The 47,347-nt window shown below is 73.7% G+C and carries 43 protein-coding genes (1 of these 43 cut by a window edge); 25 read left to right on the top strand and 18 right to left on the bottom strand.

What is annotated here, in order from left to right; genetic code table 11:
* Positions 1-85: 85 nt before the first annotated feature.
* Complete coding sequence (locus ACUJ8O_RS07030) at positions 86-3,070, bottom strand: S8 family serine peptidase (RefSeq protein ID WP_095347646.1); 2,985 nt, start codon at positions 3,068-3,070, stop codon at positions 86-88.
* A gap of 268 nt (positions 3,071-3,338) precedes the next feature.
* On the opposite strand from ACUJ8O_RS07030, the gene ACUJ8O_RS07025 reads away from it, so the two are divergent.
* The 6 genes from ACUJ8O_RS07025 to ACUJ8O_RS07000 all read left to right on the top strand — a co-directional run bounded on the left by ACUJ8O_RS07025 (position 3,339) and on the right by ACUJ8O_RS07000 (position 8,674).
* Entirely contained in the window at positions 3,339-4,409 is a 1,071-nt protein-coding gene (locus ACUJ8O_RS07025; protein ID WP_206481944.1) for a 3-methyladenine DNA glycosylase, read from the top strand.
* Between the two features lie 95 nt (positions 4,410-4,504).
* Positions 4,505-6,370, top strand: coding sequence for an alpha/beta hydrolase (locus ACUJ8O_RS07020; protein WP_144879328.1), 1,866 nt, complete (start codon positions 4,505-4,507; stop codon positions 6,368-6,370).
* A 201-nt stretch (positions 6,371-6,571) separates the two neighbouring features.
* A complete protein-coding gene (locus ACUJ8O_RS07015; RefSeq protein WP_206452651.1) occupies positions 6,572-7,564 on the top strand; it encodes a GNAT family N-acetyltransferase in 993 nt (330 codons plus the stop codon).
* A 97-nt stretch (positions 7,565-7,661) separates the two neighbouring features.
* Positions 7,662-8,225 (top strand): hypothetical protein, encoded by a 564-nt coding sequence (locus ACUJ8O_RS07010; RefSeq protein ID WP_445373263.1) that lies wholly within the window; start codon positions 7,662-7,664, stop codon positions 8,223-8,225.
* Positions 8,226-8,228: 3 nt separating this feature from the next.
* Positions 8,229-8,432, top strand: a complete 204-nt coding sequence (locus ACUJ8O_RS07005; RefSeq protein WP_002856639.1) for a helix-turn-helix transcriptional regulator — start codon at positions 8,229-8,231, stop codon at positions 8,430-8,432.
* An 86-nt stretch (positions 8,433-8,518) separates the two neighbouring features.
* The gene (locus ACUJ8O_RS07000; RefSeq protein ID WP_010079551.1) at positions 8,519-8,674 is read left to right on the top strand and encodes a hypothetical protein; all 156 of its coding nucleotides are present in this window, start codon (positions 8,519-8,521) and stop codon (positions 8,672-8,674) included.
* Between the two features lie 40 nt (positions 8,675-8,714).
* Here the strand turns inward: ACUJ8O_RS07000 and ACUJ8O_RS06995 are convergent, their stop codons facing one another.
* Together ACUJ8O_RS06995 and ACUJ8O_RS06990 are read right to left on the bottom strand one after the other, a co-directional pair.
* Complete coding sequence (locus tag ACUJ8O_RS06995; protein WP_445373262.1) at positions 8,715-9,161, bottom strand: YchJ family protein; 447 nt, start codon at positions 9,159-9,161, stop codon at positions 8,715-8,717.
* Positions 9,158-9,322, bottom strand: coding sequence for a hypothetical protein (locus ACUJ8O_RS06990; RefSeq protein WP_158530781.1), 165 nt, complete (start codon positions 9,320-9,322; stop codon positions 9,158-9,160). Before ACUJ8O_RS06990 ends, ACUJ8O_RS06995 begins: the two co-directional genes overlap by 4 nt.
* 176 nt (positions 9,323-9,498) lie before the next feature.
* On the opposite strand from ACUJ8O_RS06990, the gene purS reads away from it, so the two are divergent.
* From purS to ACUJ8O_RS06970, 4 genes are all read left to right on the top strand, one after another.
* Entirely contained in the window at positions 9,499-9,765 is a 267-nt protein-coding gene (gene purS, locus ACUJ8O_RS06985) for a phosphoribosylformylglycinamidine synthase subunit PurS (protein WP_069941507.1), read from the top strand.
* Entirely contained in the window at positions 9,762-10,556 is a 795-nt protein-coding gene (gene purQ / locus ACUJ8O_RS06980; RefSeq protein WP_069941508.1) for a phosphoribosylformylglycinamidine synthase subunit PurQ, read from the top strand. Before purS ends, purQ begins: the two co-directional genes overlap by 4 nt.
* On the top strand, positions 10,553-12,859 hold the full coding sequence (purL, locus tag ACUJ8O_RS06975) for a phosphoribosylformylglycinamidine synthase subunit PurL (protein WP_041103643.1): 2,307 nt from the start codon (positions 10,553-10,555) through the stop codon (positions 12,857-12,859). The genes purQ and purL overlap by 4 nt, the downstream gene beginning before the upstream one ends.
* A gap of 235 nt (positions 12,860-13,094) precedes the next feature.
* The gene (locus ACUJ8O_RS06970; protein ID WP_134416779.1) at positions 13,095-13,475 is read left to right on the top strand and encodes a YtxH domain-containing protein; all 381 of its coding nucleotides are present in this window, start codon (positions 13,095-13,097) and stop codon (positions 13,473-13,475) included.
* 63 nt (positions 13,476-13,538) lie between these two features.
* Here ACUJ8O_RS06970 and ACUJ8O_RS06965 read toward each other — a convergent pair whose 3' ends face one another.
* The 3 genes from ACUJ8O_RS06965 to ACUJ8O_RS06955 are packed head-to-tail and all read right to left on the bottom strand — an operon-like array spanning position 13,539 to position 16,472.
* Positions 13,539-14,285 (bottom strand): hypothetical protein, encoded by a 747-nt coding sequence (locus ACUJ8O_RS06965; RefSeq protein WP_060973610.1) that lies wholly within the window; start codon positions 14,283-14,285, stop codon positions 13,539-13,541.
* Positions 14,282-14,992 carry a Tat (twin-arginine translocation) pathway signal sequence gene (locus ACUJ8O_RS06960; protein WP_225348884.1) on the bottom strand — a complete coding sequence of 237 codons (711 nt, stop codon included), beginning with the start codon at positions 14,990-14,992 and terminating at the stop codon, positions 14,282-14,284. The genes ACUJ8O_RS06965 and ACUJ8O_RS06960 overlap by 4 nt, the downstream gene beginning before the upstream one ends.
* A 58-nt stretch (positions 14,993-15,050) precedes the next feature.
* Positions 15,051-16,472, bottom strand: a complete 1,422-nt coding sequence (locus ACUJ8O_RS06955; protein ID WP_020621436.1) for an LLM class flavin-dependent oxidoreductase — start codon at positions 16,470-16,472, stop codon at positions 15,051-15,053.
* Between the two features lie 481 nt (positions 16,473-16,953).
* On the opposite strand from ACUJ8O_RS06955, the gene ACUJ8O_RS06950 reads away from it, so the two are divergent.
* The 3 genes from ACUJ8O_RS06950 to ACUJ8O_RS06940 are packed head-to-tail and all read left to right on the top strand — an operon-like array spanning position 16,954 to position 19,681.
* Positions 16,954-17,802: an ABC transporter ATP-binding protein gene (locus ACUJ8O_RS06950; protein ID WP_049147882.1), complete on the top strand. Its 849-nt coding sequence runs from the start codon at positions 16,954-16,956 to the stop codon at positions 17,800-17,802.
* Positions 17,799-18,818, top strand: coding sequence for an aliphatic sulfonate ABC transporter substrate-binding protein (locus ACUJ8O_RS06945; protein WP_095347472.1), 1,020 nt, complete (start codon positions 17,799-17,801; stop codon positions 18,816-18,818). The genes ACUJ8O_RS06950 and ACUJ8O_RS06945 overlap by 4 nt, the downstream gene beginning before the upstream one ends.
* Complete coding sequence (locus ACUJ8O_RS06940; protein WP_020621433.1) at positions 18,815-19,681, top strand: ABC transporter permease; 867 nt, start codon at positions 18,815-18,817, stop codon at positions 19,679-19,681. The genes ACUJ8O_RS06945 and ACUJ8O_RS06940 overlap by 4 nt, the downstream gene beginning before the upstream one ends.
* A 31-nt stretch (positions 19,682-19,712) precedes the next feature.
* On the opposite strand, the gene ACUJ8O_RS06935 is transcribed toward ACUJ8O_RS06940, so the two are convergent.
* Positions 19,713-20,969, bottom strand: coding sequence for an acyl-CoA dehydrogenase family protein (locus ACUJ8O_RS06935; RefSeq protein WP_010079560.1), 1,257 nt, complete (start codon positions 20,967-20,969; stop codon positions 19,713-19,715).
* A 210-nt stretch (positions 20,970-21,179) separates the two neighbouring features.
* Here ACUJ8O_RS06935 and acs point away from each other — a divergent pair, with 210 nt between their 5' ends.
* Positions 21,180-23,384, top strand: a complete 2,205-nt coding sequence (gene acs, locus ACUJ8O_RS06930) for an acetate--CoA ligase (RefSeq protein WP_145950560.1) — start codon at positions 21,180-21,182, stop codon at positions 23,382-23,384.
* Here the strand turns inward: acs and ACUJ8O_RS06925 are convergent.
* The 3 genes from ACUJ8O_RS06925 to ACUJ8O_RS06915 all read right to left on the bottom strand — a co-directional run bounded on the left by ACUJ8O_RS06925 (position 23,333) and on the right by ACUJ8O_RS06915 (position 26,488).
* Positions 23,333-24,622 carry a M20 metallopeptidase family protein gene (locus ACUJ8O_RS06925; RefSeq protein WP_036336723.1) on the bottom strand — a complete coding sequence of 430 codons (1,290 nt, stop codon included), beginning with the start codon at positions 24,620-24,622 and terminating at the stop codon, positions 23,333-23,335. The genes acs and ACUJ8O_RS06925 overlap by 52 nt on opposite strands.
* Positions 24,623-24,673: 51 nt before the next feature.
* Entirely contained in the window at positions 24,674-25,471 is a 798-nt protein-coding gene (locus ACUJ8O_RS06920; RefSeq protein WP_445373261.1) for a hypothetical protein, read from the bottom strand.
* Between the two features lie 138 nt (positions 25,472-25,609).
* Positions 25,610-26,488 (bottom strand): siderophore-interacting protein, encoded by an 879-nt coding sequence (locus ACUJ8O_RS06915; protein ID WP_095347474.1) that lies wholly within the window; start codon positions 26,486-26,488, stop codon positions 25,610-25,612.
* A 203-nt stretch (positions 26,489-26,691) separates the two neighbouring features.
* On the opposite strand from ACUJ8O_RS06915, the gene ACUJ8O_RS06910 reads away from it, so the two are divergent.
* The 7 genes from ACUJ8O_RS06910 (at position 26,692) to hutG (ending at position 33,315) form a co-directional block, all read left to right on the top strand.
* A complete protein-coding gene (locus ACUJ8O_RS06910; RefSeq protein ID WP_095347475.1) occupies positions 26,692-27,576 on the top strand; it encodes an EamA family transporter in 885 nt (294 codons plus the stop codon).
* Between the two features lie 9 nt (positions 27,577-27,585).
* The gene (locus tag ACUJ8O_RS06905; RefSeq protein ID WP_445373260.1) at positions 27,586-28,392 is read left to right on the top strand and encodes a DUF1648 domain-containing protein; all 807 of its coding nucleotides are present in this window, start codon (positions 27,586-27,588) and stop codon (positions 28,390-28,392) included.
* Positions 28,393-28,400: 8 nt separating this feature from the next.
* The gene (locus tag ACUJ8O_RS06900) at positions 28,401-28,937 is read left to right on the top strand and encodes a metallophosphoesterase family protein (RefSeq protein WP_445373259.1); all 537 of its coding nucleotides are present in this window, start codon (positions 28,401-28,403) and stop codon (positions 28,935-28,937) included.
* A gap of 209 nt (positions 28,938-29,146) precedes the next feature.
* Positions 29,147-30,079, top strand: a complete 933-nt coding sequence (locus ACUJ8O_RS06895) for a hypothetical protein (protein WP_020624950.1) — start codon at positions 29,147-29,149, stop codon at positions 30,077-30,079.
* 225 nt (positions 30,080-30,304) lie between these two features.
* Entirely contained in the window at positions 30,305-31,675 is a 1,371-nt protein-coding gene (locus ACUJ8O_RS06890; RefSeq protein WP_036315810.1) for an O-acetylhomoserine aminocarboxypropyltransferase/cysteine synthase family protein, read from the top strand.
* Positions 31,676-31,678: 3 nt separating this feature from the next.
* Complete coding sequence (locus tag ACUJ8O_RS06885) at positions 31,679-32,194, top strand: CoA-binding protein (protein WP_036315806.1); 516 nt, start codon at positions 31,679-31,681, stop codon at positions 32,192-32,194.
* A gap of 74 nt (positions 32,195-32,268) precedes the next feature.
* Complete coding sequence (hutG, locus tag ACUJ8O_RS06880; RefSeq protein ID WP_445373258.1) at positions 32,269-33,315, top strand: formimidoylglutamase; 1,047 nt, start codon at positions 32,269-32,271, stop codon at positions 33,313-33,315.
* A 40-nt stretch (positions 33,316-33,355) separates the two neighbouring features.
* Here the strand turns inward: hutG and ACUJ8O_RS06875 are convergent, their stop codons facing one another.
* On the bottom strand, positions 33,356-34,033 hold the full coding sequence (locus ACUJ8O_RS06875; RefSeq protein WP_041104439.1) for a GntR family transcriptional regulator: 678 nt from the start codon (positions 34,031-34,033) through the stop codon (positions 33,356-33,358).
* A gap of 102 nt (positions 34,034-34,135) precedes the next feature.
* Here ACUJ8O_RS06875 and ACUJ8O_RS06870 point away from each other — a divergent pair, with 102 nt between their 5' ends.
* The gene (locus ACUJ8O_RS06870; RefSeq protein WP_020624777.1) at positions 34,136-34,798 is read left to right on the top strand and encodes a flavin reductase family protein; all 663 of its coding nucleotides are present in this window, start codon (positions 34,136-34,138) and stop codon (positions 34,796-34,798) included.
* On the top strand, positions 34,795-36,105 hold the full coding sequence (locus tag ACUJ8O_RS06865) for an MFS transporter (protein ID WP_144826257.1): 1,311 nt from the start codon (positions 34,795-34,797) through the stop codon (positions 36,103-36,105). Before ACUJ8O_RS06870 ends, ACUJ8O_RS06865 begins: the two co-directional genes overlap by 4 nt.
* Positions 36,106-36,232: 127 nt before the next feature.
* Here the strand turns inward: ACUJ8O_RS06865 and hutH are convergent, their stop codons facing one another.
* The 4 genes from hutH to hutU form a co-directional block, all read right to left on the bottom strand.
* Positions 36,233-37,846: a histidine ammonia-lyase gene (hutH, locus tag ACUJ8O_RS06860; RefSeq protein ID WP_135101262.1), complete on the bottom strand. Its 1,614-nt coding sequence runs from the start codon at positions 37,844-37,846 to the stop codon at positions 36,233-36,235.
* Positions 37,847-37,875: 29 nt separating this feature from the next.
* Positions 37,876-39,081 (bottom strand): imidazolonepropionase, encoded by a 1,206-nt coding sequence (gene hutI, locus ACUJ8O_RS06855; protein ID WP_145951192.1) that lies wholly within the window; start codon positions 39,079-39,081, stop codon positions 37,876-37,878.
* 47 nt (positions 39,082-39,128) lie between these two features.
* Positions 39,129-40,505, bottom strand: a complete 1,377-nt coding sequence (locus ACUJ8O_RS06850; RefSeq protein WP_036315788.1) for a YjiH family protein — start codon at positions 40,503-40,505, stop codon at positions 39,129-39,131.
* Positions 40,506-40,622: 117 nt separating this feature from the next.
* The gene (hutU, locus tag ACUJ8O_RS06845; RefSeq protein ID WP_036315785.1) at positions 40,623-42,320 is read right to left on the bottom strand and encodes a urocanate hydratase; all 1,698 of its coding nucleotides are present in this window, start codon (positions 42,318-42,320) and stop codon (positions 40,623-40,625) included.
* A gap of 150 nt (positions 42,321-42,470) precedes the next feature.
* On the opposite strand from hutU, the gene ACUJ8O_RS06840 reads away from it, so the two are divergent.
* On the top strand, positions 42,471-43,184 hold the full coding sequence (locus tag ACUJ8O_RS06840) for an IclR family transcriptional regulator (RefSeq protein WP_041104426.1): 714 nt from the start codon (positions 42,471-42,473) through the stop codon (positions 43,182-43,184).
* Positions 43,185-43,298: 114 nt separating this feature from the next.
* Here the strand turns inward: ACUJ8O_RS06840 and ACUJ8O_RS06835 are convergent, their stop codons facing one another.
* Together ACUJ8O_RS06835 and ACUJ8O_RS06830 are read right to left on the bottom strand one after the other, a co-directional pair.
* A complete protein-coding gene (locus tag ACUJ8O_RS06835; RefSeq protein ID WP_036315779.1) occupies positions 43,299-43,838 on the bottom strand; it encodes a hypothetical protein in 540 nt (179 codons plus the stop codon).
* Positions 43,839-43,975: 137 nt separating this feature from the next.
* Entirely contained in the window at positions 43,976-44,761 is a 786-nt protein-coding gene (locus ACUJ8O_RS06830) for a carbon-nitrogen hydrolase family protein (protein WP_036315777.1), read from the bottom strand.
* A 170-nt stretch (positions 44,762-44,931) separates the two neighbouring features.
* Between ACUJ8O_RS06830 and ACUJ8O_RS06825 the strand changes: the two genes are divergently transcribed.
* Positions 44,932-47,151, top strand: coding sequence for a catalase (locus ACUJ8O_RS06825; RefSeq protein WP_044658657.1), 2,220 nt, complete (start codon positions 44,932-44,934; stop codon positions 47,149-47,151).
* Positions 47,152-47,278: 127 nt separating this feature from the next.
* Here the strand turns inward: ACUJ8O_RS06825 and ACUJ8O_RS06820 are convergent, their stop codons facing one another.
* Positions 47,279-47,347, bottom strand: the end of a protein-coding gene (locus tag ACUJ8O_RS06820) for an adenylosuccinate synthase (protein ID WP_036315830.1). It continues 1,221 nt past the right edge of the window; 69 of the gene's 1,290 nt are visible here — the last part of the coding sequence; the start codon falls outside the window, past its right edge; it ends in the stop codon at positions 47,279-47,281.

Below are 47,347 nucleotides of genomic sequence, written 5' to 3'. Positions count from 1 at the left end.
CCCCGCACCTTCAGCGTGAAGGTGCGGGGCCGGCGTCGTGCGGGGTCCCTCCCGTTCCGTCAGCGAGGACGGAGGGGGTCGGCGGTCACGGGACCTGGACGGTCACGTCGGTCGTGATGCCCGCGTCCCAGGTGACGAGGCCCTTCCAGGTGCCCGAGGTCAGGCCGGACCAGGAGAGGGTCGCCTCGGTGGCCTTGCCCGAGGTCACGGGCACCGGGTTCGGGGAGACCGTGAGGTTGCCCGCGTCCTCGCGCAGCTTGAGCGTCTCGAGGGTGCCGGTGTCCTTGCCGCCGTTGGCCGCGTACAGGTGGCCGACCACGGTGTAGGCGCCCGGGGCGGGGTCGGCGATCGTCAGCGTCTCGGACTCGTCCGCGGTCGCCCGGGAGAGCTGCTTGCCCTCGGGGGTGATCACGTACAGGTCCCAGTCGGCGCCGGCGGCGCCCGCGTTGATCGAGGCCACCAGGGACTGGGTGCCCTCCGCCACGGTCACCGTGGACACGGCCAGTGCGCTGGACTCGAGCGAGTTGCTCGCGGTGGCGGCGGCCACGGTGGAGTCCACCTTGCCCAGGCCCAGGACCTGCGGGGTCAGCTCACCGGTCACGCCGGGGGTGATCTCCACGTCGGCGGAGCCGGTGGCGCCGGAGCCCTCGACGGCGGAGGTGACGGTCGCGGACTTCGCCTTCACGGTGACCGGGGAGGTCACCTCCGGGACGGCCTTGCCCTTGGCGGTGGTCCAGGACATGGAGCCGTGGGTCCAGGTGTTCACGGCGGCGTCGGTGCGGGTGACGGTCAGCTCGACGTCGGCGGACTGGCCGGCCTTCAGGTCCAGCACGGCCGGGGAGGCGGTCACCTCGAAGCCGGGCACGTTCGCAGAGAACCGCCAGCGGCCGTTCTCCAGGGCGGTCACGGTGCGGGTCACGGTGGCCGAGCCGACGACGTCGGGGATCGCCAGGGACGGGACGTTCACGTCACGGCCGGCGATGTCGCCGCGCAGCAGCGCGTCCCACTGCTCCTTGCCGGAGTCGTAGACCAGGCCCGGACGGGCGGCGGCGGCCGGATCGGCGGAGCCGGCACCCGTGGCGAAGTTGTCCGTGTTCACGGTGCCGTCGGCGTTGTACACGTCGCCGGCGGTGGTCATGAGGGCGGACTTCACGGCCATCGGGGACCAGGCCGGGTACTTGCCGATCAGCAGCGTGGCCATGCCGGCCAGGTTCGGCGAGGCCATGGACGTGCCGGACATCAGGCCGAACGTGTTGCCGTGGTAGTCGGGGTCCAGCGGGGAGACGCCGCCGATCACGTTCACACCGGGGGCGGCGAGGTCGGGCTTCAGGAGCTCCTGGTTCACGGCGTTGGCCGGGCCGCGGGAGGAGAAGCCGGCGATCTGGGGCAGCGGGTCCTCCGGCAGGCCGGTGGTGTCGCCCGGGACGATCGTGGCGGTGAGGTCGGAGGACTTCACCTTCTCGATCACGCCGTTGTCGTTCATGTGCACGGTCGGCACCGCGTGGATGTCCGCGTCCAGCGAGCCGGACGGGGTGTTCACGAGGATCATGCCGACGCCGCCGGCCTCCTCCACCACCTGCGACTTCTCGGTGCGGGCGTTCCCGCCGCGCTCGCAGAGCACGATCTTGCCGGCGGCCTCCTCGGTGAGCCCGCCGGGCAGGCAGAGACGCGCGGCCTCGGCGTCGCCGGCGGCGACCTCGGACGCGTGGATGACCTCGGCCGGGCCCACGCCGGTGCGGGCCGAGGAGGCGCCCCGGAGCTGCGTGCCGTCGGAGAACTGCACGGTGGCGGTGAGCTCGTTGGAGAACGTCTCCGCGGCCACGGTGGTCAGCCACGGGGAGCCGTGGTTCACGGTGTTCGGGCCGGGGCCGGAGTTGCCGCCGGAGGCGGCCACGAAGATGCCGGCCTCGGCGGCGGACTTGAAGGCCATGGCCACCGGGTCCACGATCGAGGTGTTGGAGCCGGAGATCGAGTAGTTCAGCACGTCCACGTTGTTCTCGATGGCCTGCTCGATGGCGGCCACGGAGGCGGAGGTGTAGCAGCCGCCGGTGTTCGGGTCGGTGTCCTCCCAGCAGATCTTGTAGGAGATCAGGTGGGCGGCCGGGGCCACGCCCGCGCCCTCGCCGAAGGAGTCGTCGTCGATGGTCTGCTCCACCCCGGTGTTGCCGAGGATGGTGGTGGCCACGTGGGTGCCGTGGGAGAACACGCCCAGCGGGGAGATGCGCTCCTCCGGGGCCCGCTCGTCCACCGGGACGAAGCGCTCGAAGTCGTCGGAGAAGGCGTAGGCGCCGATCAGCTTGGAGTCGCACGACGACGCCGGGAAGTCCGGGCCGGTCTCGCACTCGGCCGTGGCGGTGGTGCCGTCCGCCTTGAGCACGGCGATCTGGCCGTCCGCGGTGCGGTACGGCACGCCGACCTTGGCCTTGCCCTTGAGCGGCTGGACGGGCTGACCGTCGATGAACGGGTTGTCCGGGTGGATGCCGGAGTCGATGACGCCGACCACCACGCCCTTGCCCGCGTTCTCGGCCTTGCCGTACACGGACTTCCAGGTGCCCTTCTTGCCGGGCAGGCCGAGGAATTCGGTGGAGCTGTAGTCCGGGGCCACCTGCTCGTCCGGCGCGACGCCGAGCACGGCCGGGTCCTTCGCGATCGACTGGGCCTCCTCGGCGGTCAGCTCGGCGACGAACGCGTTCACGGCGCGCTGGAAGGAGATCTCGGCCTTGGCGCCGTGGGCCTTCGCGACCTTCTCCTGCTGGCGCTGGAGCTTGGCCTCGTAGTTCTTCACGCGCGGGTGCGAGGGGTCGAACTTCGCCTTCGGAGCGGCGCCCGGAACGGCGCCGGCCTCGGGGGCGGTCACCGACGGCTGGTCCTTCAGGACCACGAAGTAGCGGCCGTCCTCGAACTGCTGCTGGACCTGCACCTCGCCCTGCGGGCTGGAGACGGTGCTGCCGTCGGGCAGTTCGACGGCGGTGGCCGACACCGCGAGCGCGGGAGCGGCCACGAGGCTCGCGCCGGCGACGGCCGCGGCCAGGGCCCGACGGCGCCGGGCAGGGGTGGGGTTCTGAGGCATTGCCTCCGCCTTTCTCATCAAGGTCCGCCCAGCTCTCACCCGTGGCACGCCGGCGGGGATGACGCCGGGGGACGGGGAGATCGGCGCCCATGTGATGGGCACCACAGCGAGACATGTGCAATCTACCGTCCGGTAGGGCGTTTGACCAGATCTTTGCCAGGCAACGTCCAGGACCGTCGAATTGGGGCCGCCGGAGTGCGCTCCCCGCGTCGGCATCACGTGGGCCCGCTCGCTCATGAGGGGCGCCACGGGGGAGGATGGTGGGGCCATGCCCGAGCCACGCACCGACCCCGCGCCCCCGCCTACCGCCGTCGTCACCCTGCCCGCCGACGTGTGGCGGGCCCACGCGCGGGCACACCGCGAGCGCATCGCCCGACGCACGGACCCGCTGGTGGCCCTGCGGATGCGCGGCCAGAAGCACCCGGTGCAGGACTTCCTCTTCGGCTACTACACGCACTCCCCCGCCGCACTGCAGCGCTGGCACCCCGGGCCGGGGGTCCTCCTCGCGGACGACGACGGCGCCGCGGCCCGCGCCGAGGCGGCCGAGCTGGGCACGACCCCCCGGGGCGAGTGGAAGCACTACCGGCGCGTCGAGGCCGGCGAGGTAGCAGGCGCCGTCGTCGACGGCCGCCCGGTGGGCGGCTGGCTGGTGGACGCGGCGGCGGTGCTGGCCGACCGCGCGTCGGGGGTGGCGTTCACGCGGGACCTGCTCGCGCGCACGGCGGAGCGGGCGCCACGCCTGGGCTGCTTCGGGCTGCACGAGTGGGCGATGGCGTACCGCTCGGACGTGCACGGGGTGCGGCACTCCCAGCTGCCGCTGCGGCTCGGGGCCGGGGGGACGGACGCGGTGGTGGAGGGCTCGCGGATCCGGTGCACGCACTTCGACGCGTTCCGGTTCTTCGCACCCGAGGCGCGCGACCGCAACGAGGGCGACGACGGCGTCCTGCCCACGCGCGCCGGGATGCGGGAGATGGAGCAGCCCGGCTGCCTGCACGCGGGGATGGACCTGTACAAGTGGGCGTACAAGCTGGTGCCGGTGGTCGACTCGGACCTGCTCGCGGACTGCTTCGACCTCGCGTGGGACATCCGCCGGCTGGACATGGAGGCCTCGCCGTACGACCTGACCGGAGTGGACGACCTCGCCGACGGGCGCGGCGGCTACGCGGCCGTGCGGATCGAAGAGCCGGCCGGGCGTGCCGAGTACGCGCGGCGACAGCGCGAGTTCGCCGCGCGGGGCCAGTCGCTGCGGGTGCGGCTGCTGGCGGTGCTGGACGCAGCCGCGGGGGCGGCCCCCGGGACCGGGCCGGACGCCGAGTGGACTTCCAGCGCACGTCCATGATTAGGATGGCCGCTCTACAGGCTGTGAGGCGCATCACTCGCGTCATCCGGTGACCGCCCCGGCCCTCTCCGCACCGAACGACTCGAGGACCTGACGTGACCAGAACCGTTCCAGCTCGCCGCCGCACCACGCTCGCCGCCGCCGTCGCGGCCGTCTCGCTCGCCGTCGCGGCCGCCGCCCCCGCGCTCTCCGCGCCCGGCAACGGCAACGGCAACGGGTCCGCATCGCAGGGTCAGGCCCGCTCCAACGACCTCTCCGCCACGCGGGGCAACAAGGTCAACGACGCCGCCGCGCTCGCGCCGCACCTCGTGGGCCAGACGCTGGACTGGGATGCCTGCGACTTCGGCAGCGAGCGCCTCAACGCCCGGTTCAACGCGATCCCCGGCACCGCGTGCGCCGACGTCACGGTGCCGCGGGACTGGAAGAACCCCGAGGACGGCCACACCATCACCCTGCGCGTGGCCAAGACCGAGACCTCGAAGGGCAACCCGGAGCGCCAGGGCATCGCACTGGTGAACCCCGGCGGCCCGGGCGGCTCCGGCCTGCCCTGGGGCCCCGCCATGGCCGAGCGCGCCCCGGAGCTCGCCGAGCAGTACGACTTCATCGGCTTCGACCCCCGCGGCGTGGGCCAGTCCACCGCCCTGGAGTGCACCTACACGCCGAACCCCGAGCACGACGTGTGGCAGGACACGAAGGCCCAGGTCGACGCGTGCCTCGAGAACGAGCTCACCCCCTACATCACCACCGAGCAGACCGTGTACGACATGGACTTCATCCGCGCCGTCCTGGGCGAGGAGAAGACCTCCTACATCGGCTACTCGTACGGCACCTGGCTGGGCAGCTGGTACCAGCGCGTCTTCCCCCAGCACGCGCACCGGTTCCTGCTGGACTCCGCCGTCGACATCTCCCGCGACGGGCTCCAGACCACCTGGGACCTGCAGCCGCGCTCCCGCGACCGCCAGTTCCAGGACGCGATGCTCCCCTACGTGGCCCGGCACGACGAGATCTTCGGCCTCGGGGACGACCCGATGCAGATCCGGCAGCGCTGGGAGGACGTGGGCGGCACCCGCACCCAGCTCGGCATGATCGTCGCCGGCTCGTTCCTGTTGCCTGCCATGTACGACACGTCCCAGTACCTCGACGCCGGGTCCGTCATCGCCGCCTACATCCGCATCATGGAGTCCGAGGCCGCGGCCACGGACCCCGCGGGGCAGCGCACCCAGATCGAGCGCATCCTGGCCGAGGCCCGTGCGTCGCTGCCGGCCGAGGAGCGCGACTCCTTCGACCGCTTCGCCGCCCGCGGCCTGGAGACCGTGGGCGAGCGCGAGCAGCTCGTCGCCGCCACCCAGGCCGGTGACGCCGTCACCTTCGAGGGCGCGTTCTCGGCGATCCGCTGCCAGGACGGCCAGTGGAACACCTCGCAGGGATACTGGACCTCGTGGGTGGACGACCTCGGCCGCAAGGCCCCGTGGATCGGTGTGCTGATGGGCCCGTCAGAGTGCATGTACTGGCCCGCCCAGACCTCCATGCCCGCCCAGCCCGGCGGCAAGGGCGCCCCGAACACCGTGATCGTGCAGTCCGAGCTGGACGCGGCGACCCCGTACGAGGGCGGCCACCGCGCCGCCGGCGTGCTGCGCAACACGTCCCTCATCTCCGTGGACAACGAGGGCACCCACGGCCTGTTCCCGTACGGCACCGAGTGCGTGGACACGCCCATCCGTGACTACTTCCTGACCGGCGCCCAGCCGGCCGAGAAGTCGCTGTGCGACGCCGTCCCGCTCCCGCTCGAGACCCAGCCGGTCCAGGTGGCCGGGACCCCGACGCACAAGGGCGACATCAAGATCTCGATGCGCACCGACGCCGTGCGCGAGGCCAACCGGATCACCCACGACGCGATCGAGCGTCAGCTGATCGACTCCCGCGCGGTGACCCCGGACGTCGAGGCCTTCCTGGAGGACTGACGGCCCGGGCACCCGGTACCCGGTCCGCCCCGACGGCCCAGCGACTCCCCCGCGGAGACGCCGGGCCGTCGTCATGCCCGGGGAGGCCCTGCACCGCGGGTTGGGTTATCGCGGGTGCCGCCGCCAAACACCCCCGACAACTCGACCCGCGATGGGCAGCCGGAGGGGTGGCGTCGACGCCGAGGCCGATAGCCTCGCGCCATGATCCTGCACATCACCCTCCCGGAGGACTGGGCCGCCGCGCGTCGCACCGGCCGCTACACGGCATCGACGCGCGGCGCCTCGATCGACGACGTCGGCTTCCTCCACGCCTCCGACGACGCCGCCCAGGTAGGAGTCGTCGGCGCGGCGATCTACCCGGACCGGCCGGACGCGTTCGTCTGCGGCCTGGACGAGGACGAACTGGCGGGGGCCGGCCTGCGGGTGCGGCGCGAGCCGGGAGACCCCTCCGATCCCCACTCGGCCGAGTTCCCGCACGTCTATCCGGACGAGGCCGTCTCCGGGCACATCCCGTGCTCGATGCTCACCCCCGTGACCGACCCACGGGCGGACGCCCGCGTGCACCGCGAAGACTCGGCCGAGGCCGCCGCGCTGCTCGACGCCGGGTGGAGCGTGCGCTCCCGCTCCTGGGGCGCGCGCCTCCACCTCGACGACGACGCCGACCTGGCGCCCTACCGTGGCCACGTCGCGGCGGCCGAAGCGCGGGGAATCGAGGTGCGGAGACTGACCGCCGTCGACCTGCCTGCCCTGCGCGCCCTCGACGAGGAAGCGGCTCCCCGGTTCCCACACACCGACGGCTCCCGTCACGAGCCGCTGCCGGACGACCTTGAGGCTCGACTGTCCACCCCAGCGGGGCTTGCCGTGGGGGCCTTCGAGGGAGGAGTGCTCATCGGATTCACCCTGACGTTCCGCTCCCCTGACCGGTGGGAGGTCGACCGCACCGCGGTCGCGTCCAAGCACGAGAACCGTGGCGTGGCGAAGGCCGTCAAGGCGGCGACCCTCCTGGCGACCCATGCCCGCGGTGGGCGCCAGTGGGGCACCGGCGGCGCCGAGGCCAACGCGGCGTCCCTGCGGATGAACACGGCCCTCGGGTTCCGTCTCGAACCGGCCTGGCTCGGGCTGACCCCGCCCATGACGTGGGAGGGGTTCGTGCAGGCCCCGGAGTCAAGCTCCCTTAACGACAAGGACACTTGACTGTCACGCTTGCTTCACAACGTCCGGTCGGACGCCCCCCAGGGCCTCCGAGGCGGGCCGGGCCACCGGCCCAGGGCATCGACCACAGGAGGGCCCCATGACCGCGAACCACTCCCGCCACACCGCCGCCGCAGCGGACAGGCAGGGCGCCGCGGCGGAGCACGCCGGCACCGCCACCACCGACCCGCGCCGGGACACCCGCTCCCGCTGGGGCCGCTCCTCCCGTCTGGGCGGCGGATCCGGGCGACTGATCCTCGTCAGCCTCGTGGCCGGCGTCGTCATCGCCCTGCTGATCGGGGCCGCGGCCTACGGTCTGGCCTCGAGCCAGGGCGACGCCGATCCCCGCTTCCCGGCGGTCATGGGCGCGGTCATGGCGGCGTCGGCGCTCCCGGCCGGCGCAGCCCTTGCCTGGCTGTTCCTCGTGGACCGCACCACCCTGCGCGGCGCCGTCCGGGACACCGAGGAGACCATCGAGGGCCGGTGGCTCGAGAGGGCGCAGTCCGGCGCGTTCGGCGACCTGCTCGTGGTGCTGGGGCTGGGCACGTTCGTCGTCGCCCTGGCGGGGTGGCAGCTCAGCCTCCCCCTCGTGGGCGCCGGGCTGCTCCTCGTCGCGGGCGCCTCGGTGGCCGTCCGCTACGCGCTCCAGAAGCGCCGGGGCTGAGCCGTGGAGAACACCATCCCCGACGAGCGTGCCCGCCTCGGCTGGTCGCAGCAGCGGCTCGCCGACGAGCTCGGCGTCTCCCGGCAGACCGTCATCTCCCTCGAGAAGGGCCGCTACGACCCCTCGCTCCCCCTCGCCTTCCGCCTCGCGGCCGTGTTCGGGCGGCGGATCGAGGACCTGTTCACCCCGGACGGCAACGCGGGTTGAGTTGTCGCGGGTCCGGGCGCCCAGCACCCGTGACAAGTCAACCCGCGTTGAGCCCGGGGCGGCGTGGGGCGTGAGAGGCTGGGGCCATGGATCGAGAGCTGCGCACCCCTCCGGAGCTGGAGGGCGTGGACTGGCACGACGACGCCCCGCGTCGCCCCCGCCCGATCGTCACCCTGGTGGCGTGGATCGCCATCCTGGGCCTGGTCCTCAGCGTGGGCGCCGGGATCTTCTCCGCCTTCTGACGCGGCACCGCCGGCCGCCGTCCGACGCGCCGCTCCGGCCTCAGCGCACGTCGCCGTCCACGTAGCGCCAGATCCCGTCCTCACGGCGGAACCGGCTGACCTCATGGAGTCGGAACCGCCCCTCGGCCCCCGCGCCGACGGCCACGAACTCCACGGTCCCGGCGTCCTGGAACGGCCCGCCGTCCCGCACGTCCAGCACCGCCAGGCGGGTGAACCGCGGCGCCTGTTCCCCCTCGGTCGGCAGCAGCTCGGCCGCGGTGGGCCGGTGCTCGGGAACCCAGGTCGCGGCGAGATAGTCGGCCATCGCCCGCGCCTCTGCCGGCCCGGCCTCGCCCAGCCGCGCGAACGCCGTGTACCGGGAGCGCATGAGCGCCTCGGCGGTGGGCGCGGTCAGGGCGCCGTCCCGGGCGAAACGCGCGTGCAGGCGACCGCAGCACGCCGCGAGCCCGGCTCCGGACCCGCAGGGGCAGGGCTCGGGGCGGGTCACCGGCGCGGGCGTCCGGTCGCGCGACGCCGGGCGGAGCGGGCCTTGATGCGGCGCACTCCCGTCAGCACGACGCCGGCCGCCGCGGCGAGCAGCGCGGGGCCGAGCGGGCTGATCGGCCGGCGTCGGCCGAGCGGGGACATACGGGTCTGCTGAGGTCTCATGCCGCCAGGCTACGCCGGGCCGGCTGCCGCGTGCCGCCCCCATCACACCCACGATCCCGCGTCCGGGCGGCCGAGTAGACTGGGCGGGCAAGCACGCGGAGCGCCCAGGGCCGGGCGTGAGACGGCATCTACACCGTCCTGCTCCGCGGCATCGTCCCGCACCCAGGAGCGTGTTCATGCCCATCATCGTCGTCGACGTCATGCCCAAGCCCGAGATCCTCGATCCGCAGGGCAAGGCGATCAACGGGGCCCTGCCCCGCCTCGGCTTCACCGAGTTCAGCCAGGTCCGCCAGGGCAAGCGCTTCGAGCTCACCGTGGAGGGCAAGGTCACCGACGAGATCCTCGCTCAGGCCCGCACGGCCGCCGAGGAGATGCTGTCCAACCCCGTCATCGAGGACGTCGTGAACGTGGCCGTCCTGGACGAGGCCGAGGGCGCCCGATGACCGAGCTCCCCCTCATCGGCGACTACTCGACGCCGACGACGCCGCTCAGCGGCGCGCGCATCGGCGTCATCACCTTCCCCGGCACCCTGGACGACGTGGACGCGCTGCGCGCCGTCCGCCTCGCCGGCGCCGAGCCCGTCTCCCTGTGGCACGCCGACGCGGACCCGCAGCGGACGCTCGCCGGCGTGGACGCCGTCGTGATCCCGGGCGGCTTCTCCTACGGCGACTACCTGCGCGCCGGCGCGATCGCGCGCTTCGCCCCCATGATGGACGCGGTGGCGACGGCGGCCGGCGGCCCCGAGGGCGAGGCGGACGGCCTGCCGGTGCTCGGCATCTGCAACGGCTTCCAGATCCTCACCGAGTCACACCTGCTGCCGGGCTCGATGATCAAGAACGACCACCTGCACTTCATCTGCCGCGACCAGGAGCTGGTCGTGGAGAGCACGGACACCGTGTGGACCCGCGACTTCGAGCAGGGCCAGACCATCACCGTGCCCCTGAAGAACCAGGACGGCCAGTACGTGGCGGACGAGACGACCCTCGACGCCCTCGAGGCCGAGGGCCGCGTGGTGTTCCGCTATCAGGGCTGGAACCCGAACGGCTCGCGCCGGGACATCGCGGGCATCGCGAACCCGGCCGGCAACGTCGTCGGTCTGATGCCGCACCCGGAGCACGCCGTGGAGACGGGCTTCGGCCCGGACACCGCCGCCGGCCCCCGCTCCGGCGTGGACGGCCTCGGCTTCTTCACCTCCGTCCTGACCACCCTCGCCAGCCGTGGAGGCCATGCATGAGCCAGCAGTTCAACATCGAGACGGTCGCGGACGCCCAGGCGACGCCGGACGTCGAGCAGCCCTGGGCCGAGCTGGGCCTGAAGGAGAACGAGTACGCCGAGATCAAGAAGATCCTCGGCCGCCGCCCCACCGCGGCCGAGCTGGCCATGTACTCGGTCATGTGGTCCGAGCACTGCTCGTACAAGTCCTCTAAGGTGCACCTGCGCCAGTTCGGCGAGAAGCTCACCGACGAGATGAAGCAGCACATGATGGTGGGCATCGGCGAGAACGCCGGCGTGACCGACCTCGGTGACGGCTGGGCCGTGACGTTCAAGGTCGAGTCCCACAACTCGCCCTCCTACGTGGAGCCCTACCAGGGCGCGGCCACGGGCATCGGCGGCATCGTGCGCGACATCATCTCCATGGGTGCCCGCCCGGTGGCCGTGATGGACCCGCTGCGCTTCGGCGCGATCGACCACCCGGACACCGCCCGCGTGTTCCACGGCGTGGTGGCCGGCATCGGCGGCTACGGCAACTCCCTGGGCCTGCCGAACATCGGCGGCGAGACCCGCTTCGACCCGATCTACCAGGGCAACCCGCTCGTCAACGCCCTCGCCGTGGGCGTGCTCAAGCACGAGGACCTGCGTCTGGCCAACGCCTCCGGCGTGGGCAACAAGGTAGTTCTGTTCGGCGCCCGCACCGGCGGTGACGGGATCGGCGGCGCCTCCGTGCTGGCCTCCGAGTCCTTCGACGGCGACGGCAAGCCCGCCAAGCGCCCCTCGGTGCAGGTCGGCGACCCCTTCTCCGAGAAGGTGCTCATCGAGTGCTGCCTCGAGCTGTTCCGCGACTCCCTCGTCGAGGGCATCCAGGACCTCGGCGCCGCCGGCATCTCCTGCGCCACCTCCGAGCTCGCCTCCAACGGCGAGGGCGGCATGCGCGTGGAGCTGACCGACGTGCTGCTGCGCGACTCCACGCTGACCCCGGGCGAGATCCTCATGTCCGAGTCGCAGGAGCGCATGATGGCCGTGGTGACGCCGGAGAACGTCGCCGCGTTCGAGGCCGTCATGGCAAAGTGGGACGTCGAGTACTCCTGGCTGGGCGAGGTCACCGGCGACGGCCGCCTGATCATCACCTGGGACGGCGAGGTCATCGTCGACGTGGACCCGCGCACCGTGGCCCACGACGGCCCGGTCTACGAGCGCCCGTACGCGCGTCCGGCCTGGCAGGACGAGCTCCAGGCGGACACGTTCCGCTCCTCCGAGGCCGGTCAGGACCTGCCCGCCACGGGCGAGGAGCTGCGCGCCGCCGTCGTGGAGCTGATGAGCTCCCCGAACCTGGCGGACACCTCTTGGATCACCCGCCAGTACGACCGCTACGTCCGCGGCAACACCGCCCTGGCGGCCCCGGACGACGCGGGTGTGGTGCGCGTGGACGAGGAGACCGGCATAGGCGTGGCCCTGGCCACGGACTGCAACGACCGGTTCACCTACCTGGACCCGTACACGGGCGCGCAGGCCTCCCTGGCCGAGGCGTACCGCAACGTCACCACCGCCGGGGCCGTGCCCCTGGCCGTCTCCGACTGCCTGAACTTCGGCTCCCCCGAGGACCCGGACGTGATGTGGCAGTTCGCGGAGGCCGTGCGCGGCCTGGCGGACGGCTGCCAGACCCTCGGCATCCCGGTGACCGGCGGCAACGTGTCCCTGTACAACCAGACGGGCAGCACCCCGATCCACCCCACCCCCACGGTGGCGGTGCTCGGCCAGCTCGACGACGTCCTGCGCCGCACCCCGTCCGGCTTCGCCCCGGACGCGGACGGCCAGGCGATCTACCTGCTGGGCGAGACCGCGGACGAGCTGGACGGCTCCGAGTTCGCGCGCCTGCGCGGCCACCTCGGCGGCCTGCCCCCGAAGGTCGACCTGAAGAAGGAGCGCCTGCTCGGCGAGCTGCTGGTCAACATGTCCCGGGACGGCATGATCGACGCCGCCCACGACGTCTCCGGCGGCGGCCTCGCGGCCACCCTGTCCGAGATGGTGCTGCGCTTCGGCGTGGGCGCCCGCGTGGTGCTGGACGAGGTGCTGCGCCGCGCCGGCGTGGACCTGTTCACCGCACTGTTCTCCGAGACGCAGGCGCGCGCCGTCGTGGCCGTGCCCCGCACCGAGGAGGTCCGGTTCACGGACATGACCACGGCCCGCGGCTACGCGGCCGTGCGCATCGGCGTGGTGGACGCCGACTCCGCGGCCCTCGAGGTCCAGGACGCCTTCACCCTGCCGATCGCGGAGCTGCGCGAGGCCTGGGAGGCCACCCTGCCGAAGCACTTCGGCTGACCCCGTGGGCCCACGGGCCCCGGCACGACGACGGCCGCTCACCTCCGGGGTGGGCGGCCGTCGTCGTGGGGCGGGACGGCGGGGACGAACGCCGCCGACCCTCGCACGGCCGTGCGCCTCAGTCGTTGACGCGGCGGGCTCCGATGACCAGAGTGATCCCAGGACAGCGCGCCAGCGCGCCGCCCGGCCCGTCCAAGAGGGTCGGCGCGGTCCCGACACATGAAGGAGACCACCCATGCGCCTCATCACCCTGGGCCTCGGCGCCGCACTCGGCTACCTGCTCGGCTCCGCCGAGGGCCGCAAGAACCTCGAGAAGATGACCCAGAACGCCCAGAAGCTCTGGAACGACCCCAAGACCCAGGAGAAGGTCGGCCAGGTCCAGGAGACCGCCCAGCAGAAGTTCGCTGAGGTGAAGAAGTCCGATCCGGTGCAGAAGGCCACGACGAAGGTGGAGGATGCCATGCAGGGCAACGACAAGAAGAACGACGTCCGCGACGACCGCGTGACCGAGTCCAACAACGACAACATCACCTCGGCGGCCCGCCACGGTGCCGAGCCGGACACCATCTCGGACCCGTCCACCCCGCTGGGTGACGAGGGTCCGCTGACGCGCTGACCCGCGCAGACACGGCGGCCCGCCTCCCCGAGGGGAGGCGGGCCGCCGCCGCCGTGGGCCGGGTCAGCCGTCCTGCTTCAGGACCTCGTCGGCCGGCGGGGCCTGCACCGGATCCACCCCGCCCATCTCGGAGAGGGTCACCACGGCCTTCGTGCCGGCGGACTCGGTCTCCACGGTGAGCAGGCGGCCGTCCTCCTTGGACACCGTGAACGCGGTCAGCTCCACGCCCTCCTGCGGGCCCGAGACGGGCTCGTCCAGCACGTAGCGGATCGCATCCTGACCGCTGCGGCGGATGCCGTCCGCGTCCGCCTCGACGTCGTCCAGGCCGCCCGACTCCGGCAGGGAGCCCAGCAGGGAGCTCACCATCGCGCCCATGCCGGTGGCGCTGGGATCGCCCTCGTACGGGGTGGCGGTCCAGCGCTCCGCATAGGCGGGATGGTCCTCACCGCTCGCGCCGACGCGCTCCACCGTGAACCGGGAGTACGCGGTGCCGTCCACGATCCGGGACTCGTCCCGGGTGATCAGACCGTCGTCCTTGTACACGGACACGTACCGCATGGACGAGCCGTCCACGGGACCGGAGATGTCCACCGCGTCCGGGACCGCGCGGCCGTTGCTCGGGGCCTCGGACCGCAGCTCGGTGACCATGCGGACGGAGTCGGCCTCCTCGAGCTGGGTGCGGGCGCGGTCCCAGGCGCCGGGGGCGTCGTCGCCCGAGGCGCAGCCGGTCAGCAGCAGGGCGGCCGCCCCGAGGGCGGCGAGGGACAGGCCGCGGCGGGTGCGGCGGGTCTGGGTCTGGCGCTGCCTCACTCGGCCACCTCCTCCGGCGCCTCGGCCGGCTCGATCTGGTTCCAGTCGCTCAGGGCGTACTGCTGGGTGGCCCGGCCGTCGTCGACAGTGAGCGCGACCAGCTCGCCGTCGTCGTCCACCGTGAAGGAGTGCACCCGGGTGGCGTCGCCCTCGACCATTGCGGCGTCGGCGACCTCCTCGGGCACGGCGTAGCGGTAGGCCGTGCCGTCGTCCCAGTCGACCTCCTCGGCGCGCACCTCGGCGCCGTCGAGGGCGTCCGCCGCGGGGAAGCCCACCTGGTCGAGGAGGGCCTTCAGGGGCGGCTCCTGCCCCTCACCGGCCGGGACACGGCGCCACTGCGGGTCGGAGTACATCACCTGGACGTCGTCCGGGACGTCGGAGCCGTCCACGTCGACCCGGACGAACACATCCTCGCCGACCTGGCGGGACTCCATGGTGATGTGTGAGTCCCGGCCGACCTGCATGACGCCCTTCGACTCGGCGTCGCCGCCGTCGAGCCGGCCGGCGATGTCCCAGCGGACCGAGTGCGGGCCCTGACGGCCGGTGGTGTAGGCGGTCTCGAGTCGGACGGTCTCGGCCTCGTCCAACTGGGTGCGGGCCTGATGCCAGGCCTCCCCCGCCGACTGCGGCTCGGATGCGCACCCGGCCAAGGCCAGGGCGCCCACGACGCCGAGCCCGGCCGCGCGGACGGCACGTCTGCGCTGCATGTTCTCCTCCTGGGGCTGCTGCCGGCCGAGGCAGGGCGCCGCGGCCATTGGCGTCACCCTACCGGCGGCGCAGGGCGAAGGATGCGCCGTGGTGGTTCTGCGGCAGGTGGTCGCCGCGGCCGAAGAGCTTGTGGCGCAGCGTGCCGTCCGTGTACGCGGTCTTGTAGCGGCCGAGCTTCTGCAGCGCCGGCACCACGAACTCCACGACGTCCTCGAAGGCGCCCGGGGTGATGTGGTAGGCGAGGTTGAAGCCGTCCACGTCGGTCTCGTCGGCCCACTCGACGAGCTGACGGGCCGCGGACTCGCCGCCGCCCACGATCACGGGGCCGAAGCCGCCGATGCCCACCCATTCGGCGAGCTTGCGCACGGTCCACTCCTCATCCGTGCCGGAGGCCTTCTGGAAGGTCTCCACGGCGGACTGGATGGCGTTCGACTTCACGTCCCCGATCGGCTCGTCCAGGTCGTACTGGGACAGGTCGATGCCCATCCAGCCGGACATGAGCACGAGGCCGCCCAGCGGGTCCACGTACTGCGCCAGGTCGTCGTACTTGGCCCGCGCGTCCTCGTCGGTGGCCCCGGTGACGATCGTCTGCATCGCGAAGATCTTCACGTCGTACGGGTCACGGCCGGCGTCCACCAGGGCCTGGCGGATCTTCTTCACGGTGGCGGCCGCCAGCTCCTTCGTGGGGGAGTTGATGAACACGGCCTCGGCGTGCTTGCCGGCGAAGGCGCGGCCGCGCGTCGAGGCGCCGGCCTGGTAGATCACGGGGGTGCGCTGCACGGACGGCTCGGTGACGGCGTGGCCGGGCACGGTGAAGTACCGGCCCTCGTGGGCGATGTCGTGGACCTTGGCCGGGTCCGCGAACACGCCGGACTCCTTGTCGTAGACGACGGCGTCGTCCTCCCACGAGCCCTCGAGGAGCTTGTAGACGACGTCGAGGTACTCGTCGGCGTGCTCGTAGCGCTCGTCGTGCTCCATCTGGTCGTCCTGGCCCATGTTCTGGGCGGCGGAGGGCAGGTAGCCGGTGACCACGTTCCAGCCCACGCGGCCGCCCGTGAGGTGGTCGAGCGTGGCGAGGCGGCGGGCGAACGGGTAGGGGTGCTCGTAGGCGGTGCCGGCGGTGACGCCGAAGCCGAGGTGCTCGGTGACCGCGGCCATCGCGGAGACGAGCAGGAACGGGTCGTTCACGGGGGTCTGCGCGCCGGTCCTGATGGCGGCCTCGGAGGTGCCGCCGTACACGGAGTACGGGCCGAGGACGTCGGCGATGAACAGGCCGTCGAACAGGCCCTTCTCCAGCGTCTGCGCCAGGTGCGTCCAGTAGCCCAGGGTGTTGTAGTCCCGGGCGTGGTCGTCGGGGTGACGCCAGAGACCCGGGGACTGGTGGGCGACGCAGTTCATGTCGAATGCGTTGAAGAGGATCGCGCGGTGCTCGTCCGGGCGGGTGGGTGCTCCGGCCCCGGCGTTCTCGGCGGTGCTCATGGGTCTCCTTTCCAGGGCCGCCCGGTCGCAGGGGCGCGGCCGGGCGAGCGACGGTTCCGCACCATGCAACGCTGACGCGGCCGGCGGTGGAAGCCGGTCCGGCCCAGGGGTTCATGACGGCCCCGCCGGGCCCGGCCACGCGTCCGGCGCCCGGTTCGTGACATGCCCCGACCATGACGGAGGACACGTCCGCGGGCGGCGGCCCTGTTGCGGCCCAGTGGCACCCCAGCGCTGAGCCAGAGAAATCTGCTGCCTCCACCCTGCAGAGACGACCGAAACGTCTGGCTCGGCGCTGGGCTCGGGCCGTGACCGCCGGCCGGCCCGGGCCCGGCGGCGCCCCCGGTGTGACGCCCGTGTGACCCCCCCCCCCCCGGCGCCGGCGGCGGGGCAGACTCGCAGCCGACCGGGCCCGCGGTGGTCTACTGGCATCCGTATCCGTCCGGCGCCGACACCGACGACGAAGCGACGATGGGAGCCCTCCATGAGCGTGCACGCGCCTTCCCGTGCCACCGCCTCCACCCCGGCCCGGGACGAGGACCGTCACAGCCTCGACGTCGTCTTCCGCGGCGTCGGGCGCACGTTCCCCACCGCGGACGGACCACGCGTCGTCCTGCGCGACGTGGACCTGACCGTGGCGCCCGGCGAGGTGCTCGCCGTGATCGGCGCCTCCGGCTGCGGCAAGTCCACGCTGCTGCGCGCCGTGGCCGGCCTGGACCCGGACTTCGACGGAGAGCTGCTGATCGACGGCTCGCCCGTGCGCCCCTACGACGAGCGCACCGCCGTCGGCTTCCAGGAGCCGCGCCTGCTGCCCTGGCGCACCCTGCGCCGCAACGTGGAACTCGGCCTGCCCCGGGGGCTGGACCGCGCCGCGGGCCGGGCCCGCGTGCAGGAGCTGCTCGAGCTCGTGGGCCTCGCGCCCTTCGCGGAGCACCGCCCCCGGGAGGTCTCCGGCGGGATGGCCCAGCGGGCCTCGCTCGCCCGTGCCCTGGCGCGCCGCCCCGGCGTGCTGCTGCTCGACGAGCCCTTCGGCGCCCTCGACGCCCTGACCCGCCTGAAGATGCAGGACCTGCTGCTGGACGTGCACGCCGCCACCGGCACCACCGTCCTGCTCATCACCCATGACGTGGAGGAGGCCCTGCAGCTCGCCGACCGCGTGCTGCTGCTCGCCCGTGACGTCCCCGCGCCCGACGGCGCGGCCCGCCCCGGAGCGACCGTGGGGCGGATCGTGGACGTGCCGGGGGCCCGTCCCCGCGACCGCGCGGACGTCCGCCTGGCCCGGCTGCGCGCCGAGCTCCTCGAGGGCCTCGGCGTCGAGAGCCACGCCCGATGAGCGGCGCCGGCACCGCACGCCTGACCCGCCGCACGGCGCTCGGCCTGCTGGCCGCGTCCCTGCCCCTGGGCCTGAGCGGATGCGTCCTGCAGGGTGAGGCGGGGGCCGGCCCGGTGAATGACCGGGACACGCTGAGCATCGACTACGCCACCTACAACCCGCTCTCCCTCGTGATCCGCCACCAGGGATGGCTGGAGGAGACGCTCGCGCCCCGCGGCGTCCGGGTGAACTGGGTGTTCTCCGCCGGCTCCAACAAGGCCAACGAACTCCTGCGCTCGAACTCCGTGGACATCGGGTCGACGGCCGGCTCGGCCGCGCTGCTGAACCGGGCCAACGGAGCGCCCACGCGCATCGTGGGCATCGCCTCCCGACCGGAGTGGTCCGCGCTCATGGTCCCGCCCGGCTCGGACATCACGGACGTCGCCCAGCTCGCGGGCCGCACGGTGGCCGCCACGCGGGGGACGGACCCGTACTTCTTCGCCGTGCAGGCGCTCCAGGCCGCCGGGGTGGACCCGGCCGACGTCGAGATCCAGAACCTGCAGCACGCCGACGGCCGCGCCGCCCTGGCCGGCGGATCGGTGGCCGCGTGGTCCGGGCTCGACCCGATCATGGCCAAGGCCGAAGCCGAGGGCGCCCGCTTCCTGTACCGGGACCTCGCCCTGAACACGTTCTCCGTCCTCAACGCCACGGAGTCCTTCCTCGAGGAGGACCCGGAGACGGCCCAGACCGTCCTCGACACGTACGAACGCGCCCGCGCCTGGGCGCTCGAGCACCCGGACGAGACCGTCGGGATCCTGGCCGAGGCCGCGAAGATCTCTCCCGACGTCGCCCGCACCGTGATCCTCGAACGCACCAATGCGGACGTCAGCCCCGTGCCGGGCCAGGAGCTGCTCGACGCCCTGACGGGGGTCGGACGGATCCTGGTCGACACCGGGTCCGTCGACTACCAGCACCAGGTGGACGCCGCGCTGGCGAGCATCCTGGACACCCGTTTCGCCGAGGAGGCCATCCGATGAGCACCGCCCTGACCACCCCCGCCGCGACGACGGGCCCCGAGGCGCGCGAGCGGTCGGGTCACGACGACGGCGACACAGGGGCGCGCCGACGGCAGCGGCCCCGGGTGCTGGACCGGCCCGGCGCCCGGGCGGTGGTGGGGCTGGCCGCGCCCGCTGTCCTCCTGGTGCTGTGGTGGGCGGTGACGGCCGCCGGGCTGCTCTCCGCGGTGCAGCTGCCCTCCCCCGGCGCGGTGCTGAGCGCCGGCGTCAACCTGCTGGAGCGGGGCGACCTGTGGCTGCACGTGGGGATCTCCACCCAGCGCGTGCTGCTGGGCTTCCTGCTCGGCGCCGCACTCGGGCTGGCCGTGGGGTCCGCGCTCGGGCTGTCCCGGTGGGCGGACGCGCTGTTCGCCCCGCTGATCGGGGCGCTGCGCGCGGTGCCCTCGCTGGCCTGGGTGCCGCTGCTGATCCTGTGGATGCAGATCGGCGAGGAGTCCAAGGTCACCCTCATCGCGATCGGCGCGTTCTTCCCGGTGTTCACCACCGTCTACGCCGCCCTGCGCCATGTGGACCCGCACCTGGTGGAGGCCGGTCGGGCCTTCGGCTACCACGGGCTGTCCCTGCTGCGGACGGTGCAGCTGCCCGCCGTGGTGCCGGCCGTGTTCTCCGGCCTGCGGCTGGCCCTGGCCCAGGCCTGGCTGTTCCTGGTGGCCGCGGAGCTGATCGCCTCCTCGATGGGCCTGGGCTTCCTGCTCACCGACTCGCAGAACAACGGACGCACGGACCGCCTGATCCTGGCGATCATCCTGCTCGCCGTGCTCGGCAAGCTCACCGACTGGCTGCTCGGCCTGCTGGAGCGCCGGGCCCTGCGCCGCTGGGCCTGAGCCCGGCACGTCCGGCCGCCCGGTCGTCGGGTCAGTCCCCCTCGGGGACCTCGCCGGCCGACGTGTAGGCGGTCGGCGGGGTGCCGTTCACGAGCCAGTCGCCGGCCATGCGCACCTTGAACGCCGCCGGGTCGTGGGTGGCGAGGGTGCGGGCGTTGCGCCAGTGCCGGTCGAGCCGCAGCGTGGCCGACGTCGCCGACGCGCCGAGCGTGTCGAAGATGCGGGTGCACACCTCGAGGACGGCCTCCGGCACCACGGCCTGGGCCCGGTACGCGGCCGCCATCGCCTCGGCGGACGCCGCCACGACGTCGGCCTCCGCCGGGCCGGCCCCGTCGGCGCCGTCCTGCCCCTCGTCGAGCAGCCGCCCGATCTCGCGCACCATCAGCTCGGCCGCGGCCTGCCGCCCGGCCAGCTGCCCCATGATCTCGAGGAGCTGGGGGTCGTCCTTGGGCAGCGCGGCCGTGCCGGTGTTGAAGGTGCGGCGCCGCTGCCGCAGCAGCTGCGTGCCCTCCGTGAGCGCCGCCCGGCCGATCCCGGCCTGCAGCGCCAGCAGGGTCGCCTCCATGAGCACGGGCACGGGCCCGTCCTGCCGCGGCACCTCGAGCAGCTCCTCGGCCGCGGCGTCGTCGAGCACCACGGACCCGGTGGCGGTCAGGCGCTGGCCGAAGCCGTCCCAGTCGTCCTTGATGCCCACGCGCGGCTGACGCACGCGCACGACGGCGACGGCCCGGTCCGGCTCGCGGACCGCGCCCCCGGCCCGCTTGGAGTTCCGGCGGGAGACGAGGTCCGCCCCCTCGATGCCCACGGTCGCGGCGGTCCACGTGGCGAAGGCCGAGCCGGTCGCGTAGTACTTCTGCCCCCGCACGACCCAGGTGCCGCCCTCGTCCCGGCTGGCCAGGGTGGCGGCACGGCCCGGCGCGGCCCCGCCGGCGCGTTCGGCCAGGGCGGAGCCGGCCCAGTCCCCGTCGACGATGTGCCGCAGCCACCGCTCCCGACGGGCGGGCGCCTGGTCCATGGCCGTGGCGATGAACACGAGGTGGGAGCGCCAGACGTGCGCGGTGTTCACGTCCCGGGCGGCCAGGTCCATGAGCAGGCGCAGCACGGTCTCGCTGCCGCCGCCCTCGCCGCCCGCGTCCTCGGGGACACCGACCTTGCCGAACCCGGCGGCCTGCAGCTCCCCGAGGGCGGCGAACGGCAGGTGCCGGCCCGCCTCGCGGGCCCGCTCGCCGTGGGCGACGGAGTCGAAGGCGTCGGCGTACCGGGCGGCGAGGGTGGCGTAGGTGGTCATGGCCCTACTCTGACACGCGCGGGCGGGCCGGCGGCCGGGGCGACCCGGCCGTGGGACGGGATCCACACCGGCCGCCGTCGCCCTGGCCCGCGCCGGGCGCCCGCGGGGGTCCGGCGGGCCGAGCATGACCGCCGGTGACGACGGCGGGCGGGGCGCCGTCGTCGTCGTCCCTAGCCTGGTCGGACCCGCCGACCAGGAGGACCGCCGCCCATGACGCCCACCGAGGACCCCGCCCGCCCCGACCCGGCCGAGGAGGGCGCCTCCGGGGCCGTCCGCGGACCGAACGACGGCGTGCCCGCCGCGGCCCTCGCCACGCTGCCCGGCCCCCTCCCGCAGGCGCTCGTCGACGCCGCCGACCCGGACGTCCACCCCGGCCGCCCGGCGGACCGGCTGCACGGCGGGCGCGGCGACGGCCGCCCGGTGGCCGAGTCGGACCGGCTCGCGTTCTGGGAGGCGGCCGGCCGACGTCTGAGCTGGGAGCGGCCCTTCACCCGGACGCGCTCCCTCACCGCCCCGGACCCGGCCGCCGAGCGCGGCCCGGAGATCCGCTGGTACGAGGACGGCACCCTGAACGTGGCCGTGAACTGCGTGGACCGGCACGTGGCGGCGGGGCGCGGGGAGAAGGTCGCCCTGTACTTCGAGGGCGAGCCCGGCGACCGCCGCGCCGTCACCTACGCACAGCTGCAGCGCGAGGTCGCCCAGGCCGCGAACGCCCTCGAGGAGCTGGGCATCGAGGCGGGCGACCGCGTCGTCGTGTACCTGCCCGTGCTCGTCGAGACGATCGTCATCACGCTGGCGTGCGCGCGGATCGGCGCCGTGCACTCGCTCGTGTTCGGTGGGTTCTCGGCGGAGGCGCTGCGGTTCCGCGTCGAGGACACGGGCGCCAAGCTGCTCGTCACCACCGACGGCCAGTTCCGCCGCGGTGCCGCCGTCCCCGTGAAGGCCAACGCGGACGAGGCCGTGTCCGGGGACAACGCGATCGAGCACGTCCTCGTCCTGGACCGCACGGGCCACCGGGACATCCCGTGGACCGAGGGCCGGGACCTGTGGTGGCACGACGTCGTGGACCGCCAGCCGGACACCCACACCCCGCGCGCCTTCGACGCGGAGCACCCGCTGTTCATCATGTACACCTCCGGCACCACGGGACAGCCCAAGGGGCTCGTGCACACCTCCGGCGGGTACCTCGCCGCGGCCTCGTGGACGCACGACTTCCTGTTCTCCCACCCGGACCCGGCACGGCGCGACGACGACGTCCACTGGTGCACCGCGGACCTGGCCTGGGTCACCGCGCACACCTACGAGATCTACGGTCCGCTCTCGAACGGGGTCACGCAGGTGATCTACGAGGGCGTGCCGAACGCCCCGCACCCGGGCCGGCACTTCGAGGTGATCGAGCGCTACCGGGTGACGAGCTACTACACGGCGCCCACCCTGATCCGCTCGCTCAAGGGCTGGCATCCGGACGGGATCCCGGCGCACGCGGACGGCGGCCCGGACCTGTCCTCGATCCGTCTGATCGGCACCGTGGGCGAGTCCGTGAACCCGGAGGCCTGGACGTGGGCGCGGACCCAGATCGGCCGGGACACCCCGGACCTGCCGATGGTGGACACGTGGTGGCAGTCCGAGACGGGCGCCACCGTGCTCTCCCCGCGCCCCACGGACACGGCCTTCAAGCCGGGCTGCGGCTCCCGGCCCCTGCCGGGGGTGGACGTGGCCGTGGTCGACGACGACGGCGCCCCCACGCCCGAGGGCCTGCAGGGTCGGATCGTGGTCACCCGCACCTCGCCGTCGATGGCCCGGACCGTGTGGCAGAACCCGGCCCGCTACTTCCACTCGTACTGGGAGGACTACGCGGACCAGGGCGAGGCGGGCTGGTTCCTCGCCGGCGACGGCGCCAAGCGGGACGAGGACGGCGACGTCTGGATCCTCGGGCGCGTGGACGACGTCATCAACATCTCCGGGCACCGGCTGAGCACCATCGAGATCGAGTCCGCCCTCGTGGCGCACCCGGAGGTGATCGAGGCGGGGGTGTGCCCCGTGCCGCACGAGACCACCGGGCACGCCGCCGTCGCCTTCGTGGTGGCGCACGAGAGCTGGCTGGCCGGCGATGACGGCCCCGGCGCCTCCGCCGCCGACCGCGCCGAGGAGCTGCGGCGGCACGTGGGGCGGGTGATCGGGCCGGTGGCCAAGCCCGCCGAGGTGGTCTTCGTCCCCGACGTGCCCAAGACCCGTTCGGGCAAGATCATGCGGCGGCTGCTGACGCAGCTGCACCAGGGCACCGCGCTCGGGGACACCACGAGCCTGCAGAACGAGCCGTGCGTCGGGCAGATCGCCGAGGTGCTCCGGGCCGGCCGCCGCGCTCAGGACGCCGGCACCGGCGCCGTCCGCAGCGCCAGCTCGGCCAGCACCTGAGCGGCCCGCGGCACCACGGCGTCGTCGAACACGGCCTGCGGGGAGTGGTTGACCGGGGCCTCGTCCGGGTCCACGCCCTCCGGGACGGCCCCGAGCAGGACGTAGGCGCCGGGCACGCGCTGGAGGACCTCGGAGAAGTCCTCGCTGCCGGGCTCGGGCTCGGGCAGCTCCCGGTAGGCGTCGGCCCCGTAGAGGTCCTCCACGGTTCGGCGGACGAAGGCCACCGCGTCCGCGTCGTTGGCCGTCACCGGGAACGCGCTGTCCGTCCGGACCTGTGCGCTCATGCCGTGCGCCGCGGCGATCCCGTGCACCATGCGCTCCACGGCCGAGAGCAGCCGGGCTCGGGCGGGCGCGGAGAAGGTCCGCAGGGTGAGGGCGAGGGTGGCGCTGTCCGGGATGATGTTGGCCGCCGTGCCGGCGCTCAGGTGCCCGACGGTCGCGACCACCGGGTCGAAGGCGTCGAACTGCCGGGTGACCACGGACTGCAGCGCCAGCACCATCTCGGCGGCCACGGGCACCGGATCCTGGGCGAGGTGCGGCACGGAGCCGTGCCCGCCTCGACCGTGCACCGTCACCACCAGGTCGTCGCAGCCGGCCTGGATCGCCCCCGGGCGGCTGAGCAGGACGCCGCGCGGGTACGTGCCCGAGGAGACATGGATCGCGTAGGCGGCGTCCACCGGCCGCCCGGCCGCCTCCAGCAGTCCCTCCTGGATCATGTGCAGGGCGCCGCCGCCGGTCTCCTCCCCGGGCTGGAACATGGCCACCACGTCCGCGGTGAGCTCCCCACGACGGCGCACTAGCCAGGCCAGCGCGCCGTAGAGGCCGGCGGTGTGCAGGTCGTGGCCGCAGGCGTGCATGGTGCCCGGCACGGAGGGGGCGTACTCCAGCCCGGTCTCCTCCGTGACGGGCAGGGCGTCCATGTCCCCCCGCAGCAGCACGACCGGCCGCCGGGCCCCCTCCGGCAGCGGGGCCCCGCCGCGCAGCACCACGACGACGGAACTCAGCGCCCGGCCCACGCTCGTCTCCAGCGCGGGGCGGCCGGTGGCGGCATCCTCCCCCGCCTCGGCGCGCAGGGCCTCGAGCCGCTCGAGGACGGCGGCCTGGGTGCGGGGCAGGTGCAGGTCCAGCTCCGGATGTCCGTGGAGGAGGCGGCGGAAGGCGATCGCCTCCCGGGCGATGTCCTCCGGCAGGCCCGGGGCGAGGGCGTTCGCGGGCGGGGTGGGGGCGGTGCGGTCCATGAGGACATCATGCCGTGGCGCCCCGCCGGCCCACCCGGATCGCGCAGCGGGTCAGCCGGCCAGCTCCTGCAGCTCGGCCAGGTCGAAGACGTCCTCCGAGGCGGGGGCCTCGGGCGCCTCGACCGCGTTCCACTCGGTGAAGGTGGCATTCGCGTCCACGTCCTCGTCCTCCGAGTTCACGTCCTCGAGACGGTAGAGGGTCGTGCTCTCCGGGTCGATCAGCATCGTCCGGCCGAACTCGTGGTGCTCCTCGGGCAGCGCGTACTTGAGGTACTTCCTGCCCTCGAGCTCCACCTCCTCGGCCTTCAGGTCCTTGCCGTCGAAGGCGTCCGCGGCGGGCATGTCCTCCTCGAGGTCGGACATGATCTCCTGGAGTGAGATGTCCATCTGCGCGGCCTGATCGGCGCTCGTCTTGATCCAGCGGTCGCCCACGAGGGTGGAGAACATGCCCATCTCCGGGGGCAGGTCGTCACCGTCGGCCTTGAGCTTGAAGAACACGTCGGCGTCCCGGCGCAGGACCTCGATGGCCATGGTGGCCGCCCCCATGTCCACGTTCATGGTGCCCCGGAGGTGGGAGTCGTCGGTGGCGCCGGCGAGGTCCACGTTCGCGGACTGGATGGCGTCCGTGCCCAGGGAGGCGGAGGGCGACGCCGAGGCCGACGCGTCGTCCTTGTCCTCCTCCTTGTCGGCGGCGGTGCCCTCCATCTTCAGGCGCAGGCTCTCGGCATCCACGACCTTCTGGCGGACCTCGGGCCAGCTCTCCTCCAGCGTCGGGTCGGAGGCGCAGCCGGTGAGCAGCAGACCGGAGGCGGCGAGCATGCCGACGGCGAGGCGTGCGGGCGTCTTCATGGGGACTCCTTCACAGAGGTGCGGACGTGCCGGCGGCCGGGCACCGCCGGACGATGACCCCTCGACCGTCTCACGTCACCCCTGGCCCGTCAGGCCCTGAGGGGCGGCGAAGCTGCTGCTGTGCCGAACCTGTGCGGGTCAGCCGCCGGTGGCGCCGTCCTCGAAGATCTGCCCCACCGGGGTCTGCTTCTCCGCCTGGAACACATCCTCGGCACGGCCGTAGGCCCAGTACGCGCTCACCGACAGCTGTCGCCGGTCCACGCCGCGCACGTCCGTGAGGTACGCCCGGACGCGCTTGACCTGCTCCCGCTCGCCGTGCACGAACGCGTGCACCCGTCCGTCCCGCCACGCCGCGCCCTCGACGGCGGCGGCGAACCTCGTCGTCTCCGGGGTGAAGGGGCCGCCGCGGTGCAGCCAGCGCACCTCGACGCCGGCCGGCGCGGTCAGGGGCACCTCGTCCCCGGCGTCGGTCACCTCGATCAGCGCGACGCCGGCCGCCGCGGCGTCCGTGGCGGCGAGGTCCTCGAGGGCGGCGGCGATCGCCGGCAGCGCGGCCTCGTCGCCGGCGAGCAGGTGCCAGTCGGCGGTGGGGTCGGGCCGGTAGGCGCCGCCCGGGCCCAGGAACGCGACCTGCTGCCCCACCGGCTCGGACGCCGCCCACGCCCCGGCCAGGCCGCCGTCGTGCCCGGGGGCGGCGCCGTCGCCGTCCGCGCCGTGGACCACGAAGTCGACGTCCATGGTGCGGGCGGCCGCGTCCATGCGGCGCACCGTGTAGGTGCGGCGGACCGGCAGCTGCTCCGGGGCGAGACGCTCGCGGAGGGCGTCCAGGTCGTACGGGGGTTCGAGGCCGAGCGCGGGGTCGGCGAAGAGCAGCTTCACGTACTGGTCCGTGGCGCCCTTCTCCGCCCAGCGGGCGTGGACGGCGTCGAACTGCTCGCCGCCGAGGGTCAGGCGCACGAGGTGCGGGGTGAGCCGGCGGGCGGCCACCACGGTGAGGACGGTCTGGGGCCGGGCCATGCGGGCCTCCTGGGGTCGGGGGCGGGGTCTGCGCGGGCACGCGTCGCCCACCCTCCCACGACGAGGCGGATTAGCGCACGTCAGCGTGACGTTTCCCCGCGGCGTCGGGGTCGGCGGAACCGGGCCCCCCGGTGGTCCTCCGGCAGCAGCGGTCCCGCGCCGGCCGGGGCCGGGGTGGCGCGGCGCGCCCCTAGGCTGAGCCCGTGCGTCTCGTCCTGCTCGTCCTGCTCTCACTGCTGAGCCAGCAGCTCGGCGCGTCCGTGGCGGGCCTGCTGTTCGACGACGTCGGCGCGTCCGCCATGGTCGCCCTGCGCGTGGTGTTCTCCGCGGCCGTGCTGCTGCTCGTCACCCGGCCGAGCCGCGCCGCCCTCGCCGGCCTGGGCCCCCGGGGGTGGGCCGCCGTCGTCGGGCTGGGCGCGGCCATGACCGGCATGAACCTGGCCATCTACGAGGCGTTCGCACGGATCCCGCAGGGCGTGGCCGTGACGTTCGAGGTGCTCGGGCCGCTGGCGCTGTCCGTGGCGGCGCGGCCGTCGTGGCGGTCGGCGGCGTGGGCGGCCCTCGCGCTCGCCGGGATCGGGGTGCTCGGCCGGGAGGGGTTCAGCGCGGGCGGCGGGATCGGCGGGGCGGGACTGGACCCGGTGGGGGTGGCGCTCGCGCTGGCCGCGGCGGCGTGCTGGGCGGCGTACATCCTGCTCTCGCGGCGCGCGGGGACCCATCTGCCGGGGGTGCAGGGGCTGGCCCTGGCGACGGCCGCCGGGTCCCTCGTCGCGCTGCCGGTCGGCGTCGCGACGGCGGGGGCGGCCCTGCTCTCTCCCGTGGTGCTGGGCGTGGGGCTGGCCGTGGCGCTGCTGTCCACGGCGGTGCCGTACGGGATCGACCTGCAGGTGCTGCGCCGCATGCCGACCGCACTGTTCTCCCTGCTGACATGCCTCTCTCCGATCGCGGCGGCGCTGACGGCGTGGGCCGTGCGCGGGCAGGAGCTCACCCCGCTGGACCTGGCGGGGATGCTGCTGGTCATCGCGGCGTGCGCGGCCGCCGTCTGGACGGGCCGGTCACCGGGTGTGGCGGGCGGGGGCCGCGGCTAGCCTGGGTCGATGCCCCACCCGCCCCATCCCGCCCCCGACGACGTCCCCGCCGCCGAGCGCACCGCCCTGCGCCGTGGCCGGCTGCGTCCGTGGCTGCCGTTCCTGCTCGCGGCCGCCCTGTGCCTGGCGCTGCTGGGGTGGGCCCTCGTCGCCCTGCCGGGCCTGCCGGCGCGGGTGCCCACGCACTGGGGCATCGACGGGCGGCCGGATGCGTGGGAGGACACCTCGTTCGGCACGGTGGCGGCGGGGCCGCTGATCGGCCTCGGCATGACGGGTTTCCTGGCGCTGGTCTCCGCGATGGTCACCGCCCTCACCCCCACGGATCCGGGACTGTCCCCGTGGCGGCGCGTGCGCCAGACGGGGGTGCACCGCGGGGTCCAGGAAAGCCTCGGGTGGTCGTGCGTGCTCATCGTGCTGGTGCTGGCCCCGACGACGGCCGAGGTGCTCGCCGCCGGGGCGTGGACGATGCCGTGGTGGCTCCTGCCCCTCACACTGACCGTGCTCATGGTGGGCATCTTCCCGGTACTGCGGGCCGGAACGCAGCGGTGGACGCGCTGGTCGGACCGCGTCGCGGCGGACCTCGAGTACCGGCCCACGGCCGCGGAACGCGCCGAGGACGAGATGTGGACGCCCCTGGGGCTCAAGCGCGACCCCGAGGACCCGGCTGTCTTCCCCGCCAAGCGTCCCGGCTACGGGGTGGGCGCGACGGTCAACCTCGCCACCCCGGTGGGCCGGTGGCTGGTGCGCGGATTCGTGGCCGTGTTCATCGTCGGCCTGCCGCTGGCGATCTGGCTCGGCGCGTACGCGGCACGGTGAGGCGGACCGTGCCCGACGACGACGCCGCCCGCCTGCTCCTGATCGCGGACACCCACATCCCGCGGCGTGCCCGCGCCCTGCCCGCGCAGGTGTGGGCCGGGGTGGCGCGGGCCGACGTCGTGCTCCACGCCGGCGACTGGGTGACCGAGGACGTGCTCGACGACCTCGACGCACGGGCCGCCCGGCTGGTGGGCGTGTGGGGCAACAACGACGGGCCGGGGCTGCGGGCGCGGCTGCCCGAGGTGGCGCGCGTGGAGATCGGCGGGGTGCGGATCGCGATGGTCCACGAGACGGGCCCGGCGGCCGGCCGCGAGCGCCGCATGGCCGCGGCGTTCCCGGACGCGGACGTGCTGGTGTTCGGGCACAGCCACATCCCGTGGGACACCGTGGCCGGCCCGGAGACCGCGAACCCGGGCCTGCGGCTGCTCAACCCCGGCTCCTGCACGGACCGGCGACGGCAGCCGGTGTGCACGCTGATGCGCGCGGTGGTGCGGGGCGGACGGCTCGAGGACGTGGAGCTGGTGTCCGTGGACCGCACGCCGTGACCGACGGGCCGGCCGCTCCCCCCTGCAACGCTGGTTGAGTTATCACGGGTCCAGGCGGCTTGCACCCGTGATAACTCAACCCGCGTCGCGCCGGGGCCGCCGTGTCCGGCGGGTCGGCCGCTCCTGCACAGCCACCACGACGACGGCGGCCCTCCCCAGGGCGCGTCGGTCCGGTCCGTCGCAGGGCCCGGGGGCGGCAGGCTCACCCCATGACCGCGCGCACGCCCCTGCCGTCCACCCTCGCCGCGGGCGCCTTCACGACGGCCGAGCTGCACGCCGCCGGCCTGCCGTGGCGCCGCACCCTCGCGGCAGACCTCGCCCGGATCTGCCGCGGCGTGCACACCGCGGGCATCCCCGACCCGTGCGCCCCGGACGGCGCGGCCGCGCTGGTCCGCCTCACGGGCGGGGTGGTCTCCCACGTCTCTGCCGCCCTCTGGCACGGACTGCCGCTGCCGCCCCGCCTCACGCGGCCAGCCGGACTGCACCTGACCTTCGACCGGTCCGCGCGCACGCACCGGACCGACCTGGGCGGCGTCGTCAGCCACCGGGTGCGACTGCCCTCCGACCACGTGCTCGAGCTTCCCGACGGCCAGCGCGTCACGACGGCGGCGCGCACCTGGTTCGACCTCGCCGGGATGCTCCGCCCCCACGAGGTGGACTGGCTCATCGCGGCCGGCGACCACCTGGTGTGTCCGCCGTGGACGCCGACGGGCCGGGCGCACCCCGTGGCCACCGTGCCCGGGCTGTCGGAGGTGCTCGCCCGCTGCCGTGGCCGGCCGGGTGTCCGTCTCGCACGTGCCGCGCTGGCCGAGGTGCGCGTCGGGGCCGACTCCCCGCCCGAGACCTTCCTCCGGCTCGCGCTGATCCGGGCCGGGCTGCCGGAGCCGGAGCTGCAGGTCGCCGTCGACCCGGCCGACCCGGCCTCGCCCGTCGTGGACCTCGGGTACCGGGGGGCGCGCCTGGCCCTCCAGTACGACGGCGCCGGCCACCGCACGGCTCAGCAGCAGGCGAGGGACGCCCGTCGGGACGCGTACTGCCTCGAGCGGGAATGGACGACCCTGCGCTGCACCTGGGAGGACCAGCGCGCGGGGTTCGGGCGGATCGTGGGGCTGGTCCGGCGTCGGCTCGCCCGCACGCGCTGATCCGCCCCCGCCCGTCCCGACGCGGGTTGAGTTGTCATGGGTCCCGTCCAACGCGGGTTGAGTTGTCACGGGTCCAGGCCCGCGTAACCGGTGATAACTCAACCCGCGTTGCATGCCACCGGCCGGCGCCGCGTGACGCTCTGCGACGTGCCCACCCTGCCCCCGGCGCGCCTCGCCCGGGACAATGGGGCGGACTGTCCCGAAGCCTCCATCGAAAGGACCCCCGTGGCTGACCACGAGTTCGGCTTCCGCACCCAGGCGCTGCACGCGGGCGCCGTCCCGGACGCCGTCCACGGCTCCCGCGCGGTGCCGATCCACCAGACCAGCTCCTTCGTGTTCGAGTCCGCCGAAGACGCCGCCAACCTCTTCGCGCTGCAGAAGTACGGCAACATCTACTCGCGGATCGGCAACCCCACGGTCGCCGCGTTCGAGGAGCGGGTCGCCACGCTCGAGGGCGGGATCGGGGCCGTCGCGACGGCGTCCGGCATGGCCGCCGAGTTCGTCACCTTCGCGGCCCTCGCCGGGGCCGGCGACCACATCGTGGCGTCCTCCAAGCTGTACGGCGGCACGATCACCCAGCTGGACGTCTCCCTGCGCCGGTTCGGCGTCGAGACCACGTTCGTGGACTCCGCCGAGGCCGCGGACTTCGAGGCCGCCCTCCAGCCCAACACCAAGGCCGTCTACACGGAGATCGTCGCCAACCCCTCCGGTGACGTCGTGGACCTGCCGGGCCTGGCCGACGTCGCCCACCGGCACGGCGTGCCGCTCGTCGTGGACGCGACCCTCACCCCGCCCTACCTGATCCGGCCGATCGAACACGGCGCGGACATCGTCATCCATTCGGCCACGAAGTTCCTCGGCGGGCAGGGCACCACGCTCGGCGGCGTCGTGGTGGAGTCCGGCCGCTTCCCGTGGGACAACGGCAAGTTCCCGTCCATGACCGAGCCCGTGCCCTCGTACGGCGGCGTCTCCTGGTGGGGCAACTTCGGCGAGTACGGTTTCCTCACCAAGCTCCGCTCGGAGCAGCTGCGCGACTTCGGCCCGTCGCTGGCCCCGCAGTCGGCGTTCCAGCTGCTGCTCGGCGTCGAGACGCTGGCCCCGCGCATGGACGCCCACCTGGCGAATGCGCAGGCCGTGGCGCAGTGGCTGGACGAGGACCCGCGCGTCTCCTGGGTCCGCTACGCCGGCCTGCCCGACCACCCGCACCACGCCCGCGCGCAGCAGCTGCTGCCCCGGGGCGTCGGCTCGGTGTTCAGCTTCGGCGTGGCCCCGGCAGCCACGGACACCGACGACGGCGCCTCCGGCCCGGAGGCCGGGCGCGCGACGGCGTCGCGCTTCATCTCCGCGCTGCAGCTGGCCTCCCACCTGGCCAACATCGGCGACGCGAAGACGCTGGTGCTGCACCCCGCCACGACGACCCATCAGCAGCTCACCGCCGAGCAGCTCGTGGCCGCGGGCATCCCGGCGGACCTCATCCGCATCTCGGTGGGCATCGAGGACCTCGAGGACATCCTCTGGGACCTGGACCAGGCCCTGACCGAGGCCACCGGCCGCGCCCGCGACGGCGCCGTCGTCCCCGCAGAGCAGGAGGCCTGAGCCATGAGCACCACCCACCCCGAGCGCACCTGGACCGGCCCCGGCGCCCCCGAGCGCCTGGCGATGCTGCGGCGCACCCGGTCGATCGCGATCGTCGGCGCCTCGGACAAGCCGGCCCGTGCGTCCTACTTCGTGGCCACGTACCTGCTGAGCTCGACCACGTACGACGTCTACTTCGTGAATCCCGTGCTCGCCGCGGCCGGCAAGGAGATCCTCGGCCACCGCGTGTACGCCTCGCTGGACGGCCTGCCCGTCACCCCGGACCTCGTGGAGGTGTTCCGCAAGTCCTCCGACGCCCCCGAGGTGGTGGCGGACGCCGCCCGCGTGGGCGCCCGGACCGTGTGGCTGCAGCTGGGCATCTGGAACGAGGACGCCGCGCGCCAGGCCGAGGCCGCGGGCCTGGAGGTCGTGATGGACCGCTGCGTGAAGATCGAGCACGCCCGCTTCCACGGCGGGCTCAACCTCGCCGGCTTCGTCACCGGCGTGATCAGCTCGCGGCGCCAGGAACTGGACCGCTAGGCGGGCGACGCCCCGTGTCGGGCGTCGTCCGGCCGTCGTTGCGCACCCGCCCGTCGATGGCGTGGGATGGTCCCATGACCTCCGAGCTCCCCTCCTCGTCCCTCTCCCCCGCCTGGACCGGCCGCACCGACGGTGACACCCCCGAGCACCTGCGCTGGCACCAGGTCGTCCGCCCCGCCGACGGCCGCGGCGAGCCCACGACGCCGCAGCGCGACCCCGGCGCCGGCGCTCCGACGTCGGGCGCGCGGTCCACGGCGCTCGTCGGCTTCGCCTCGGACGAGGGCGTGCGCCGGAACCACGGCCGCGTGGGCGCCGAGGACGGCCCGGAGGCGCTGCGCGGCGCGCTCGCCCCGCTCGCGTACCTCGAGGGCACGGGCGCGCTCGTGGACGCGGGCGACGTGTCCGTGGACCGCGGCGACGACGACGCCCCGGGCGAGCTCGAGGCGGGCCAGGCCGAGCTGGGCACGGTGGTCAGCGGGCTGCTGAACGCCCATGACCTGGCCGTGGTGCTCGGCGGCGGACACGAGACCGCCTACGCCTCGATCACGGGCCTGACCGGCTCCACGCGCGTGGCTGCTGGCACCCGCGTGGGCATCCTCAACCTGGACGCGCACTTCGACCTGCGCGAAGCGCCGCGGCCCAGCTCCGGCACCCCGTTCCTGCAGGCGCTGCGCGACGCCGAGGGGGCGGAGCATCAGCTCTCCTACGCGGTGGTGGGCATCAGCGAGGCCAACAACACCCGCGCCCTGTTCGACACCGCGCGCGAACGCGGGGTCACGTGGGTGACCGACGAGCAGGCCCAGACCGCCGACGTCACCGGCGTGCGCCGCTGGGTGCGCTCGTTCATCAACGCCGTGGACGTGCTCTACCTGACGATCGACCTGGATGTGCTGCCGGCCGCCGTCGCCCCGGGGGTGAGCGCACCGGCCGGCTTCGGCGTGCCGTACGAGGTGATCCACGCGTGCGCGCTGGAGGCCACCCAGTCCGGGAAGCTGGCCCTGGCCGACGTCGTGGAGCTCAACCCCGCCCTGGACGTGGACGGCCGCACGGCGAAGGCCGCGGCCCGGCTGATCCACACGGTCGTCAGCCGTCACCGGACGGACGCGTCGCTGCTGGCCTGAGCGGGCCGGGGGTCCCTTCAGGCGCGGGGGGCCGCGGGCGTCAGCGTCCCTCCGCCCACGGGGCCGGGGGCTCGGCGCTGCCGTGGGCCGCGCGTCGGGCGGCGTAGTCCAGTGCCGAGCGTGCCAGGAAGTCGTGCAGGGCCAGCACCCCGGCCCGGGCTCCTGCCGAGTCCCTCCGGGTCACCGCCTCCAGCGCCGGGACGTAGAACGCCCGGCCGCGTTCGACCTCGTCGGGCAGGCCCTTCGTGGTGGCGAGCCAGAACCGGCGGCACAGCCCCTGGAGCGGGACCAGAGAATCGGCGAGATAGCGGTTGTTCGCGATCGTGCGCAGGAGTTCGTGCGAGCGCCCGACGGCGGCGACGTACGCCGGCAGGTCCTCCACCGTGCGCAGGTGCCGCACGTGGGCTGCGACGGCGGCCAGCTGCTCCTCGTCCGCCCGTGCGCAGGCCAGTCCCACGGCCAGCGCCTCGAGCGACCGCCGCACCTCCAGCCTCTCCAGCTGGTCGTCCACGGAGATCGGGGGCACCTGCAGGCCACGTCCCCCACCGGCCAGGAGCCAGTGGTCTCGGATGAGGCGTTGCACGGCCTCGCGCAGGGGCGTGCGCCCCGTCTCGGCGGCGTCGATGAGGGCCGCCTCGCTGAGGATGGCGCCCGGTGGCAGCTCCCCGGTCTCGATCTTCTGCGTCAGGCGGGCGTAGGCCTCCTCCGACTTGTTCATGGGCCCAGCCTAGGCAGTCATCTTCCCGCACCCCCTTGATATATCCGGAATATGCGGCGTAGCCTGGCCCACACCCTGTTACCGGCATCACATGGAGGACTCATGAAGTACCGCCCGCAGCACGAGGCCAACCCCCTGCCCTTCTCCCCCTTCAAGAGCTCCACCGTGCCGCGGCCCATCGGCTGGCTGTCCTCCGTGAGCACGGACGGCCGGGAGAACATCGCCCCCTACAGCCAGTGGCAGAACCTCACCTTCGACCCGCCCATGGTGATGTTCTCCGCGAACCAGTACCCGGACGGACGCCGCAAGGACACCGTCCTCAACGCGGAGCAGACCGGCTGGTTCGTGTGGAACATGGCCACCTACGACCTGCGCGAGGCCGTCAACGTCTCCGCCATGGCCCTGGAGCCGGGCGAGAGCGAGTGGGACCGCATCGCCGAGCACGGCGTCACCAAGGTCTACGCGGACAACCACCCCATCCCGATGGTCGCCGAGTCCCCCGTGCGCTTCGAGTGCCGCTACCACTCGACGCACCGCATCAAGGGCGACTCGAACGTCGGCACCATCGACGTGGTCTTCGCCCACGTGGACACCATCCACATCGACGACGACGTCATCACCGCCGACGGCCGCCTCGACATCCCGCGCATCCAGCCGATCGCCCGCCTGGGCTACTTCGACTACACCGTGGTGCGGGAGACCTTCGAGATGCGGGTGCCCGGCGCCGACGGCGATGCCCAGGCCGGTCTCGAGGGACGGGCATGAGCACCGCGGCCACCGGCGCGGCCCGGCCCGCTCCCGTGCCCCGGGCCCGCCCCCGGAGCCTGAAGGACATGCTGGCCGTGAACTTCGGCAACGCGCTGGAGTGGTACGACTGGAACGTCTACACGATCTTCGCCCCGGTCTTCGCGGCGCAGATCTTCCACGCGGACAACCCCACCTCCGAGCTGCTCGCCACCCTGGCCGTCTTCGCGGTGGGCTTCGTCGCCCGCCCCATCGGCGGCTACGTGTTCGGCGCCTACGCGGACCGGGTGGGCCGCAAGCGCAGCCTCTTCGCGGCGATGATGATCACCGCGCTCGGCAGCCTGATCATCGCCTTCACCCCCACCTACGGCACGGTGGGCGTCCTCGCCTCGGTGATCCTCGTCATCGCCCGCCTGCTGCAGGGCCTGGCGCACGGCGGCGAGATGGGCACCTCCGTGACCTACCTCGTGGAGCGGGCGCCGCAGGGTCGGCGCGGGCTGTTCGGGGCGACGTCGTGGGTGTCCGTGGTGGTGGGCACGATCCTGGCCACGCTCGTGGGCCTGGCCGTCAACACGCTGCTCTCCCCCGAGCAGGTGGCGTCCTGGGGCTGGCGCGTGGCGTTCGGCATCGGCGGCGTCCTCGGCCTCTACGCGCTGTACCTGCGACGGAGCCTGACGGAGTCGGAGCACTTCACGGCGGCACAGCAGGTGGTGCCCACCGCCGACGAGGCCCCCCGCCGGGAGCCGGGTGCGGTGTGGCGCGGCCTGCTGACGATCTTCCTGGTCTCCGCGGGCGGCTCCCTGATGTTCTACACGTGGCTGATCTACCTGCCCACGCACGCGCAGGTGGCCCATCAGATGGACAAGTCCACCACCCTCTCGGCCTCGCTCCTGGCCCAGGTGATCTTCCTGGCCGCCATCCTCGGGGCGGGCCTGCTGGGCGACCGGATCGGCCGCCGTCCGCTGGTCATCGCCTTCGGCCTGCTCTTCGTGGTGCTGCCGTTCCCGCTGTTCGGCATGCTGGACGGCACCTTCGCCTCGTTCCTGCTCGTGCAGACCATCGCCCTGCTGGCCGTGGCGCTGCTGTTCGGCGTCAACGGCGCCGTCTGGTCCGAGGTGCTGCCCACGGCGGTGCGCGCCAAGGGCGTGGCCACCATGCTCTCACTGGCCACCGCGATCTTCGGCGGCACGGCGCCGTACCTGATCACGTGGCTGACGGCGCAGGGGTGGACCAGCGCGTTCCCGATCTACCTCATGGTGGTCGGCGGCCTCACCGGGCTGACAGGCCTGGTCATGAAGGAGACGAAGGACGTGGACCTGGCGGCCTGAGCCGGGCCGACCGGGCCCGATTCCCCGGCCGCCCCCTCCGCACACAGAAGTGGTCACGACACGCCGTCTCGTGCAGGCGCACGCGGCATGTCGTGACCACCCTGTGGCGTCGGACCGCTCTGCGGCGTCAGTGCCCCTCGGCCTCGGCGCCCTCGGACTCCTCAGCCAGGTCCTGCGGCTCGGCGTCGACGGACACGCCCGCGAGCGCCTCCGCCACGGCGGCCAGCACGGACCCGTCGCGCAGGGCCTGCTCGGCGGCGGCCAGCTGCGGGGCCATGTACTGGTCCGGGCCGGGGCCGGGGACACCGGCCTCGCGGATCACGCGGACGGCGGCACCGGTCGCGGCGGAGGGCTGCAGCGGGGCGCGCAGCTCGATCGCGCGGGCGGCGGCCACGAGCTCGACGGCGAGCACACGGCGGAAGTTCTCCACGGCCGAGCGCAGCTTGCGGGCGGCGTGCCAGCCCATGGAGACGTGGTCCTCCTGCATCGCGGAGGACGGGATGGAGTCCACGGACGCGGGCACGGCCAGGCGCTTCATGTCCGAGACGAGCCCGGCCTGCGTGTACTGGGCGATCATCATGCCGGAGTCCACGCCCGGGTCGTCCACGAGGAACGCGGGCAGCCCGTGTGAGCGGGCCGGGTCCAGCATGCGGTCGGTGCGGCGCTCGGACATGCTGGCGACGTCGGCCACCGGGATGGCCAGGAAGTCCAGCACGTACGCCACGGGCGCCCCGTGGAAGTTGCCGTTCGAGCTCACCCGGCCGTCGTCGAGCACCACCGGGTTGTCCACGGTCGCGGCGAGCTCGCGCTCGGCCACGGTGCGCACGTACGCGAGGGTGTCGCGCAGGCCGCCGGCCACCTGCGGGGCGCAGCGCAGCGAGTAGGCGTCCTGCACGCGGGAGTCGCCCTCCTTGTGGCTGGCCACGATCGGCGAGCCCGCCAGGATCTTCAGCATCCGCTCCGCGGAGGCCGCCTGGCCCGGGTGGGGGCGCAGCGGGAAATGCAGCTCCCGCACGAACACGCGGTCGGTGCCGAGCAGTGCCTCCACGGACATGGCGGCGGTGAGGTCCACGGTGTCGGCGAGCTCGTCGAGGTCCGCCAGGGCCATGATCAGCATGCCGAGCATGCCCTCGGTGCCGTTGACGAGGGCCAGGCCCTCCTTCTCCCGCAGCTCGACCGGCTCGATCCCGGCCTCGGCGAGCGCCTCGCCGGCCGGACGCAGCGCGCCGTCCTCCCCGACGACGTCGCCCTCGCCCATCAGCGCCAGGGCCACGTGGGAGAGCGGAGCGAGGTCGCCGGAGCAGCCCAGCGAGCCGAACTCGCGCACGGCGGGGGTGATGCCCGCGTTGAGCATGGCCACGAAGGTCTCGACCACCACGGGGCGCACGCCCGTGCGGCCGGAGGCCAGCGTGGTGGCGCGCAGGAACATCAGCGCGCGGACGACCTCGCGCTCCACCACGGGGCCCATGCCGGCGGCGTGGGAGCGGATCAGGGACTTCTGCAGCTGCGCGCGGGACTCGAGCGGGATGTGCTTGTCCGCGAGCGCGCCGAAGCCGGTGGAGACGCCGTAGGTGGGGGTCTCGGCCTCGGCCAGCGCCTCGACGTGGCGGCGCACCGCGCCGACGGTCTCGAGCACGTCGTCGGCGAGCACCACGCGGGCGTCGTGGCGGGCCACGGCGACGACGTCGTCCAGGGTGGCCCCGGACGTGCCGAGCGTGACGGTGGCGGGAGGGGTGGTCATGGTGATGCGTTCTCCTTGCTGTCGGTCGATCAGACGGCCCGGCGGCCGGCACGCCAGACCGCATGGGTCAGCGGCATGCCGGGGCGGTAGGCCAGGTGGATGGCGGCGGGGGCGTCGAGCACGTGCAGGTCGGCGCGCTTGCCGACCTCGAGGCTGCCGACGCGGTCCTGCGCCCGCAGGCCGATGGCCCCGCCGAGGGTGGCGGCGCGCACGGCCTCGGCGAGGGTCAGGTGCATCTGCAGCACGGCGGTGCCCACGTTGAAGTTCATGGACGTGGTGTAGCTGGTGCCCGGGTTGCAGTTCGAGGCCAGGGAGACCTCGATGCCGGCGTCGAGCAGGCGGCGCGCGGGCGCCAGCGGGGCGCGGGTGGACAGGTCGCACGCGGGCAGGCAGCCGGCCACGGTGCCGGGCGTGCCGGTGGCCGAGGCGCGGTCCCAGCCGGTCCAGGTGCCGGCGAGGGCCTCGACGTCCGCGTCGGAGAGGTGGTTGACGTGGTCCACGGAGGCGGCGCCGAACTCCACGGCCACGCCCACGCCCGGGCCCTGCTCGATCTGGTTGCCGTGCAGGCGCACGCCCAGTCCCGCCGCCACGCCCGCGGCGAGCACGCGGCGAGTCTGCTCGGCGTCGAAGGCGCCGGCGTCGCAGAACACGTCCACCCAGCCCGCGTGCTCCCGCACGGCCTCGAGCATCGGTCCGACGACGTCGTCGAGGTAGTCCTCCGCGTCCCGGCCCGGGGGCACGAGGTGGGCGCCGAGGAAGGTCACCTCGTCCACGAGGCCCTCCTCGCGCAGCCCGGCCAGCAGGCGCGCGTGGCGCGCCTCCTCCTCCACGGTGAGCCCGTAGCCGGTCTTGGTCTCGAGGTAGGTGGTGCCGCCGGCCACCGCGTCGGCCACCCGGCCGCGGACCAGCTCGGCCAGGCGGTCGTCCGAGGCGGCACGGGTGGCGGAGGTGGTCACGCCGATGCCGCCGGCCGCGTAGGACTCGCCCGCCATGCGGGCCTCGAACTCCGCGGAGCGGTCCCCGTCGAACACGAGATGCGTGTGGGAGTCCACCCAGCCGGGCAGCACGGCGCGGCCCTCGACGGACACCCGGTCGTCCGCCTCCGGGGCGTCCGCGGCGGCGCCGATCCAGGCGATGCGCTCGTCCTCGACGACGACGGCCGCGTCCGTGAGCACCCGCCCCTCGGGGTCGACGGTGGTCAGCTCGGCGATGTCGGTGATGAGCGTGGAGCGCATGGGGGCCTCTCTGCGGGACGGACGGGGGTGGGGCGGTGGGGTGGGCCTCAGGTGAGCGCGGCCACCAGGTGGGCCAGCGGCGTGGCCAGCACGATGGTGAGCGCCACGCGCTCGACCCAGATCACCAGGAGGTGCCACATCTTCACGGGGATGTCCGTGGCCAGGATGGCAGGAACCACCGCGGAGAAGAAGATGATCGCGGAGACGCAGACGACGCCGATCACGAACCGGGCGACGAGGTCCTCGTGACCGGCCGCCATCGTGGCCGGGATGAACATCTCGGCGATCGAGGTGGCGGAGGCCGAGGCCAGCAGGCCGGGGTCGGAGTAGCCGAGCGCCCAGAACAGCGGGTAGAAGATCACGCCGATCCACTCGAACACGGGCGTGTAGGTGGCCAGGACCAGGGCGATCAGGCCCACGGACATGATGGAGGGCAGGATCTGGAGCACCATCACGAGGCCGTCCCGGAAGTTGACCCAGATGTTCTTCGGCAGGGACGGGGCCTCGGCGAGGGTCTGCTCGGCGGCGCGCAGGGCCACGCGGAAGCGGTCCCGGGTGACGGCCTGCTCGGGCGAGTGGGTGACGCCCGGGTAGCACTCGTCCGGGATGCGGCTCAGCGGCGGGATGCGCACCGTGATGGCGGTGACCGCGAACGTCACCGCGAGGGTGCCGAAGAAGTACCAGAGCCAGATGTCCATCAGGCCCAGCGTCTTGGCCACGATCACCATGAAGGTCGCGGACACCGTGGAGAAGCCGACGGCGATGATCGCCGCCTCGCGGGCCGTGTAGCGGCCGCCGGTGTACATGCGGTTCGTCAGCAGCAGGCCCAGGGCGTAGGAGCCCACGAAGGAGGCGACGGCGTCGACGGCGGCGCGGCCGGGCACGCGCCAGATCGGCCGCATGGCCGGGCGCAGGTAGACGCCCACGAACTCCATGAGGCCGTAGCCGATCACGAGGGCCAGGAAGACGCCGCCGATGGGGACGATCAGGCCCACGGGCACCACGAGCTTGTCCATCAGGAACGGGCCGATGCTCTCGTCCAGGATCCAGCTCGGGCCCACGCCGAACACGACCATCGCCGAGGCGACCAGGCCGAGCACGGCGAGGAAGGCGAAGACCGTCCGGGTGGTGCTGGTGCGCCAGCGGCCCGAGGCGAACGGGTACACGGCGCCGGCGGCGATGATGGCCATGCCCACCCAGCGGTCGGCCGGGCCGAGCAGCCCGCGCACCCAGGTCACCAGGTGGTCCAGCGGGATGGAGCTCGCCCCGTTGATCGTGACGGGCACGAAGAACATGACGATGCCGATCGCCGAGTAGACGATCATGCGCCAGCGCGCCGGCGGGCGGGGCGCGTCGGCCTCGATCGCGGCCATCGCGGTGGTGTCGGTGTGCAGCTCGTGGTCTGCGGGGCGGGACGAGTCCATCGTGGTGTCCTTTCGATCGCGAGCCGGACGGGCGTCCGCCCGTCCGGCTCGCGGCGGTGAAGCCGTCGGACGGCGACGGCGCGGCGGCACCGTCGCCGTCCGACGACGTGACCGGGGTCAGTCCCGGATCGTGGCCTCCATGGGCACACGGACGCCGCGCTCGGCGGCGACCTCGACGGCGCGGGAGTAGCCGGCGTCGACGTGGCGGATGACGCCCATGCCGGGGTCGTTGGTGAGCAGCGCCTCGAGCTTGGCCGCGGCCAGCTCGGTGCCGTCGGCAACGCCCACCTGGCCGGCGTGGATGGACCGGCCGATGCCGACGCCGCCGCCGTGGTGGATCGACACCCAGGTGGCGCCGGAGGAGGTGGCGGTCAGGGCGTTCAGCAGCGGCCAGTCGGCGATCGCGTCGGAGCCGTCCAGCATGGACTCGGTCTCGCGGTACGGGGAGGCCACGGAGCCGGAGTCGAGGTGGTCGCGGCCGATCACGATCGGCGCCTTGACCTTGCCCTCGGCCACGAGCTGGTTGAAGAGCAGGCCGGCCTTGTGGCGCTCGCCGTAGCCCAGCCAGCAGATGCGGGCCGGCAGGCCCTCGAACTCCACGAACTCGGCGGCGCCGTCGAGCCAGCGGTGCAGGTGCTCGTTCTCGGGGAACAGCTCCTTCAGGGCCTCGTCGGTCACGCGGATGTCCTCCGGGTCGCCGGAGAGCGCGGCCCAGCGGAACGGGCCGAGGCCCTCGCAGAACAGCGGGCGGATGTAGGCCGGGACGAAGCCCGGGAACTCGAACGCGCGGGAGTAACCGGCCTTGCGGGCCTCGTCGCGGATGGAGTTGCCGTAGTCGAACACCTCGGCGCCGATGTCCTGGAAGCCGACCATGGCCTCGACCTGGCGGGCCATGGACTCCTGGGCCTTCTTGGTGAAGGTGTCCGGGTCGGCCTCGGCCTCGGCGTGCCAGTCCTTCTCGTCGATCTCGATCGGCAGGTAGGACAGCGGGTCGTGCGCGGAGGTCTGGTCGGTGACGATGTCGATCTCGACGGTGCCGGCCTTCTGGCGCTCGAGCAGCTCGGGGAACACCTCGGCGGCGTTGCCCACGAGGCCCACGGAGACGGCCTCGCCGTCGCGCTTGGCCTGCATGACGCGCTCGACGGCCTTGTCGATGTCCGTCTCCACCTCGTCCAGGTAGCGCTTGCCCATGCGACGGCGCAGGCGGTCCTCCGAGACGTCCACGATCAGGCAGACGCCGCCGTTGAGGGTGACGGCCAGGGGCTGGGCGCCGCCCATGCCGCCGCAGCCGCCGGTGAGGGTGAGGGTGCCCTGGAGGGAGCCGTCGTAGCGCTTGCGGCCGATCGCGGCGAAGGTCTCGTAGGTGCCCTGCAGGATGCCCTGGGTGGCGATGTAGATCCACGAGCCGGCGGTCATCTGGCCGTACATCATCAGGCCCTCGGCCTCGAGCTTGCGGAACTCCGGCCACGTGGCCCAGTCGCCCACGAGGTTGGAGTTGGCGATCAGCACGCGCGGGGCCCACACGTTGGTCTTGACGACGCCGACCGGCTTGCCGGACTGCACCAGGAGGGTCTCGTCCTCCTCGAGGTCCTTGAGTGTGGCGACGATGGCGTCGTAGGCCTCCCAGGAGCGGGCCGCGCGGCCGGTGCCGCCGTAGACGACGAGGTCCTCGGGACGCTCGGCGACCTCGGGGTCCAGGTTGTTCATGAGCATCCGCAGCGGGGCCTCGGTCTGCCAGGACTTGGCGGACAGCTCGGTGCCGCGCGGGGCGCGGATGGTGCGGGACGGGTCGTGCTGGGTGAAGCCCACGGCCATGGCAGTTCCTCTCGACGGGGTGCGTGCGCCGCCGGGACGAGTGGCCCCTGTGATTTCACGGCTCGGCATGCACTTTCCGAACATTGAAACAGTGACTCGGCTCACGCGCAAGCCCGATCCGTGTGTCCCGCACCCGTTACGCTCCCTGTCATGACCACCACCCCCACCGCCTCGACGCGCACCGTGGACCGGGCCCTGGACCTGCTCGCCGCCGTCACCGAGCAGCCCCGGCTGAGCCTGACCGAGGCCGCCCGTGCCACGGAGCTGCCGGCGTCCACGGCGCTGCGCCTGCTGCGCAGCCTCGAGGGATCCGGCTTCGTGGCCCGCGACGACGACGGCGCCTACCGCCCCGGCGTGCGCCTCATCCAGCTCGGGGCGCGGGCCTTCTCCCGGGACTCGCTCGTGCAGCTGGCCCGCGGGCCGATGGACCACGTCGTGGCCGCCACGGGCGAATCCGTCTACCTCTCGGTGACGACCCCTCCGGACTCCGCCGTCTACCTGGCGATCGTGGAGGGCACGCACTCCGTCCGCCACACGAACTGGGTCGGACGCACCGTCCCCCTGGCGGGCACGGCCGTGGGCGACGCCCTGCGCGGCAGCGTGGCCGCGGGGGACTACACGCTGCGCACCCGTTCCGTGGAGAAGGACGTCACCTCGCTGTCCGCCCCCATCAGCGTGGCGGGCACGGTGGTCGGTGCGCTCAGCACGCTCGTGCCGGCCTACCGCTGCACGGACGAGCTGGCGGACCGGTGCGGGGCGGCCCTCGTCGCCGCCACCGGCGAGCTCGCGCACCTGCTCGGGGCGGCCGACACTCCCAGGGAACGCCCAGCCGACTCCCCTGGAAAGCCCAAGGCGAGTTCGTAGGCTGAAGCCACCTCATCGAAGGTGCGAGTGATGACGGAGAAGGCCCCGGGCCCGGCGAGAGCCGGAACCGGGGCCTTTCTCTGCGGCCGGCGCCCGAGGCGCCGGTTGCGGGGATCAGCGGCGGGAGGAGACGACGCCCGCCCAGAGGCCGCCGAGCAGGCCCGCCACCGGCAGCATCCAGAACAGGTGCAGGCCCGCCCCGTAGAGGACGGTGTTGGAGAACACCGCGAACAGGCCCACGGCACCGAGGAAGCCGCCGACCACGCCACCGACCACGTAGCGCACGACGGAGCGGGCAGCCCCGCCCATCAGCAGCACGACCAGGTAGCCGGCCGCGCCCGCCAGGGCGCCGCCCACCAGGCCGAACATGAACGACTGCACCAGCACGACCCAGCCGTGGCCGGTCTCGCCCAGCGCCACGGAGCCGTTCGGATCACCCAGGTCGCCGGTGAGCACGCGCACGACGTTGCCGATGATCACGACGAGCACCGAGACGAGGATGACGCGGTTGGTGAAGCCCCAGCCCTCCACCGGGCCCAGCGGCTCGAGCACCTCCTCCTCCACCACGGCGTGGCGCACGGGGCGGGCCGGGGCGGTGTGGGCGTTCGCGGCGTGGGGCTGGACGGCGTGGCTGCCGTCGGCGTTGATGGTCATCTCTGATCTCCCGTCCCGCCCCGGGCGGGGCGCGTTCCGAGCGCCGGGGCGCCCGTCTGGTTGCACGTCTGACGTGATTTTAGGCTTTTCCCAGCCCGAGGGGGTAATGGTGACCCGTCCGCCGGGCGGGGGGCGGCTCAGAGGACGTCGGTGCGGCGGTTGGCGAGCGAGGGGAGGAACTCCCGGACCTCGTCGATCCGCTCGCGGGTGACCTCCGCGGTCACCACGGCCTCCCGCTCGTCGGCGAGCTCGGCGACGGGCAGCGCCAGCGGGTCCACGATCATCGAGTGGCCCACGGTGCCGTCCGAGCACGTGTCGGCCGCGGCCACCCACACCGTGTTCTCCACCGCGCGGGCCTTGAGCAGGGTGCGCCAGTGGTCCACCTTGTGCTCGCCGGAGAACCACGCCGCGGGGATCACGAGCACGTCCGCGCCCTCCACCGCCAGACGCCGGGACAGCTCGGGGAAGCGCAGGTCGTAGCAGGTGAGCAGGCCCAGGCGGAGCCCGCCGAGCTCGATCGCCGCGACGCCGCCGTCGCCGGGGGTGATCCGGTCCGACTCGCGGTGCGCGAACGCGTCGTAGAGGTGGAGCTTGCGGTACGCGCCCAGCCGGGCGCCGTCCGCGCCCACCGCCAGCAGCGTGTTGTAGGGACGCCGGTCCGGTCCCGGCTCGTAGCCGCCCGCGACGACGGCGATCCCGTGCTCACGCGCCAGCGCGGCCAGGCCCGCGGCGAACGGCTCCCAGGCCGCGGCGACGGCGTCGGGGAACTCCTCCCCCACCTCGCGGGCCCCGAGCATGGCCTCCTCGGGCAGCACCAGGAGGTCCGCCCCCTCGCCCGCGGCGCGGGCGGCGAGGCGGGCCATCACGGCCAGGTTCTCCTCGACGTCGCCCACGGGCCCGAACTGTCCGACGCTGATCCTCATGCCCCCAGGGTAGCCAGGCCCCTGCCGGTGGCCGTCAGCCCTGGTCAGCGCTGGGGCCAGCCGCCACGCTGGGGACCGGGCACGACGTCGGCCCGCATCGGCCGCCGTCGTCCTCCGCCCCCGATCCGCGCGGCACCGCGCGGCACGTCGACACCACAGGAGCAGACGCGATGACCACCCAGCAGCCCGACATCCCCGGCACGCCGGGGCCGATCACCCCCGACCTCGAGGAGCACACCGCCCTCACCCACCCGGACCAGCCCGTGGCCGTCCCGGCCCCGGACCAGCGCGGTCCGGCACAGGTCTCCCCCACCGGCCAGGACACCGGCGCCGACCCCGCGACCGCCGCGCAGGGCTGCCCGTACCTGACCACCGCGCACGGTGTGCGCCTGCAGGACTCGGACCACTCGCTCAAGGCCGGCCGCCGCGGCCCCACCCTGCTGCAGGACCACCACCTGCGGGAGAAGCTCAGCCACTTCGACCACGAGCGCATCCCCGAGCGCGTGGTCCACGCCCGCGGCGCCGGCGCCCACGGCGTGTTCCGCGGCTACGGCACCGCCGCGAAGATCAGCCGGGCCGGGCTCTTCGCCAAGGACAAGGAGACGGAGGTGTTCGTCCGCTTCTCCACCGTGGCCGGCTCCCGCGGCTCCATGGACCTGGCCCGCGACACCCGCGGCTTCGCCACCAAGTTCTACACGGACGAGGGCACGTGGGACCTGGTGGGCAACAACATCCCCGTGTTCTTCGTGCAGGACGCCATCAAGTTCCCGGACGTGGTGCACTCGGTGAAGCCGCACCCGGACCGCGAGATCCCGCAGGCGCAGTCCGCGCACGACACGTTCTGGGACTTCGTGTCCCTGCACACCGAGGCCCAGCACCACACCCTGTGGAACATGTCCGACCGCGGCATCCCGCGCTCCTACCGCATGATGGAGGGCTTCGGCGTCCACACCTACCGCCTGATCGCGGCGGACGGCTCCACCGTGCTGGTCAAGTTCCACTGGAAGCCGATGCTCGGCGTGCACTCCGTGACCTGGGAGGAGGCGCTGCTCACCAACGGCATGGACCCGGACTTCCACCGGCGTGACCTCGCCGACGCCATCGAGGCCGGCGCCTTCCCCGAGTGGGAGCTCGGCGTGCAGGTGTTCGAGGACAACGAGGAGCAGATGTTCGAGGGCATCGACCTGCTCGACCCCACGAAGCTGGTCCCGGAGGAGCTCGCCCCCGTGCAGCCCCTCGGCCGCATGACGCTGAACGCCAACCCGTCCAACTACTTCGCGGAGACGGAGCAGGTGGCCTTCAACCCGGCCAACCTCGTGCCCGGCATCGACGTCACCAACGACCCGCTGCTGCAGGGCCGCCTCTTCTCCTACCTGGACACGCAGCTCACCCGCCTCGGCGGGCCGAACTGGAACCAGCTGCCCATCAACCGCCCGCACGCCCCGGTCAACGACATGCTGCGTGACGGCTTCCACCAGAGCGCCGTGCATCGCGGCGTGGCGCCGTACCGGCCCAACTCGCTCGACGGCGGCCTGCCGTACGAAACCCCCGCGGACGACCACGCGTTCATCGAGCACCCGGAGCCGCTGCCGGCCTCGGTGAAGGAGCGCGCGCACGCCGCGTCCTTCGACGACCACTTCTCGCAGGCGCGCCTGTTCTTCCTCTCCCTCTCCGAGGTGGAGCGCGAGCACGTGGCGCAGGCGTACACGTTCGAGCTCGGCAAGTGCTACGAGCAGACCATCCGCGAGCGCCAGCTGGCCCACCTCGCCGCGATCGACACGCGACTGGCCCAGCAGGTCGCGGACGGCCTGGGCATCCCCGTTCCCGCGCCGACCGAGACCCCGGCCGACGTGCAGCCCTCCCCCGTGCTGTCCCAGATCGGCGGCGCGTGGCCGCTCGACGGCCGTCAGGTCGGCGTCGTGGTGGGCGAGTCCGTGGACGAGAAGGAGCTGGACGCCCTCGTGCAGGGCATCCACGGTGCGGGCATGGTCCCGCTGGTCATCGCGCCGAAGGGCGGCCCCGTGGCCGGGGAGATCGTGGCCCAGCGGACCTACCTGACCGCCGCGTCCATCGAGTTGGATGCCGTGGTCGTGGCCTCGCCGGCGGCCCCCGCCGCCGACGCCGCCCCCGGCCTGGACCAGAAGGCCGGCGCCGCCGACCCCGAGGCGGTGGACCCGCGCGTCATCAAGGTGCTGCAGGAGATGTGGCGCCACTCCAAGGCGATCCTCGCCCTCGAGCCGGCGGAGGCCGTCCTCGCGGCCGCCCAGGTGTCCGGCAAGGGCGTCGAGTCCGCGGCGGACGGCGCGGCCGCCGTGGCGGCGCTGAAGCAGCTCCTGCCCGCGCACCGCGTGTGGGACCGCTTCCCGACGACGGGCCGCCTGGCCGACTGACCGGCGGACCCCCGGGCGCTTTCGAACGTGAGATAGGGCCTATCTCACGTTCGAAAGCGCCCATTCGCCCTCTTTCACGTTCGAAAGTGCAGGCCAGGGTGGGCCGGGGGCGGGGCGGCGGGCCGGGTCAGTCCTCGATGAGGTCGCGGACCTGGACCACCTGATCGCGGCCCGGGCCCACGCCGATCGCGGAGAT

Source organism: Micrococcus sp. EWR3.9.1, assembly GCF_052615555.1.
The sequence above is the reverse complement of the archived record's forward strand: the minus strand, read 5'-3'. Positions and strand labels throughout refer to the sequence as shown.

Coding starts and splice junctions, on each gene's coding strand:
- ACUJ8O_RS07030 (WP_095347646.1), bottom strand. CDS start 3,070: ATGCCTCAGAACCCCACCCCTGCCCGGCGCCGTCGGGCCCTGGCCGCG.
- ACUJ8O_RS07025 (WP_206481944.1), top strand. CDS start 3,339: ATGCCCGAGCCACGCACCGACCCCGCGCCCCCGCCTACCGCCGTCGTC.
- ACUJ8O_RS07015 (WP_206452651.1), top strand. CDS start 6,572: ATGATCCTGCACATCACCCTCCCGGAGGACTGGGCCGCCGCGCGTCGC.
- ACUJ8O_RS07010 (WP_445373263.1), top strand. CDS start 7,662: ATGACCGCGAACCACTCCCGCCACACCGCCGCCGCAGCGGACAGGCAG.
- ACUJ8O_RS07000 (WP_010079551.1), top strand. CDS start 8,519: ATGGATCGAGAGCTGCGCACCCCTCCGGAGCTGGAGGGCGTGGACTGG.
- ACUJ8O_RS06990 (WP_158530781.1), bottom strand. CDS start 9,322: ATGAGACCTCAGCAGACCCGTATGTCCCCGCTCGGCCGACGCCGGCCG.
- purS (WP_069941507.1), top strand. CDS start 9,499: ATGCCCATCATCGTCGTCGACGTCATGCCCAAGCCCGAGATCCTCGAT.
- purQ (WP_069941508.1), top strand. CDS start 9,762: ATGACCGAGCTCCCCCTCATCGGCGACTACTCGACGCCGACGACGCCG.
- purL (WP_041103643.1), top strand. CDS start 10,553: ATGAGCCAGCAGTTCAACATCGAGACGGTCGCGGACGCCCAGGCGACG.
- ACUJ8O_RS06970 (WP_134416779.1), top strand. CDS start 13,095: ATGCGCCTCATCACCCTGGGCCTCGGCGCCGCACTCGGCTACCTGCTC.
- ACUJ8O_RS06960 (WP_225348884.1), bottom strand. CDS start 14,992: ATGCAGCGCAGACGTGCCGTCCGCGCGGCCGGGCTCGGCGTCGTGGGC.
- ACUJ8O_RS06955 (WP_020621436.1), bottom strand. CDS start 16,472: ATGAGCACCGCCGAGAACGCCGGGGCCGGAGCACCCACCCGCCCGGAC.
- ACUJ8O_RS06950 (WP_049147882.1), top strand. CDS start 16,954: ATGAGCGTGCACGCGCCTTCCCGTGCCACCGCCTCCACCCCGGCCCGG.
- ACUJ8O_RS06945 (WP_095347472.1), top strand. CDS start 17,799: ATGAGCGGCGCCGGCACCGCACGCCTGACCCGCCGCACGGCGCTCGGC.
- ACUJ8O_RS06940 (WP_020621433.1), top strand. CDS start 18,815: ATGAGCACCGCCCTGACCACCCCCGCCGCGACGACGGGCCCCGAGGCG.
- ACUJ8O_RS06935 (WP_010079560.1), bottom strand. CDS start 20,969: ATGACCACCTACGCCACCCTCGCCGCCCGGTACGCCGACGCCTTCGAC.
- acs (WP_145950560.1), top strand. CDS start 21,180: ATGACGCCCACCGAGGACCCCGCCCGCCCCGACCCGGCCGAGGAGGGC.
- ACUJ8O_RS06925 (WP_036336723.1), bottom strand. CDS start 24,622: ATGGACCGCACCGCCCCCACCCCGCCCGCGAACGCCCTCGCCCCGGGC.
- ACUJ8O_RS06920 (WP_445373261.1), bottom strand. CDS start 25,471: ATGAAGACGCCCGCACGCCTCGCCGTCGGCATGCTCGCCGCCTCCGGT.
- ACUJ8O_RS06915 (WP_095347474.1), bottom strand. CDS start 26,488: ATGGCCCGGCCCCAGACCGTCCTCACCGTGGTGGCCGCCCGCCGGCTC.
- ACUJ8O_RS06905 (WP_445373260.1), top strand. CDS start 27,586: ATGCCCCACCCGCCCCATCCCGCCCCCGACGACGTCCCCGCCGCCGAG.
- ACUJ8O_RS06895 (WP_020624950.1), top strand. CDS start 29,147: ATGACCGCGCGCACGCCCCTGCCGTCCACCCTCGCCGCGGGCGCCTTC.
- ACUJ8O_RS06885 (WP_036315806.1), top strand. CDS start 31,679: ATGAGCACCACCCACCCCGAGCGCACCTGGACCGGCCCCGGCGCCCCC.
- hutG (WP_445373258.1), top strand. CDS start 32,269: ATGACCTCCGAGCTCCCCTCCTCGTCCCTCTCCCCCGCCTGGACCGGC.
- ACUJ8O_RS06875 (WP_041104439.1), bottom strand. CDS start 34,033: ATGAACAAGTCGGAGGAGGCCTACGCCCGCCTGACGCAGAAGATCGAG.
- ACUJ8O_RS06870 (WP_020624777.1), top strand. CDS start 34,136: ATGAAGTACCGCCCGCAGCACGAGGCCAACCCCCTGCCCTTCTCCCCC.
- ACUJ8O_RS06865 (WP_144826257.1), top strand. CDS start 34,795: ATGAGCACCGCGGCCACCGGCGCGGCCCGGCCCGCTCCCGTGCCCCGG.
- hutH (WP_135101262.1), bottom strand. CDS start 37,846: ATGACCACCCCTCCCGCCACCGTCACGCTCGGCACGTCCGGGGCCACC.
- hutI (WP_145951192.1), bottom strand. CDS start 39,081: ATGCGCTCCACGCTCATCACCGACATCGCCGAGCTGACCACCGTCGAC.
- ACUJ8O_RS06850 (WP_036315788.1), bottom strand. CDS start 40,505: ATGGACTCGTCCCGCCCCGCAGACCACGAGCTGCACACCGACACCACC.
- hutU (WP_036315785.1), bottom strand. CDS start 42,320: ATGGCCGTGGGCTTCACCCAGCACGACCCGTCCCGCACCATCCGCGCC.
- ACUJ8O_RS06840 (WP_041104426.1), top strand. CDS start 42,471: ATGACCACCACCCCCACCGCCTCGACGCGCACCGTGGACCGGGCCCTG.
- ACUJ8O_RS06835 (WP_036315779.1), bottom strand. CDS start 43,838: ATGACCATCAACGCCGACGGCAGCCACGCCGTCCAGCCCCACGCCGCG.
- ACUJ8O_RS06830 (WP_036315777.1), bottom strand. CDS start 44,761: ATGAGGATCAGCGTCGGACAGTTCGGGCCCGTGGGCGACGTCGAGGAG.
- ACUJ8O_RS06825 (WP_044658657.1), top strand. CDS start 44,932: ATGACCACCCAGCAGCCCGACATCCCCGGCACGCCGGGGCCGATCACC.